Origin of the sequence: Klebsiella sp. 141198, assembly GCF_050600785.1 — a bacterium.
Classification (GTDB): Bacteria; Pseudomonadota; Gammaproteobacteria; order Enterobacterales; family Enterobacteriaceae; genus Klebsiella; species Klebsiella aerogenes.
Genome location: NZ_JAQIRM010000007.1, coordinates 1 through 56,948, shown reverse-complemented (window position 1 = coordinate 56,948; position 56,948 = coordinate 1). Strand labels below are relative to the sequence as shown.

At 55.3% G+C, this 56,948-nt stretch carries 51 protein-coding genes, 1 rRNA gene and 1 riboswitch (1 of these 53 running past the window's edge); of the genes, 20 read left to right on the top strand and 32 right to left on the bottom strand.

Annotation, left to right across the window (positions count from 1 at the left end; genetic code table 11):
- Positions 1-114: the beginning of an anti-adapter protein IraM gene (gene iraM, locus PGR10_RS21600; RefSeq protein ID WP_213317916.1), read on the bottom strand. It extends 246 nt beyond the left edge of the window; only the first 114 of its 360 coding nucleotides appear in the window; the start codon lies at positions 112-114; the stop codon falls past the left edge of the window.
- 451 nt (positions 115-565) lie between these two features.
- Between iraM and PGR10_RS21595 the strand changes: the two genes are divergently transcribed.
- On the top strand, positions 566-2,146 hold the full coding sequence (locus tag PGR10_RS21595; RefSeq protein ID WP_430924083.1) for a transglycosylase SLT domain-containing protein: 1,581 nt from the start codon (positions 566-568) through the stop codon (positions 2,144-2,146).
- Between the two features lie 80 nt (positions 2,147-2,226).
- Here PGR10_RS21595 and ssb1 read toward each other — a convergent pair whose 3' ends face one another.
- Positions 2,227-2,751: a single-stranded DNA-binding protein SSB1 gene (ssb1, locus tag PGR10_RS21590; protein ID WP_015368746.1), complete on the bottom strand. Its 525-nt coding sequence runs from the start codon at positions 2,749-2,751 to the stop codon at positions 2,227-2,229.
- A 254-nt stretch (positions 2,752-3,005) separates the two neighbouring features.
- On the opposite strand from ssb1, the gene uvrA reads away from it, so the two are divergent.
- The 3 genes from uvrA to PGR10_RS21575 all read left to right on the top strand — a co-directional run bounded on the left by uvrA (position 3,006) and on the right by PGR10_RS21575 (position 6,698).
- Positions 3,006-5,831 (top strand): excinuclease ABC subunit UvrA, encoded by a 2,826-nt coding sequence (gene uvrA, locus PGR10_RS21585; RefSeq protein ID WP_045396741.1) that lies wholly within the window; start codon positions 3,006-3,008, stop codon positions 5,829-5,831.
- A gap of 142 nt (positions 5,832-5,973) precedes the next feature.
- Positions 5,974-6,381 (top strand): hypothetical protein, encoded by a 408-nt coding sequence (locus PGR10_RS21580; RefSeq protein WP_271032792.1) that lies wholly within the window; start codon positions 5,974-5,976, stop codon positions 6,379-6,381.
- Positions 6,381-6,698 (top strand): hypothetical protein, encoded by a 318-nt coding sequence (locus PGR10_RS21575; RefSeq protein ID WP_213317913.1) that lies wholly within the window; start codon positions 6,381-6,383, stop codon positions 6,696-6,698. The genes PGR10_RS21580 and PGR10_RS21575 overlap by 1 nt, the downstream gene beginning before the upstream one ends.
- Before the next feature lies 1 nt (position 6,699).
- Here the strand turns inward: PGR10_RS21575 and PGR10_RS21570 are convergent, their stop codons facing one another.
- The 6 genes from PGR10_RS21570 to dnaB all read right to left on the bottom strand — a co-directional run bounded on the left by PGR10_RS21570 (position 6,700) and on the right by dnaB (position 12,474).
- Entirely contained in the window at positions 6,700-7,053 is a 354-nt protein-coding gene (locus PGR10_RS21570; protein ID WP_087858835.1) for an MmcQ/YjbR family DNA-binding protein, read from the bottom strand.
- 3 nt (positions 7,054-7,056) lie between these two features.
- Positions 7,057-7,473 carry a secondary thiamine-phosphate synthase enzyme YjbQ gene (locus tag PGR10_RS21565; RefSeq protein WP_271032794.1) on the bottom strand — a complete coding sequence of 139 codons (417 nt, stop codon included), beginning with the start codon at positions 7,471-7,473 and terminating at the stop codon, positions 7,057-7,059.
- 142 nt (positions 7,474-7,615) lie between these two features.
- Positions 7,616-8,329, bottom strand: coding sequence for an acid phosphatase AphA (gene aphA / locus PGR10_RS21560; RefSeq protein ID WP_015368752.1), 714 nt, complete (start codon positions 8,327-8,329; stop codon positions 7,616-7,618).
- Positions 8,330-8,569: 240 nt separating this feature from the next.
- Positions 8,570-9,763: an aromatic amino acid transaminase gene (gene tyrB, locus PGR10_RS21555; protein ID WP_087858836.1), complete on the bottom strand. Its 1,194-nt coding sequence runs from the start codon at positions 9,761-9,763 to the stop codon at positions 8,570-8,572.
- Positions 9,764-9,947: 184 nt separating this feature from the next.
- Entirely contained in the window at positions 9,948-11,027 is a 1,080-nt protein-coding gene (gene alr, locus PGR10_RS21550; RefSeq protein ID WP_271032795.1) for an alanine racemase, read from the bottom strand.
- A gap of 31 nt (positions 11,028-11,058) precedes the next feature.
- Positions 11,059-12,474 (bottom strand): replicative DNA helicase, encoded by a 1,416-nt coding sequence (gene dnaB / locus PGR10_RS21545; protein ID WP_015368755.1) that lies wholly within the window; start codon positions 12,472-12,474, stop codon positions 11,059-11,061.
- Positions 12,475-12,906: 432 nt separating this feature from the next.
- Between dnaB and PGR10_RS21540 the strand changes: the two genes are divergently transcribed.
- Positions 12,907-13,890: a quinone oxidoreductase gene (locus PGR10_RS21540; RefSeq protein ID WP_430924082.1), complete on the top strand. Its 984-nt coding sequence runs from the start codon at positions 12,907-12,909 to the stop codon at positions 13,888-13,890.
- 193 nt (positions 13,891-14,083) lie between these two features.
- Here the strand turns inward: PGR10_RS21540 and pspG are convergent, their stop codons facing one another.
- The 3 genes from pspG to PGR10_RS21525 form a co-directional block, all read right to left on the bottom strand.
- The gene (gene pspG / locus PGR10_RS21535; protein WP_045396775.1) at positions 14,084-14,326 is read right to left on the bottom strand and encodes an envelope stress response protein PspG; all 243 of its coding nucleotides are present in this window, start codon (positions 14,324-14,326) and stop codon (positions 14,084-14,086) included.
- Between the two features lie 141 nt (positions 14,327-14,467).
- A complete protein-coding gene (gene dusA / locus PGR10_RS21530) occupies positions 14,468-15,466 on the bottom strand; it encodes a tRNA dihydrouridine(20/20a) synthase DusA (RefSeq protein WP_087858839.1) in 999 nt (332 codons plus the stop codon).
- 102 nt (positions 15,467-15,568) lie between these two features.
- Entirely contained in the window at positions 15,569-16,057 is a 489-nt protein-coding gene (locus tag PGR10_RS21525) for a cupin domain-containing protein (RefSeq protein ID WP_015368759.1), read from the bottom strand.
- 114 nt (positions 16,058-16,171) lie between these two features.
- Here PGR10_RS21525 and zur point away from each other — a divergent pair, with 114 nt between their 5' ends.
- Entirely contained in the window at positions 16,172-16,687 is a 516-nt protein-coding gene (gene zur, locus PGR10_RS21520; protein WP_015368760.1) for a zinc uptake transcriptional repressor Zur, read from the top strand.
- An 80-nt stretch (positions 16,688-16,767) separates the two neighbouring features.
- Here zur and PGR10_RS21515 read toward each other — a convergent pair whose 3' ends face one another.
- The 4 genes from PGR10_RS21515 to PGR10_RS21500 all read right to left on the bottom strand — a co-directional run bounded on the left by PGR10_RS21515 (position 16,768) and on the right by PGR10_RS21500 (position 19,648).
- The gene (locus PGR10_RS21515; protein ID WP_015704042.1) at positions 16,768-16,977 is read right to left on the bottom strand and encodes a CsbD family protein; all 210 of its coding nucleotides are present in this window, start codon (positions 16,975-16,977) and stop codon (positions 16,768-16,770) included.
- A 184-nt stretch (positions 16,978-17,161) separates the two neighbouring features.
- Positions 17,162-18,478, bottom strand: coding sequence for an MATE family efflux transporter DinF (dinF, locus tag PGR10_RS21510; protein WP_430924081.1), 1,317 nt, complete (start codon positions 18,476-18,478; stop codon positions 17,162-17,164).
- 70 nt (positions 18,479-18,548) lie between these two features.
- Positions 18,549-19,157: a transcriptional repressor LexA gene (lexA, locus tag PGR10_RS21505; RefSeq protein WP_015704040.1), complete on the bottom strand. Its 609-nt coding sequence runs from the start codon at positions 19,155-19,157 to the stop codon at positions 18,549-18,551.
- Between the two features lie 122 nt (positions 19,158-19,279).
- Positions 19,280-19,648, bottom strand: a complete 369-nt coding sequence (locus PGR10_RS21500; protein WP_087858841.1) for a diacylglycerol kinase — start codon at positions 19,646-19,648, stop codon at positions 19,280-19,282.
- A 130-nt stretch (positions 19,649-19,778) separates the two neighbouring features.
- On the opposite strand from PGR10_RS21500, the gene plsB reads away from it, so the two are divergent.
- The gene (gene plsB, locus PGR10_RS21495) at positions 19,779-22,202 is read left to right on the top strand and encodes a glycerol-3-phosphate 1-O-acyltransferase PlsB (protein WP_087858842.1); all 2,424 of its coding nucleotides are present in this window, start codon (positions 19,779-19,781) and stop codon (positions 22,200-22,202) included.
- A gap of 51 nt (positions 22,203-22,253) precedes the next feature.
- Here plsB and ubiA read toward each other — a convergent pair whose 3' ends face one another.
- From ubiA to malK, 5 genes are all read right to left on the bottom strand, one after another.
- On the bottom strand, positions 22,254-23,123 hold the full coding sequence (gene ubiA, locus PGR10_RS21490; protein ID WP_045396790.1) for a 4-hydroxybenzoate octaprenyltransferase: 870 nt from the start codon (positions 23,121-23,123) through the stop codon (positions 22,254-22,256).
- Between the two features lie 12 nt (positions 23,124-23,135).
- Positions 23,136-23,633 (bottom strand): chorismate lyase, encoded by a 498-nt coding sequence (ubiC, locus tag PGR10_RS21485; protein WP_087858843.1) that lies wholly within the window; start codon positions 23,631-23,633, stop codon positions 23,136-23,138.
- A gap of 188 nt (positions 23,634-23,821) precedes the next feature.
- The gene (gene malM / locus PGR10_RS21480) at positions 23,822-24,769 is read right to left on the bottom strand and encodes a maltose operon protein MalM (RefSeq protein ID WP_087858844.1); all 948 of its coding nucleotides are present in this window, start codon (positions 24,767-24,769) and stop codon (positions 23,822-23,824) included.
- Between the two features lie 106 nt (positions 24,770-24,875).
- Positions 24,876-26,174, bottom strand: coding sequence for a maltoporin (locus PGR10_RS21475; protein WP_015368769.1), 1,299 nt, complete (start codon positions 26,172-26,174; stop codon positions 24,876-24,878).
- Between the two features lie 99 nt (positions 26,175-26,273).
- On the bottom strand, positions 26,274-27,383 hold the full coding sequence (gene malK / locus PGR10_RS21470) for a maltose/maltodextrin ABC transporter ATP-binding protein MalK (protein ID WP_015368770.1): 1,110 nt from the start codon (positions 27,381-27,383) through the stop codon (positions 26,274-26,276).
- 370 nt (positions 27,384-27,753) lie between these two features.
- On the opposite strand from malK, the gene malE reads away from it, so the two are divergent.
- From malE to malG, 3 genes are all read left to right on the top strand, one after another.
- Entirely contained in the window at positions 27,754-28,944 is a 1,191-nt protein-coding gene (gene malE / locus PGR10_RS21465) for a maltose/maltodextrin ABC transporter substrate-binding protein MalE (RefSeq protein WP_087858845.1), read from the top strand.
- A gap of 129 nt (positions 28,945-29,073) precedes the next feature.
- Positions 29,074-30,618 carry a maltose ABC transporter permease MalF gene (gene malF / locus PGR10_RS21460; RefSeq protein ID WP_015368773.1) on the top strand — a complete coding sequence of 515 codons (1,545 nt, stop codon included), beginning with the start codon at positions 29,074-29,076 and terminating at the stop codon, positions 30,616-30,618.
- Between the two features lie 14 nt (positions 30,619-30,632).
- Entirely contained in the window at positions 30,633-31,523 is an 891-nt protein-coding gene (malG, locus tag PGR10_RS21455; RefSeq protein WP_015368774.1) for a maltose ABC transporter permease MalG, read from the top strand.
- Between the two features lie 193 nt (positions 31,524-31,716).
- Here the strand turns inward: malG and psiE are convergent, their stop codons facing one another.
- Positions 31,717-32,127 carry a phosphate-starvation-inducible protein PsiE gene (gene psiE / locus PGR10_RS21450; RefSeq protein ID WP_015368775.1) on the bottom strand — a complete coding sequence of 137 codons (411 nt, stop codon included), beginning with the start codon at positions 32,125-32,127 and terminating at the stop codon, positions 31,717-31,719.
- 364 nt (positions 32,128-32,491) lie between these two features.
- Here psiE and PGR10_RS21445 point away from each other — a divergent pair, with 364 nt between their 5' ends.
- The 5 genes from PGR10_RS21445 (at position 32,492) to PGR10_RS21425 (ending at position 35,895) form a co-directional block, all read left to right on the top strand.
- Positions 32,492-33,769, top strand: coding sequence for a serine dehydratase subunit alpha family protein (locus PGR10_RS21445; protein ID WP_430924080.1), 1,278 nt, complete (start codon positions 32,492-32,494; stop codon positions 33,767-33,769).
- Positions 33,770-33,852: 83 nt separating this feature from the next.
- A complete protein-coding gene (locus tag PGR10_RS21440) occupies positions 33,853-34,593 on the top strand; it encodes an AzlC family ABC transporter permease (protein WP_015368777.1) in 741 nt (246 codons plus the stop codon).
- Complete coding sequence (locus PGR10_RS21435) at positions 34,586-34,906, top strand: AzlD domain-containing protein (protein WP_430924079.1); 321 nt, start codon at positions 34,586-34,588, stop codon at positions 34,904-34,906. Before PGR10_RS21440 ends, PGR10_RS21435 begins: the two co-directional genes overlap by 8 nt.
- 20 nt (positions 34,907-34,926) lie before the next feature.
- Positions 34,927-35,307: a RidA family protein gene (locus PGR10_RS21430; RefSeq protein ID WP_430924078.1), complete on the top strand. Its 381-nt coding sequence runs from the start codon at positions 34,927-34,929 to the stop codon at positions 35,305-35,307.
- Between the two features lie 108 nt (positions 35,308-35,415).
- Positions 35,416-35,895 carry an acyltransferase gene (locus tag PGR10_RS21425; protein ID WP_087858849.1) on the top strand — a complete coding sequence of 160 codons (480 nt, stop codon included), beginning with the start codon at positions 35,416-35,418 and terminating at the stop codon, positions 35,893-35,895.
- Between the two features lie 49 nt (positions 35,896-35,944).
- Here PGR10_RS21425 and pgi read toward each other — a convergent pair whose 3' ends face one another.
- A complete protein-coding gene (gene pgi / locus PGR10_RS21420; RefSeq protein ID WP_411326036.1) occupies positions 35,945-37,594 on the bottom strand; it encodes a glucose-6-phosphate isomerase in 1,650 nt (549 codons plus the stop codon).
- A 340-nt stretch (positions 37,595-37,934) separates the two neighbouring features.
- Positions 37,935-38,168: riboswitch (Lysine riboswitch) on the top strand.
- Positions 38,169-38,351: 183 nt separating this feature from the next.
- Here pgi and lysC point away from each other — a divergent pair.
- The 3 genes from lysC (at position 38,352) to PGR10_RS21405 (ending at position 41,127) form a co-directional block, all read left to right on the top strand.
- Entirely contained in the window at positions 38,352-39,701 is a 1,350-nt protein-coding gene (gene lysC / locus PGR10_RS21415; protein ID WP_087858850.1) for a lysine-sensitive aspartokinase 3, read from the top strand.
- A 97-nt stretch (positions 39,702-39,798) separates the two neighbouring features.
- Positions 39,799-40,728 (top strand): ketopantoate/pantoate/pantothenate transporter PanS, encoded by a 930-nt coding sequence (gene panS / locus PGR10_RS21410; protein ID WP_015368789.1) that lies wholly within the window; start codon positions 39,799-39,801, stop codon positions 40,726-40,728.
- Between the two features lie 126 nt (positions 40,729-40,854).
- Entirely contained in the window at positions 40,855-41,127 is a 273-nt protein-coding gene (locus PGR10_RS21405) for a DUF3811 domain-containing protein (protein WP_045379134.1), read from the top strand.
- Here the strand turns inward: PGR10_RS21405 and rluF are convergent.
- Both rluF and PGR10_RS21395 read right to left on the bottom strand, forming a co-directional pair.
- On the bottom strand, positions 41,124-41,999 hold the full coding sequence (rluF, locus tag PGR10_RS21400) for a 23S rRNA pseudouridine(2604) synthase RluF (protein ID WP_430924077.1): 876 nt from the start codon (positions 41,997-41,999) through the stop codon (positions 41,124-41,126). The two genes, PGR10_RS21405 and rluF, sit on opposite strands and share 4 nt — an antisense overlap.
- Positions 42,000-42,060: 61 nt before the next feature.
- Positions 42,061-42,306: a YmjA family protein gene (locus tag PGR10_RS21395; protein ID WP_020079884.1), complete on the bottom strand. Its 246-nt coding sequence runs from the start codon at positions 42,304-42,306 to the stop codon at positions 42,061-42,063.
- 145 nt (positions 42,307-42,451) lie between these two features.
- On the opposite strand from PGR10_RS21395, the gene pepE reads away from it, so the two are divergent.
- On the top strand, positions 42,452-43,141 hold the full coding sequence (gene pepE / locus PGR10_RS21390) for a dipeptidase PepE (RefSeq protein ID WP_308958242.1): 690 nt from the start codon (positions 42,452-42,454) through the stop codon (positions 43,139-43,141).
- Between the two features lie 69 nt (positions 43,142-43,210).
- Here the strand turns inward: pepE and PGR10_RS21385 are convergent, their stop codons facing one another.
- Positions 43,211-44,842, bottom strand: coding sequence for a Na/Pi cotransporter family protein (locus PGR10_RS21385; RefSeq protein WP_430924075.1), 1,632 nt, complete (start codon positions 44,840-44,842; stop codon positions 43,211-43,213).
- A 294-nt stretch (positions 44,843-45,136) separates the two neighbouring features.
- Positions 45,137-48,820, bottom strand: a complete 3,684-nt coding sequence (gene metH, locus PGR10_RS21380) for a methionine synthase (protein ID WP_411326038.1) — start codon at positions 48,818-48,820, stop codon at positions 45,137-45,139.
- 195 nt (positions 48,821-49,015) lie between these two features.
- Here metH and iclR point away from each other — a divergent pair, with 195 nt between their 5' ends.
- Positions 49,016-49,846 carry a glyoxylate bypass operon transcriptional repressor IclR gene (gene iclR, locus PGR10_RS21375; protein WP_020079887.1) on the top strand — a complete coding sequence of 277 codons (831 nt, stop codon included), beginning with the start codon at positions 49,016-49,018 and terminating at the stop codon, positions 49,844-49,846.
- Positions 49,847-49,920: 74 nt separating this feature from the next.
- On the opposite strand, the gene tnpA is transcribed toward iclR, so the two are convergent.
- The 6 genes from tnpA to rrf form a co-directional block, all read right to left on the bottom strand.
- Entirely contained in the window at positions 49,921-50,355 is a 435-nt protein-coding gene (gene tnpA / locus PGR10_RS21370) for an IS200/IS605 family transposase (RefSeq protein ID WP_430924170.1), read from the bottom strand.
- A gap of 172 nt (positions 50,356-50,527) precedes the next feature.
- Positions 50,528-52,312, bottom strand: coding sequence for a bifunctional isocitrate dehydrogenase kinase/phosphatase (gene aceK, locus PGR10_RS21365; protein WP_047064396.1), 1,785 nt, complete (start codon positions 52,310-52,312; stop codon positions 50,528-50,530).
- 100 nt (positions 52,313-52,412) lie between these two features.
- Positions 52,413-53,717 (bottom strand): isocitrate lyase, encoded by a 1,305-nt coding sequence (gene aceA, locus PGR10_RS21360; protein WP_015368800.1) that lies wholly within the window; start codon positions 53,715-53,717, stop codon positions 52,413-52,415.
- Between the two features lie 31 nt (positions 53,718-53,748).
- Complete coding sequence (gene aceB / locus PGR10_RS21355; RefSeq protein WP_430924074.1) at positions 53,749-55,350, bottom strand: malate synthase A; 1,602 nt, start codon at positions 55,348-55,350, stop codon at positions 53,749-53,751.
- A 260-nt stretch (positions 55,351-55,610) separates the two neighbouring features.
- Positions 55,611-56,540 carry a homoserine O-acetyltransferase MetA gene (gene metA, locus PGR10_RS21350; RefSeq protein WP_045396850.1) on the bottom strand — a complete coding sequence of 310 codons (930 nt, stop codon included), beginning with the start codon at positions 56,538-56,540 and terminating at the stop codon, positions 55,611-55,613.
- Positions 56,541-56,862: 322 nt separating this feature from the next.
- Positions 56,863-56,948: ribosomal RNA gene (rrf, locus tag PGR10_RS21345) — 5S ribosomal RNA — on the bottom strand; the annotation flags it as partial.

Genomic DNA, 56,948 nt, shown 5'->3' with positions numbered 1-56,948 from the left:
TAAAAGATCGGCCTCATACCAGATAATAAACTTCAGAAACCGCAGCCCCGATATTGACGAGAATGCAACGCCGGTATGCGGGCAGATAAGGGTGTTAAGAATCGTCCATTTCATCTTCCATCCTTGTAAGTAAAATCTGTTACGGGAAATTTAGTGATAGCACTCCAGGCCGTTATCTGCAAGGTGGCTGATTAATATTGTGATATAGACCAAGCCTGATACATCTCGGCTATACCTCTCTTGAAGTAAGCAAACCCGGGCATTCTACGAATTATGTATTAATACTAAAAAAACAAAACCATGCAAAGACTATAACTAACCTTACAATATATTTTAAATAGCAGACAAAAATATCATTTTGATATTCAAGTGGGCGGAATAATCAATTAGCAATCGCAAAATGAAAATATTTTCTAGTATGAGAAGTGCCTCTGTCCTTTGAATTCTCGCAAACAGGAAAATACCACCTACGCCGAGCAGCACACGAGGGAGGTAGATAGAAAAAGGCACAGGGGCGCGTTTGCATTGACTAAAATATAACCATCCCCCTGCAGAGTGCCGCATCATGAACATCTTCGGTTTTCAACGTCGCCTGGCGATGGTTTCCTGCTGCCTTCTCGCCATACTGTTTGCCTTCTCCGCTTCAGCGGCTTCGACGAGTAAAGCGTCGCCGGCGCATAAGGATAAAGCTGAGCTGACCATCGATATGGATCACATCATGCAGCCACAAAAAGGCGATCTTCCCGATATGATCAATCGGCGGGCGATCCGGGTGCTGACGACCTACAGCAAAACGTTCTTTTTTATCGACAAGGGTACCCAACGCGGCGCCACCCACGATCTTTTCATCGCTTTAGAAAAAGATCTCAATAGCAAGCTGGCAAAAGAGAAGAAGCTGAAGCAGAAACACCTCAAAGTGCGGATCGTTTTTATCCCGGTGACGCGGGATAACCTGTTCAAGGCACTGAATGAAGGCAAAGGGGATATCGCCGCCGCCAATCTCACAATTACTTCATCGCGTCAGGAAAAGGTCGCCTTCACCACCCCGCTCTATAGTGATGTCAAAGAGCTATTAGTTTCGGGGCCATCATCGCCCGAGGTAAAAAGCCTGGAGCAGCTTTCCGGTAAAACCGTGTTTGTTCGACGCTCATCCAGCTATTACGAAAGTTTGCAGGCGCTTAACGCCCGCTTTGCCAAAGCAGCGCTGCCGCCGGTCATTTTGCAGGAAGCACCAGAAGCGCTCGAGGATGAGGATCTTCTCGAAATGCTCAATGCCGATCTGATACCCCTGATCGTGGTGGATCGCCATAAAGCGATTTTCTGGAAACAGGTGTTTCCAAAAATTCAGGTGCATGAAGACATTGTATTACGGGAGGGAGGCGACATCGCCTGGGCGGTCCGCAAAGACAACCCGCAGCTTCTCGCGGTGCTGAATAATTTCGTGAAGAATAATCGTCAAGGCAGCACCCTGGGAAACACGATTCTGCTGCGCTACCTGAAAAGCGCGACCTACGTTAAAAACGCCGCAGCCAACAGAGAGCGCGCTAAGTTTTTGCAGATGGTGGAAATTTTTAGAAAATATGGCGAACGCTATGATGTCGACTGGCTGCTGATGGCCGCCCAGGGATATCAGGAATCGCGGCTCAATCAATCGGTACGCAGCCACGTTGGCGCAATCGGCGTGATGCAGGTCATGCCCGCGACCGGCAAGGAACTAAAAGTTGGCGATATTAAGAAAATCGATCCCAACATTCATGCCGGCGTGAAGTATATGCGCTGGATGATTGATCATTACTATGGCGATCAGCCAATGACGCCGCTTAATAAAGCGCTGTTTTCGTTCGCGTCCTACAATGCGGGCCCGGCGCGTATCGCGCGTCTACGTACGGAAACCCAAAAACGCGGTTTTGATCCGAATATCTGGTTTGGCAACGTTGAGAATCTCGCGGCGGAAAAAATCGGCGCTGAGACGGTGACCTATGTCAGTAATATCTATAAATACTACATTGCCTATCGACTGATAATGGATGATATCGCCCGTAAACAAAAAGCGACCGCCACCCCGCTACCCGAGCCAGGAACAGGTAAGCTTCAACCAGACGCGGCTCCGTCACCCGCTCCTGAAGCTTCGGCCCCGGCAGCCTGAGAGCCTGAAATGAAAAAAGCCCCGAACACTCGGGGCTTTTTGTTGGCTAACTGCATAGGCAGTAGGTAATAAGGAAAACCTTAGAACGGGATATCGTCGTCGAAGTCCATCGGCGGTTCGTTAGATGGCGCTGCCGGGGCCTGCTGCTGCGGACGAGACTGCGCGCCGCCGCTGAACTGGTTGCCGCCCTGCGGCTGCTGAGGCTGACCCCAACCGCCCTGCTGCTGGCCGCCGCCTGCCGGTGCGCCGCCGCCCTGACGGCCGCCCAGCATCTGCATGGTGCCGCCGACGTTTACCACGATTTCAGTGGTGTACTTGTCCTGGCCCGACTGATCGGTCCATTTACGGGTACGCAGCTGGCCTTCGATATAAACCTGAGAACCTTTACGCAGGTATTCGCCCGCGACTTCCGCCAGTTTGCCGAACAGCACAACGCGGTGCCATTCAGTCTGCTCTTTCATTTCGCCGGTTTGCTTATCGCGCCAGGATTCGGAAGTTGCCAGCGTGAAGTTGGCGACAGCGCCGCCACTTGGCATGTAGCGTACTTCCGGGTCCTGCCCCAGATTACCGACGAGAATCACCTTGTTTACGCCTCTGCTGGCCATGATCGAATCTCCTGAATAATACGTTTTGTATAAGTGTAAACCGGGAATTCTAACACCACAAAGGGGCAATTTGATAGCTGCGAAGCCAATTCCAGAAAACATGCCGCTGCTATGCAAATTTTCACCCTCTTACTGCAGCGCCATTCCAATACTGTATATCCAGACAGGTTAAATTGTGTCATAATTAGCCGTTTCTGCCGTTTGTCCTTTAAGCAAACCAGGCAATCCGTGTATCTACCTACCGGGAAAGGTGAATGGATAAGATCGAAGTTCGGGGCGCCCGCACCCATAATCTCAAAAACATCAACCTCGTCATTCCGCGCGACAAACTTATTGTCGTCACCGGGCTTTCTGGGTCTGGCAAATCCTCACTCGCTTTCGACACCCTGTACGCCGAAGGCCAGCGTCGCTACGTCGAATCGCTCTCCGCCTACGCGCGACAGTTCCTGTCGCTGATGGAGAAACCGGACGTCGATCATATCGAAGGGCTGTCGCCGGCGATTTCTATCGAACAGAAATCGACCTCCCACAACCCGCGTTCGACGGTAGGTACGATTACTGAAATCCACGACTATCTGCGCCTGCTGTACGCCCGCGTCGGCGAACCGCGCTGTCCGGACCACGACGTGCCCCTGGCCGCGCAGACCGTCAGCCAGATGGTCGATAACGTGCTCTCTCAGCCGGAAGGTCAGCGCCTGATGCTGCTGGCGCCCATCATTAAAGAACGTAAAGGCGAGCACACCAAAACGCTGGAGAACCTTGCCAGTCAGGGCTACATCCGCGCGCGGATCGATGGCGAAGTCTGCGATCTTTCGGATCCGCCGAAATTAGAGCTGCAAAAGAAACACACGATCGAAGTGGTTATCGACCGCTTTAAAGTGCGCGACGATCTGGCGCAGCGTCTGGCGGAATCTTTCGAAACCGCGCTGGAGCTCTCCGGCGGCACCGCCATTGTTTCCAACATGGATGACAGTAAAGCGGAAGAACTGCTGTTCTCGGCGAACTTCGCTTGCCCGATTTGCGGCTATAGCATGCGCGAGCTGGAGCCGCGTCTGTTCTCCTTCAACAACCCGGCAGGGGCCTGTCCAACCTGCGACGGCCTTGGCGTTCAACAGTATTTCGATCCCGATCGAGTGATTCAGAATCCAGAGCTCTCGCTGGCTGGCGGCGCCATCCGCGGCTGGGATCGCCGCAACTTCTACTACTTCCAGATGCTGAAGTCGCTGGCCGATCACTATAAGTTTGATGTTGAAGCGCCATGGGGCACCCTCAGCGCTAATGTGCATAAAGTCGTGTTGTACGGTTCTGGTAAAGAGAATATTGAATTCAAATACATGAACGACCGCGGCGACACGTCAGTACGCCGCCATCCGTTCGAAGGCGTGCTGCACAACATGGAGCGCCGGTACAAAGAGACGGAATCCAGCGCGGTGCGCGAAGAGCTGGCGAAATTCATCAGCAACCGTCCGTGCGCCAGCTGTGAAGGCACGCGTCTGCGTCGCGAAGCGCGCCATGTATTTGTGGAAAACACGCCGCTGCCAACCATTTCCGATATGAGCATCGGCCACGCGATGGACTTCTTCAATAACCTGAAGCTGTCCGGACAGCGGGCGCAAATCGCCGAGAAAGTGCTGAAAGAGATTGGCGATCGCCTGAAGTTCCTCGTCAACGTCGGTCTGAACTACCTGACGCTCTCTCGTTCGGCGGAGACGCTCTCCGGCGGTGAAGCGCAGCGTATTCGTCTGGCGAGCCAGATTGGCGCGGGGCTGGTTGGCGTGATGTACGTGCTGGATGAGCCCTCTATCGGCCTGCACCAGCGTGATAACGAACGCCTGCTCGGTACGCTTATCCACCTGCGTAATCTGGGCAACACGGTCATTGTCGTTGAACATGACGAAGACGCCATTCGCGCCGCCGACCATGTTATCGACATCGGCCCCGGCGCTGGCGTGCACGGCGGCCAGGTGGTGGCCGAAGGGCCGCTGGACGCCATTATGGCGGTACCAGAATCCCTCACCGGGCAGTACATGAGCGGTAAACGCAAAATCGAAGTGCCGAAACAGCGCGTCGCCGCCGATCCGGAAAAAGTGCTGAAGCTCACTGGCGCGCGCGGCAACAACCTCAAGGATGTGACGCTGACGCTGCCTGTCGGCCTGTTTACCTGCATTACCGGCGTTTCCGGTTCCGGTAAATCAACGCTGATTAACGATACCCTGTTCCCCATCGCCCAGCGCCAGTTGAACGGCGCGACGATTGCCGAACCGGCGCCATATCGCGATGTCCAGGGGCTGGAGCACTTCGATAAAGTCATCGATATCGACCAGAGCCCGATTGGCCGCACGCCGCGCTCAAACCCTGCAACCTATACCGGCGTGTTCACGCCGGTGCGCGAACTGTTCGCCGGAGTGCCGGAATCACGTTCACGCGGCTATACGCCGGGCCGCTTCAGTTTTAACGTCCGCGGCGGCCGCTGCGAAGCCTGTCAGGGCGACGGGGTGATCAAGGTTGAGATGCACTTCCTGCCGGATATCTACGTACCGTGCGACCAGTGCAAAGGCAAACGCTATAACCGCGAAACGCTGGAAATTAAGTACAAAGGCAAAACTATCCACGAAGTGCTGGATATGACCATCGAAGAAGCGCGCGAGTTCTTTGATGCCGTTCCGGCGCTGGCGCGTAAGTTGCAAACCCTGATGGATGTTGGCCTGACCTATATTCGTCTTGGCCAGTCGGCAACCACGCTCTCCGGCGGTGAAGCCCAGCGCGTGAAGCTGGCGCGCGAACTCTCCAAGCGCGGTACCGGCCAGACGCTGTATATCCTTGATGAACCGACTACCGGTCTGCATTTCGCCGATATCCAGCAGCTGCTGGACGTGCTGCATCAGCTGCGCGATCAGGGCAATACCATCGTGGTCATTGAGCACAACCTCGACGTAATTAAAACCGCCGACTGGATTGTCGACCTCGGCCCGGAAGGCGGTAGCGGCGGCGGAGAGATTCTCGTTTCCGGCACGCCGGAAACCGTTGCCGAATGTGAAGCCTCGCACACGGCGCGCTTCCTGAAGCCCTTGCTGAAGTAATCTCTCAGGCCTCTTCCCGCAGTGGAAGAGGCCTCATTTCATCTCATTTCATCTCATTTTTTTACGCTGAGACTTCGTGATTTGCCCGGCGCCTCACTCTGGCGTCTGATAGCCGCTATCGCCCACCGATACCGGGAAAACTATGCGAGTACCACGCCTCATTCCGTTATTTATCATCGCCGCCGCGCTATGTGCGTTAAGCGCCTGCTCGTGGGTTGGCCGCTACAGCGATACGGCCTATCAGCAGTTGCTCACACTCAAGCAGTTGCATTTGCAGTTCATCGCCACCGCAGCCACGGATGACGATCAACAATTGACTGATGAAGATGAACAGATTCGCCAGCAGTTTGCGCAGGCGATCGCCCAAAGCGACGCGCTGCGCCAGGAAAACTTCAGGCTACTTGAAGGTAACTATTTACGCGTTTACGCCCATCGCCAGATGCGGGGTGCGCCCTTTACCCCTGCCGAAGCGCAATATTTAACGCGGCAGACCCTTTATCTTTATCAACAGGCTATCGCTGGCGAATGTCAGCGAACAGGGAGGGAATAATGCCGACAACCATGGAAATTCGCGCGCTGTTGTCCGCTTGCGCGATTGATAGCGCCGAATGGATACCAATACTGAATAAAGTACTTGGCGATGAGCAGCGCGAAGTACGCGACAGCGCCATCTTTTTACTGCAGGCATTACAGCAAAAAGCTCAGGGCTGGCTGACCGAAGACGATCTACGGCTACTGCTGGAAGGTCAGCGCGATATTGCCCGCATTCGCGCCAACAACCAGAGCATCGCACGCCAGGCGCAGCTGCAGTCGACGTTATTAAGGCTGTTCGATATCGCGCTGCTGGCGCTGGCAGGCGGGCTATAAGCTACGCTAACTGCCGCCGCTTATCTTCCGGCAGCAGGTCGACCGCCTGCTGATAAGAGGCGTCCACCAGGTAGTAAATCTGCGAATCCGGCAGGGAGCCATCAAGGAAGACCGTGCTCCAGTGAGCTTTATTCAGATGCCTGCTGGGGCGAACATCGCGATGCTGTTCGCGCAGCAGTTCGGCAAGCTCGGGACTCGCTTTAAGCGCAACGGCCGGCCGCTTATCCTCCACTTCTTTCACCATGGCGAATAGCACGTCTGCGACCTTGATTTGCGTCGCTTTCCAGTCGCTATGAACGCTTTGTTCCGCGCCCGGCTTCGCCATGCAGTACTGTAGTAGATCCGATATGGTCATTTTTTATTCTCCCATAAGCGTTGCGACGATATGCCGCGAGCCGCCGTGAATACGATGCTCCCCCAGCCAGATCCCCTGCCAGGTCCCTAACATGACGTTGCCGTTTTGCACCGGCAACATCAGAGAAACGCCCAGCAGCGATGATTTAATGTGCGAGGGCATATCATCAGGACCTTCATAATCGTGTTCATACGGCGCGTTGTCTGGTACGGCGTTGAGAAAATGCTGTTCCATATCAAAACGGACCGTGGGATCGCAGTTCTCATTTAACGTCAGGGAAGCGGAAGTATGCTGGAGTAACAGATGCAGCAGGCCAACCTTGATATTCGAGAGTTCGCGAATTTGACCAATAATTTCATTGGTCACCAGATGGAAACCACGAGATTTCGGGCCTAATGTCAGGGTTTGCTGATGCCACATAAACGACTCCTGTAATGTGTGAATCCTTCTAAGTTTGCAGCAAGAAGCGAAAAGGTAAAACCTCAAACGCTGAAATTCGTACAAAAAAAAGACAGCCTGCGGCTGCCTTTTTCATGTTCAGAAGCGCCGTGTTCCGCACGACTTAATATTCTGAATTCACAATCACCTCTTCCCCTTGCGAGCCGGCCATCGGTAGCGGTTTGTAGGAGGAGTTTGCCGCGCGCAGCACGCGAATTCCGCGCGCATCGGCGTCGCGGGCCGCCGAGATGTCGTTGTCAGAGTCACCGTAGAAGACTTTGATATTCTTCTCCCGTAACCACTGGGTTTTGGTGTTCTGGCCTGGCTTATCGCCGGCAAAAATCACCGGGTTCATATTAGCGCCGGGGATGAGGAAATCATCCTGCAGGGTTTTGGAGACGGTCTCAGTTTTGGTCTGGCTGCGGCCGGTGACGAAGTAAATGCTGTCGCCGCGCTTAATATGCATCGCAATCAGCTGGCGGCCCACTTCTTTCGGCATACTGAACTCGTCCCAGCCGTTATTCATCTTTTCCCAGAACTCGGGGTTCTTCAGATAGGCTTCGCTGCCCGGAGAATAGGTTTTCTGCCCACGCCAGAAACCAGGGCTGGAGAACAGCACGGTATCATCGATATCGAACCCCACCGCCATCGGCGCGCGGCCAAGCAGACTATTTTCGATTTGCGCTACGGATACCCAATGTATCGGCGCCTGTTCGGCAAGTTTCGCGACATTCGTCCCTTCCCAAATGGGCTGCGGGGTGGAAGCGCGCGCGACAACGGAGCTATTAAGAGCAAACAACAGACAGGTGGCGCTAATGGCCAAAGTTAACTTACGCATATTTATCCCTTCACCCGTCGTACACAGGGCGGCTGAACCTGCGTTACTCAGGATTGCAAATTCAATTCGTTGTTATTTTTAATAATGAGTGAGCTTATAAATGCACCAAGACCTTAACGCCTGCCCACACAGATAGAAAGGATTTTCTGCTCGGATGTCATATAAAAAGAGCATGATCACACTTCGGGGTATATTCCCCCTCGCCTTAACGCTGGCGAGGGGGATTTAGTAAGTGAGCACTTACATTACAGCAGCAAACGCCTGAGCCACGCGCTGGACGTTACGCGAGTTAAGTCCTGCCACGCACATCCGGCCGCTGGCAATCAGGTAGACGCCAAACTCTTCGCGTAGACGATCCACCTGTGCCGCGCTTAAACCGGTATAACTAAACATACCGCGCTGCTTCAGCAGGTAGTCAAAGTTCTTGCCGGGAACGGCCTCTTTCAGCGCCTCTACCAGCGTCTGGCGCATCGCCAGGATGCGGGTACGCATCGCTTCCACTTCCGCCAGCCATGAGGCTTTCAGCGCCGCGTCGTTCAATACTGCCGCGACCACCTGCGCGCCAAAATTCGGCGGACTGGAGTAGTTACGACGCACCGTCGCTTTCAACTGGCCCAGCACGCGGCCTGCCGTTTCCGCATCATCGCAGACAATGGACAGACCGCCGACGCGTTCGCCATACAGGGAGAAGATTTTGGAAAACGAGTTGCTGACCAGCATCGGCAGGCCAGCGCTGGCAATCGCGCGGATAGCGTAGGCATCGTCTTCCATACCGGCGCCAAAGCCCTGATAGGCGATATCGAGGAAAGGAATTAAGTTACGTGCTTTCAAAACCTTAACGACTTCATCCCACTGCGCGTTGCTCAGATCGGCGCCCGTCGGGTTGTGGCAACATGGATGCAGCAGCACGATATCGCGCTCCGGCAGGGTCTGCAGCCTGGCGAGGAAGGCTTCAAAACGCACGCCGTTGCTCTCATCATCGAACCAGGGGTAAGTACTTACTTCGAACCCAGCCCCTTCAAATATGGCGATGTGGTTTTCCCAGGTCGGGTCGCTAACCCATACGCGAGACTGCGGGAAGTAGCGCTTGAGGAAGTCGGCGCCAACCTTCAGCGCGCCAGAGCCACCCAGAGTTTGAATTGACGCTACGCGATTTTGTTTCAGCACCGGATGGTCGGCGCCAAACAGCAGCGGCGCAATGGCGTGGCGGTAGCTATTGAGCCCTTCCATCGGCAGATACAGCGAGGCGCCGTGCGGCTGAGCATTGAGTTGTGCTTCGGCATCCGCCACGGCCTGTAGTTGCGGAATAATGCCGTCTTCGTTGTAGTACAAACCGATGCTGAGGTTCACTTTGTCACTACGCGGATCTTCTTTGAAACGCTCCATCAAGGAGAGAATGGGGTCGCCGGCGTAGGCGTCAACTTTTTGAAACACGAGATGTATCTCCAGGTTTACGAAAGCAGGTATTTACACAATAAACCGGAAGTTGGGGAAGGTCGAGGGGATGTTGGTAAGTTATCGACAAAGATCGCTGCAAACATGGGCGACGCCGCGCGCCGCCCCTGCTCATTACCCCGATAAGCGTAGCGTAATCGGGGAAATATGCCACTGACCGTAGTTAGTCGAGGTAACGAATTGCCAGCCTGGAGGTCAGTCGGGTGATAAGTTCGTAAGCACTCACTTTCGTTATTTCCGCGATGCGCTCAACGGGGAGCCCTTCTCCCCATAACACAACCGGATCGCCGGATTTATCCTGCGCCTGAGGACCGAGATCGACGCAAATCATATCCATCGCCACGCGACCGACAATCGGCACTTCGCGGCCGTTGACCAGCACCGGCGTGCCGGAGGGCGCGGCGCGCGGATAACCGTCGCCATAACCCATCGCCACTACCCCAAGGCGAGTATCGCGCTCGCTAATCCAGGTGCCGCCATAGCCCACCGGCTCCCCGGCTTTATGCTCGCGCACCGCAATCAGGCTGGAGGTCAGCGACATCACCGGCAGGCAGCCGAAATCCTCACCGGTAGAGTGGTTCTCCAGTGGAGAAACGCCGTAGAGAATGATGCCCGGCCGCGCCCAGTCGAAATGCGACTGCGGCCACAGCAGGATCCCGCCCGAGGCGGCAATAGAACGCAGCCCCGGTTTCCCTTCGGTAAAGGTGGTGAAAATATCCAGCTGACGCTCGGTCGCGCCGCATTCCGGCTCATCGGCACGGGCGAAATGGCTGACGATATTCACCGGCTGGCGAACATTTTTGCACCGGCTTAGCCGCTGATAGAACGCTTCTGCCTGTTCCGGCAGAACGCCAAGGCGATGCATACCGGTATCCAGCTTCATCCAGACGGTAACCGGTTCGGCCAGTTCCGCTTGTTCGAGCGCCGCCAGCTGTTCCGGGCTATGTACCACGGTATGCAGTTGCTGCGCGGAAATCAGCGCCAGATCCGCCGCTTCAAAGAAGCCTTCCAGCAGTAATATCGGTTGGGTAATGCCCCCTTCACGCAGGCGCAGCGCCTCTTCCAGGCGGGCGACGCCGAAGGCGTCGGCGTCGGTCAGCGTTCGCGCGGTCTCAAGGAGGCCGTGTCCGTAGGCGTTCGCTTTCACCACCGCAACCAGTTTGCTGGCAGGAGCCAGTTCACGCAGGCGTTGCAGGTTGTGTCGCAGAGCGCGGCGGTTGATAACTACAGTTGCCGCTTGCATTTGAATTCCTTAAAAAAAGACAGACGGAGGTTTACTCATCGTCATACTGAGGGCCGGCATAATTATCGAAACGCGACCACTGGCCGTTAAAGGTCAGTCGTACCGTACCGATCGGGCCGTTACGTTGTTTACCAATGATAATTTCAGCAATACCTTTTAAGTCGCTGTTCTCGTGATAAACCTCATCACGGTAGATGAACATGATTAAGTCGGCATCCTGTTCAATAGAGCCGGATTCACGCAGGTCGGAGTTGACCGGACGTTTATCGGCGCGCTGTTCCAGAGAGCGGTTCAACTGCGACAGCGCCACCACCGGCACCTGCAGCTCTTTTGCCAGCGCCTTCAGCGAGCGGGAGATTTCGGCGATCTCCAGAGTACGGTTGTCGGAGAGCGACGGTACGCGCATCAGCTGCAGGTAGTCGATCATGATAAGACCGATACCGCCGTGCTCACGGGCGATACGGCGGGCGCGCGAACGCACTTCGGTCGGCGTCAGGCCGGAGGAGTCATCGATATAGATATTACGTTTTTCCAGCAAGATACCCATCGTGCCGGAGATCCGCGCCCAGTCTTCATCGTCCAGTTGACCGGTACGGATACGGGTTTGATCGACGCGCGATAGCGAGGCCAGAGAACGCATCATGATCTGCTCGGAGGGCATCTCCAGACTGAAGATCAATACCGGCTTATCTTGCAGCATCGCTGCGTTTTCCACGAGGTTCATCGCAAATGTCGTCTTACCCATCGATGGACGCGCGGCGACGATAATCAGATCCGAAGGCTGTAACCCAGCGGTCTTTTTATTGAGGTCGTCATAGCCGGTATTCACCCCGGTGACGCCATCATGCGGCTGTTGGAACAGCTGTTCAATACGGGCGACGGTGGCATCGAGCACATCGGCGATGTTCTTCGGCCCTTCGTCTTTATTGGCCCGGCTTTCGGCAATTTTAAATACCCGGGATTCCGCCAGATCCAACAGGTCCTCGCTGGTGCGCCCCTGGGGGTCGAAACCGGCTTCGGCGATCTCGTTGGCCACCGAAATCATTTCACGCACCACCGCGCGTTCGCGCACGATGTCGGCATACGCGCTGATGTTCGCCGCGCTTGGCGTATTTTTAGAGAGCTCGGCCAGGTAGGCGAAGCCGCCGACGCTATCCAGTTGCCCCTGACGCTCCAGCGACTCCGCGAGAGTGATCAGGTCAATCGGGCTGCCTGACTCTTGCAGGCGCGCCATCTCGGTAAAGATATGACGATGCGGACGGGTATAGAAATCTTCCGACACCACCCTTTCGGCGACGTCGTCCCAGCGCTCGTTATCCAGCATTAAACCGCCCAACACCGACTGTTCCGCTTCAATCGAGTGCGGCGGGACTTTCAACCCGGCGAGCTGCGGATCGCGTTCGCGAGGTTCTGTCTGTGGTTTATTGAAGGGTTTATTTCCTGCCATAACTTAAGAATTCACCGATACGCAATTGAGCGTGACACTACAGCGGTAAACGTGTTGCCGCAATAGAACCGCTATTTTCTGAAAGAGGAATTGATGGATGAACGCTATCATCCATAATGGAAAGCCATCGTAACCAATAGCGCCATCGCCATACAGACAAAAATAAAAAATTTTCTGTGGTTATTGGACTTTAACGACAACAACATCAAACACACCATCGCTGCCGCTACCACTAACATCATAACCATCAAGGTAATAATGTAGTCAAAATTATAATTCAGCATAAACGCTCCATGTCCTTCACTCCTGCGCCCGTACAACAGCCGCAAGCTATCCTTGTACGCCTCATCAAATCCGCGGCAATAAAATCCCTCACCTGTGCAGCGGACTGTTAAGCTTATTCAATAACATCAGAACAGCACAGGAGCAAACATGGCAACACGAATTGAATTTCCCGCGCACGGAGGCCCCGAGGTTCTGCATGCGGTCGAGTTTACCCCTAACGATCCTGCCGAGCACGAAATCCAGGTAGAAAACAAAGCTATCGGTATCAACTATATCGACACCTACATCCGCAGCGGCTTGTATCCACCGCCCTCACTGCCGAGCGGTTTGGGCACTGAAGCCGCCGGTATCGTTACTAAAATCGGCAGCGGCGTTAAACATATCAACGTTGGCGATCGGGTGGTGTATGCCCAGTCCGCGCTTGGCGCTTATAGTTCGGTGCATAACGTACATGCCGATAAAGCGGCGATTTTGCCGAATGCGATTTCCTTTGAGCAGGCCGCCGCCTCGTTTCTTAAAGGGCTGACCGTCTGGTATCTGCTGCGCAAAACCTATGAAATAAAAGCCAATGAAACTTTCTTGTTCCACGCGGCGGCGGGCGGCGTGGGGCTGATTGCCTGCCAGTGGGCGAAAGCGCTTGGGACGAAACTTATCGGCACCGTCGGCAGCGAGCAAAAAGCGCAGCGCGCCCGGCAGGCCGGCGCCTGGGAAACCATTAACTATCGCGAAGAAAATATTGCCGAGCGCGTCAAAGCGCTAACCGGCGGTAAAAAAGTCGCCGTGGTTTACGATTCCGTGGGTAAAGATACCTGGGAAGCCTCGCTCGATTGTCTTCAGCGGCGTGGTCTGATGGTCAGCTTCGGCAATTCATCTGGCCCGGTAACCGGCGTGAATTTGGGTATCCTCAATCAGAAAGGCTCACTGTATGTGACCCGCCCTTCTCTGCAAGGCTACATCACCAACCGGGAAGAGCTGACGGAAGCCAGCAACGAGCTATTTTCGCTGATCGCCAGCGGCGTGATCAAAGTCGATGTGGCGGATAATCAGAAATACGCCCTGCGTGACGCCAGACGCGCGCATGAGATCCTGGAAAGCCGGGTGACCGAGGGATCGAGCCTGCTGCTACCGTAACGGGATGAGATCGCCGGAAAAGTTTAGGGCCTCCCGAAGGAGGCCCTGACTTTTTTTGTTCGGCTGTATGTAGGGTACAGCGCGATGAATTCGTTATCGCGCTAATAGTGACAGATTTAATACGCAATGCCTACGCTGTTTTATGCAAAATTACTCAGGTTGTGACACACCGCTCAATCCCCAAAATGATGGCTTAGTAGCGCCAGCGATCTTCGCGGCGATAGCGGGTTGTGGTCGGCGATTTTATCGCCCGAATGACCCATACGACGGCCACCGCCAGCAGCAACCAGGGTAGCAGCTTAAACATTAATGCGAACAGGCCGCCAAAGAACATCAGCGCGGTGGCGACGACCAACGCGGCAATAATGCCAAGCAGCGAGATGCCGGTGACCAGCAACATGACAAAAAAGCCAATAACAAATAAGAGTTCCAGCATGGTCTTCTCCCGAAATAAATAACCAGATAGCTGATTGGCTATTTCAAGAATCGTGCCAGATATAACTCATTGAATTAAAACAAAACGCCCCACAGCAGTGCTGTAGGGCGTGGCGAAATAGACCAGTTTTTAGCGAAAAGTTTAACGTTTATCGGCAACCAGCTTCAGCGCGTGCTCCAGCACGTTAATATCGGCGCCCGCTTTGTGGGCGTTTTCGCTGAGATAGCGGCGCCACTGACGCGCGCCGGGGATCCCCTGGAACAATCCCAACATATGGCGGGTGATATGGCCAAGATAGGTACCGCTACTGAGCTCTCGCTCGATATAGGGATACATTGCGCGCACCACCGCCACCGGATCGGCATCCGCGCCGTCGACGCCGAAAATCTCGCGATCCACAGAAGCCAGAATGCCCGGGTTTTGATAGGCTTCGCGCCCCACCATCACGCCGTCCATATGCTCAAGCTGCTGTTTAGCCTCTGCCAGAGATTTAATTCCGCCGTTAATCGCCATCGTCAGATGCGGAAAATCACGTTTCAGTTGCCAGACGCGCGGATAATCCAGCGGCGGGATTTCGCGGTTCTCTTTCGGACTCAGGCCGGAAAGCCAGGCTTTACGCGCGTGAATGATGAACATTTCACACTCGCCTTTGCCGGAAACGGTCTCTATGAAATCGCAGAGGAATTCATAGCTATCCCGATCGTCAATCCCGATACGGGTTTTTACCGTAACCGGAATCGACACCACGTCGCGCATCGCTTTGATGCAGTCCGCCACCAGCGCGGCATTGCCCATCAGACAGGCGCCAAACATCCCGTTTTGCACGCGGTCAGAGGGGCAACCTACATTGAGGTTAATCTCATCATAGCCGCGCGCCTCGGCGAGCTTCGCGCATTGCGCTAACGCCGCAGGATCGCTACCGCCCAACTGCAGCGCTACCGGATGTTCTTCTTCGCTATAGGCCAGGTAGTCGCCTTTACCGTGAATTATCGCGCCGGTGGTGACCATTTCGGTGTACAGCAGAGTATGGCGCGACAGCAGACGCAGGAAGTAGCGGCAATGTCTGTCGGTCCAATCGAGCATGGGCGCGATAGAAAAACGGTGGGCGGCAAAAGCGGTAGACGTGGATTCTGGCATCATGGCGAATAAATAAGCATCCGGGTAAAAAGGGGCGCTACTATAGCACAAACACAAACCACGGCGCATAGCGTCGAACGCCACGCACCATGGTGAAAATGTGGCCTATATTTTACGCGGTTTACCGTCGTGCGGGCCAAAGAACTGCGGAGGGTGATCTACCCAGCGGTCCTGGCGAGTCGCGGCATAACCCGGGTTCAACGGATAGTAAATACGGTTGTGCTTTTTATTCGCTTCGCCAACGACCAGCAGCCGCACCTCCTGCTCGGTATTATTCAGGAAGGTATGACATACGCCAGTTCCCGCCGGAAAACCAACGCTATCGCCCGGCTCCAGCTTCCATAGATAGCCATTGATCCAGACTTCCGGAAAACCTTCCAGCACATAGATAAACTCTTCTTCATCGCTTTCCGCATGCGGATAAGAGGTTCTTCGTCCCGGCGGTAAGCGTTCATGATGGATGCCCAGCCGATTTAGCCGTAGGCCGCGGGCAAGAGGCGCGCCAATAGAAAAAAGCTCGTGACTATCGGGGTAGGTGGAATCATCCGCACCTTCCAGTTCGCGCCAATGTCGAATGCAATCAGGTCGTTTCATCGTTTTCTCCCGAAAATGAGATACATCAGGTATAGCAAAGCTTGCAGGATCTCGGCGTTTTACCTGGTTCGTGATAAAGTAACAGTTTCAACATCACGCAACCAGAGGATGCTCATGGATAACACCACTTCGCAAGAAATGTTAGCGCAGGCTGAAAAGCTTTGCGTGCAACGTGGCGTACGCCTGACCCCGCAGCGTCTGGAAGTGTTGCGTCTGATGAGCCTGCAGCAAGGGGCGATTAGCGCCTACGATCTGCTGGATCTGCTGCGAGAAAAAGAGCCGCAGGCGAAGCCGCCGACGGTCTATCGCGCGCTGGAGTTTCTGCTGGAGCAAGGTTTTGTGCACAAAGTGGAATCGACCAACAGCTATGTGCTGTGCCACCTTTTCGATCAGCCCACCCACAGTTCGGCGATGTTTATCTGCGATCGCTGCGGCGTGGTCAAAGAAGAGTGTGCGGAAGGCGTAGAAGATATCATGCATACGCTGGCGGCCAGAATGGGCTTTGCTCTACGGCATAATGTGATTGAAGCACATGGGTTGTGCGCGGCCTGCGTGGAAGTCGAAGCCTGCAGTACTCGCGAACACTGCCATCACGATCATACTATCCAGATTAAAAAGAAAGCCCGCTGAGTCGGGCGACGTCAGCGGGAAGCTACGGCATATCGCTATGCCGTTAGACAGGCATAAACAGGGGGTCAAAACAGAATTCGCTACCAGCGCGTATCGTTCTTACGCTCCCAGTCAGACACCTCTTTTTCGGCCTGATCTTTCGCATAGCCGTAGCGTTCCTGAATTTTACCGACTAGCTGATCGCGCTTCCCTTCAATGACCGTCATATCGTCATCGGTCAGTTTACCCCACTGTTCCTTGGCTTTACCTTTCAACTGTTTCCAGTTACCGCTGATTTCGTCTTTATTCATCATTACGTCCTCATGATTCGGTGGGTTAACAGCCCGTTTTGTTCCGGACATGGTAATAACTATAGATGACAATGCTGACGCCGATTCGTTATTCGGAATTTTTAACCATCATGCCGATTAAAAACGCTGGGGGAATTTTCCCGGCTCGCGCTGCGCTCAGCCGGGATACTTACATTCAGGAGGGTTAATTAAACCAGGTGCCACGCTGCCAGTGGCGGCGCCAGATGAGCGCCAGCGAAATTCCACGCAGCGCGAGGAACACCGCCAGCGCCAGCCACAGGCCGTGATTGCCGAGCATGGGCACAGAGAGCAACGTCACCGCAAACCCCGCGGCGGCTACCGCCATGCTATTACGCATCTCCGCGCCGCGCGTCGCGCCAATAAACATGCCATCCAGCAGATAACACCAGACGCCAATCACCGGCAGGATCATCTGCCAGAACAGATAGCGGTCTGCCAGCTGCTGCAATGATGGGATAGAGGTCAATAGCGCGACGATATGCTCACCCGCCACGCTATAGATCAGCGCGAACGCCAGCGCGACCATTCCCGATTGCCGACAGGCCGCGCGCCAGACTTCCAGCAGTTGGCTACCGTCACGCGCGCCGTAGGCCTGCCCGGAATGGGCTTCGACGGCATAGGCAAAACCGTCCAGCGCGTAAGCGGTAAAGGTCAGCATGGTCATCAGTACCGCATTGACCGCCACCACGTCGCTGCCAAGACGGGCGCCGAAGACGGTGATGGCGCCAAAGCAGAGCTGCAGCAACAGCGAACGCAGCATGATGTCGCGGTTAAGCGCCAGCAGGCGCCGCATATTGCCGCGCCACGCCTCTTTCAACATGGCAAACGTCACGCCGCGTAGCGCCAGCACCCGTTTCGCCATTAGCAGGCCGATGATAAAGGTGGCGTATTCCGACAGCGCCGTCGCCAATGCCGCCCCCTGCACGTTCATATGCAGCCCCATCACCAGCCACAGATCGAGCACGATATTCAGCAAGTTGCCGACCACCAGCAGGATGACCGGGGCGCGAGCGTACTGGACGCCAAGCAACCACCCTAACAGCACCAGGTTGGCCAACGACGCCGGGGCGCTGAGCCAGCGGATTTCAAGGAACCGCCTGGCCTGTTCCAGTACCGCCTCGCTGCCGCCGACGATATGCAGCGCGAGGTCAATGAGCGGCATGCGGAACAGAACGATGAGCAGCCCGGCGGCCAGCGCCAGGATCAGCGGTTGTACCAGCACGCGTGCCAGCCGCTGCGGATCTTTGGCCCCATAGGCCTGAGCGGTAAGGCCAGTGGTGCTCATTCGCAGGAACAGCAGCAGCATAAAGAGGAAACTGGTGGCCGTCGCGCCGACGGCGACGCCGCCAAGATAGACGGGACTATCGAGATGGCCGACAACGGCAGTATCGACCAGCCCAAGCAGCGGAACGGTAATGTTAGAGAAAATCATCGGTAGCGCGAGGCGCCACAGTGCTTTATCGGCGGCGTTGAGCAGCATGAAGAGGGACCAGACAGAGGAGGAACATCGCAGCGTCATGCATCATGATGACGCTGCGTTAGGACGGGAGTTACAGCCACTCACCGTTACGGATCACGCCGACGGCCAGACCTTCAATGGTGAAGCTCTGCTGGCGCAGATCGACGACGATTGGGGAAAACTCGCTGTTTTCCGGCAGCAGTTCAACGACGTTGCCCTGCTTTTTCAGACGTTTTACGGTGACTTCTTCATCGATACGCGCGACGACGACCTGGCCGTTACGCACGTCCTGAGTTTTATGCACCGCCAGCAGATCGCCGTCGAGGATACCGATGTCTTTCATCGACATCCCGCTAACGCGCAGCAGGAAGTCGGCATTCGGTTTAAACATCGCTGGATCAACCTGGTAGTGACCTTCAATATGCTGCTGCGCCAACAGCGGCTCGCCCGCGGCGACGCGGCCAATCAGCGGCAGGCCATGTTCTTCTTCCGTCAGCAGACGAATGCCGCGTGAAGCGCCGGAGACGATTTCAATCGCGCCTTTACGCGCCAGCGCTTTGAGGTGTTCTTCCGCCGCGTTCGGGGAACGGAACCCCAAGCGCTGAGCAATTTCCGCACGCGTCGGCGGCATGCCCGTTTGGCTGATGTGATCCCGGATGAGATCAAACACCTCTTGCTGCCTGGTCGTTAACGCTTTCATTCCGCCCCCTGGGTGTATATACAGTTATGCTGTGAGTATATACAGCTAATGGTGATTTTGGAACCACATATCATATAAAAATCAGGAGATTCTTTGCGTTTTGCGAGCGTTGCCGACAAGACTTAGCGGTAATGCGACCACAAAAGCATGGTCCAGGTGATCAACGCGATGATTATCGCCAGCAGTACCGCCGCCGAACCCATATCCTTGGCGCGCCCGGAAAGCTCATGATGCTCAGGCCCGATTCGGTCAACCACCGCTTCAATCGCGCTGTTTAGAATTTCGACTATCATCACTAACAGGACCGAGCCAATGAGCAAGACTCGCGTAATGACATCGACATCCAGCCAGCAGGCTATCGCCACGGCCACAATAGCGGCGACGCCTTCCTGGCGGAAAGCGGCTTCGTTCACCCACGCCGCGCGGAAACCTTTCCAGGAATAACCTGCTGCTTTAATGATTCTGGTTAACCCAGTGGTATTATTGGCCATCAAAAAGAACCTTTTAATGTAAATGACGTCGCTGAGTGTACGTGTTTGCCGTGTGACAACGGAAATTTTGTACGCTTTCTGTTATTCTTGCCGCGCATTTGCATGATTAACCAGAGGCTTCACATCGTTTATGTCCGGCTGGCAACGAATTTACTATAAATTACTGAATTTACCATTACGGGTGCTGGTAAAAAGCAAGTCTATTCCGGCAGAACCTGCTCAGGAATTAGGGCTCGATACCTCGCGTCCGATAATGTACGTCTTGCCTTATAACTCCAAGGCGGACCTGCTGACCCTGCGCGCCCAGTGCCTGGCGCATGATTTACCCGACCCTTTTGAACCGCTGGAAATCGACGGCACACTGCTGCCGCGCTACGTTTTCATCCACGGCGGTCCGCGCGTGTTTACCTACTACACGCCGAAAGAAGAGTCCATCAAGCTGTTCCACGACTACCTGGATCTGCACCGTAATCATCCCGACCTCGACGTGCAAATGGTACCGGTGTCGGTCATGTTCGGCCGCGCGCCGGGTCGTGAAAAAGGCGAAGAGAATCCGCCGCTGCGGATGCTTAACGGTATTCAGAAATTCTTCGCCGTCTCCTGGCTTGGCCGCGATAGCTTCGTGCGTTTCTCGCCTTCTGTCTCTCTGCGCCGCATGGCGGATGAGCACGGGACCGATAAAATCATCGCCCAGAAGCTGGCCCGCGTGGCGCGTATGCACTTTGCCCGTCAACGTCTGGCCGCCGTCGGCCCGCGCCTCCCTGCCCGCCAGGATCTGTTCAACAAGCTGCTGGCATCGAAAGCTATCGCCCGCGCGGTAGAAGATGAAGCGCGCAGCAAGAAGATTTCTCACGAGAAGGCCCAGCAGAACGCCATCGCGCTGATGGAAGAGATTGCCGCTAACTTCTCTTATGAAATGATCCGCCTGACTGACCGTATTCTGGGCTTTACCTGGAACCGTCTGTATCAGGGGATTAACGTGCATAACGCCGAGCGCGTACGCCAGTTGGCGCATGATGGCCATGAGATTGTCTATGTGCCCTGTCACCGTAGCCACATGGACTACCTGCTGCTCTCCTATGTGCTCTATCATCAGGGTCTGGTGCCGCCGCATATCGCCGCCGGCATAAACCTCAACTTCTGGCCGGCCGGGCCGATTTTCCGCCGCCTGGGCGCTTTCTTTATTCGCCGTACCTTTAAGGGCAACAAGCTCTACTCCACGGTATTCCGCGAATATCTTGGCGAGCTGTTCAGCCGTGGTTATTCGGTGGAATACTTTGTCGAAGGCGGGCGTTCCCGTACCGGCCGCCTGCTGGATCCGAAAACCGGCACCCTGTCGATGACTATCCAGGCGATGCTGCGCGGCGGTAGCCGCCCCATCACCCTGGTACCGATTTATATCGGCTACGAGCACGTGATGGAAGTCGGTACCTACGCCAAAGAGCTGCGCGGCGCGACAAAAGAAAAAGAGAGCCTGCCGCAGATGGTGCGCGGCCTCAGCAAGCTGCGTAATCTCGGCCAGGGCTACGTTAACTTCGGCGAACCGCTGCCGCTGATGACCTACCTCAATCAGCACGTGCCGGAATGGCGCGAAGCCATCGATCCTATCGAAGCCGTCCGCCCTTCCTGGCTGACGCCGACGGTGAATAATATCGCCGCCGATCTGATGGTGCGCATCAATAATGCCGGGGCGGCCAACGCCATGAACCTGTGCTGTACGGCGCTTCTGGCGTCGCGTCAGCGTTCTTTGACCCGTGAGCAGCTGACCCAGCAGTTGGATTGCTACCTCGACCTGCTGCGTAACGTGCCGTACTCCACCGATTCGACCGCGCCGACGGCTTCCGCCAGCGAGCTTATCGACCACGCGCTGCAGATGAACAAGTTCGAAGTCGAGAAAGACACCATCGGCGATATCATCATCCTGCCGCGCGAGCAGGCGGTGCTGATGACCTACTATCGCAACAACATCGCCCATATGCTGGTGATGCCGTCGCTGCTGGCCGCTATCGTGACCCAGCATCGCCGCATCTCCCGTAGCGAAGTGCTGCGTCATGTCGAGATGTTCTATCCGTTCCTGAAAGCCGAGCTGTTCCTGCGCTGGGAAAAAGCAGAACTGGCGGGCGTTATCGATGCGCTGATGGCGGAAATGCAGCGTCAGGGCCTGGTGGTGCTGAATGGCGATGAGATGAGCGTCAACCCGGCGCACTCTCGTTCCCTGCAGCTATTGGCCGCCGGCGCGCGCGAGACGTTACAGCGCTACGCGATCACCTTCTGGCTGTTGAGCGCCAACCCGTCCATCAACCGCAGTACGCTGGAAAAAGAGAGCCGCACCATGGCGCAGCGTCTGTCGGTACTGCACGGTATCAACGCGCCGGAGTTCTTCGATAAGGCGGTGTTCAGTACCCTGGTGCTGACCCTGCGTGACGAAGGCTACATCAGCGATACCGGCGATGCCGAGCCGGCAGAGACCCTGAAGGTCTACCAGATGCTGGCGGATTTGATTACGTCAGATGTACGTTTGACGATTGAGAGCGCCGCTCAGGACGACGCATAATATTGCGGCTTCTGTTCCCCGGCTCGCGGCGCGAGTCGGGGAAAGAAGGATTTACTGCAGGTAACTCATCGCCAGACCGAGAAACAGCACCAGCCCAACGTAGTTATTATTCATAAACGCTTTGAAGCAGTTATCGCGTTCGCGCTTGAAGATAAGCTTCTGCTGCCAGACAAACAATCCTGCCGCAATAAACAGCGACCAGTAGAATTCCCAGTTCAGCCCATTCAGCCAGCCCACCGCGCCCATCAATACCAGCACGGCAACCTGCAGAATACCGATAATCAAACGATCGTTTTCACCGAACAGGATCGCCGTCGACTTAATGCCAATTTTGACATCATCGTCGCGATCGACCATCGCATACTGGGTATCGTAAGCGACCGCCCACAGAATATTAGCGAGGAACATCAGCCAGCAGCTGAGCGGCAGCGCTTCACTCACCGCCGAGAAAGCCATCGGGATCGACCAGCCAAAGGCCGCGCCCAGCACCACCTGCGGCAGATGGGTATAGCGCTTCATAAAGGGGTAGACCCAGGCTAGCGCCAGCGCCGCGACCGACAGCAGGATGGTCATGGTATTGAGCGTCAACACCAGCAAGAAGGAGAGCCCCACCAGTACCGCGAACAATATGCGCGCTTCTTTTTCGGTGACCTCGCCGCTTGGTAGCGGGCGACGAGCTGTACGCTTAACGTGACCATCAAATTTACGGTCGGCATAGTCATTCACCACGCAGCCGGCGGCGCGCATCAACCAGACGCCAGCGACAAACACCGCCAGTATCCACAACGGCGGCACCCCGGGTGAAGCCACCCATAACGCCCACAGCGTCGGCCACAGCAGCAATAGCGCGCCGATTGGTTTGTCAGTACGCATCAGGCGGTGAAACGCCAACAGCTTATTCTGCGTCAGACTCCACTCCATTTTCTCTTCCTCTTAATACAATGGCGATGCAGGCAGAAAAAGCTCTGTCAGCAGCAGCGGTTTGCCGCTCAGCCGGAGACGGGAACGTCGCCCCCACAGCTGTGCACTACGACCAATCTCAATAAAATCACGGGTTAACGTCGACGATGTAAACAGATACCGGCCCAGCGGCGTCTGCCCCAGCTGCTGCAGGGCTAATTCCGGGCCGCATAGCGTCGATTCCGGCACGAGGGTACGACCGGCAAGCCAGGGTTCGCCATCAGCGCAAAGAATGATCTCCCGGAGCCAATAACGCGCTTCTTCCGGCAGCAGGGATTCTTCGCCCGCCAGCGCGTCGCGCCCGACGAAACCTTCGTTAATCATGGTCACGGTGACCTTTTTCCCTTGTTGCTCAAAGCGTTTGGTCATTGAGTCTTCCAGCAACAGCCAGTCGCGCAGCGGCGCGTCCAGCTCGGGTATGGCGGCAAAATAGCGCAGCGCACGCAGTTGCGTAAGCGCAGGATGTGGCATGCCTGATTCTCCGGTACAAAACGTGCAGGCATTGTATCGCAGAATAGCGTTTTGAGGGCGGGCAAACGTCAATATACGATCATCCGCGCAACAGGCATGCAACAGTTGCCGCTGCGCGATAAAAAAAAGTGCGTCCAGGCGGACGCACCTAAAGGCTGTGCCTAAACATCAGCATTGTGGGGAGACGGTCACCCCTTGCCTTTTACACTGCTGATAAAGGTGGAACGAGCAGATTTCGAGCCGAGGCGCTCAGCTTCGTTCATCAATTTCAGGGCTTTGTCGATATCGCCTTGTTTCACCGCTTTCTTGATACCGTTGTTGAAGTAGGTTTCGGTATCGTCAAGCATCGGTTCGCTTTTCGCCGCTGGGGCGGCAGCAGCCGGCGCGACAACAGGCGCAGCGGACGGGGCGTTATAGACCGGCGCCGCGGTATTACCGACGGTCACCGGGCCAGGGCCGGAAGATCCAAACAGCGGGCCCACCAGCACGCTGGAACTCGAAGACGTTTTCACCTTCAGGCTCAAGGTGCCGTCAGTGGTATGTTTAGCGATCGGATCCGGAATGTCCGGCACCGCGTTACCGGTGCCTTTCGCGTAGGCTTTCGCCGGGTCGATTAATTTAGTGGTCTGCTGCAGATCCTGAGGAGTGGTAAACACCAGCACATAAATTTTCTGCTGTCCCAGCGCCGGCGTCAGGCGCATTACTCCTTCCAGGCGGTCGGCGCTCATTACGCCCGGCTCCAGATAGGTAAAATAGCTGCTCGGGAAGAAGGCGGACGGCGTCATGCTCTGATCGAGGATCAGCACGTTTGGCGCGTAGACGCTGGTCTGTTTGTCGACTTCGCTGGTCAGCGTCAGGGTTAACTCGCCGATATTGGCCGGTACGCTATAGGCCACCACCGGCCCGGCGATACCGGGGACATTCAACGTTTGTCCGGCGATCGCCACTTTGGAGGTTTGGGTTTTCGATTGATCGACCGGCGTCCAGGTCAACTGCTGCAGCGAGGAAGCCGGGATTGACGGCGCGGCAGAGGTATTCTGCGGCACGAAATTGACATCAGCAAAACTGACTGCGGGTACGCTGGCCAGCAGGCCGGCGGACAGGCAGAGGGCAACGAGACTTTTCTTCATATTCATTGTTATCACCTCAATTCCTATGGCCGAGCGTTAGCCAGGCAATAGCGCGCTGGGCCGAAAACAGAGGGGCTGCCGCCCCTCTTTACTCATCATGATGCGGATTGCATTACCACCAGATTTCCATCTGGGCGCCGAAGGTCCACTCATCGTTGTCGCCGCGGCTGGAAGTGTTGATGCCGGTACCAGAGGTATCGCGCATGGCAACACCGCTATCGGTGTAACCCCACTTCTCATCCCACTTCGCGTAGGTGGCGAACAGACGAATTGCCGGACGGGACCAGATGCTGTCGCCCGCCTGCCACTGTTGCGCCAGGGTGATTTTGTACTGGTTGTTGCTGTCGCCGGTTTTCTGCGATTTGACGTTGTCGTAGCCGACTTCCAACAGGGTGCTCATGATCGGCGTCCATTTGTACATAGGACGTACGCCGACGGTCCACCATTTGGTACCGTTGTTGTTGTCCAGGTTGACGTCCTGGTACATGGCGACGTACATCATGTCCCAATCGTCCGCCAGAGAGACCGCGCCGTGGTCAAGCACACGCCACATGGAACCATCGTTATTGATGCTGCCGCCTTGCGGTACGCCTTTACCGTTGGAGGTCATGGCGTCGGTCGCGTACTGCAGAACAAATTTGTTGTAGCCTTTCAGGATGCTCTGGGTATGTTCAGCGGTGAACATCCAGCCATCTTTCGATGCATCCGGCTGCAGGTAGTAGTCATCCGGCACGTTGGTGTGACCATAGTCCACGCCCAGCTCCAGCGTACCGCCTGGGTTGGTTTCCATCTGCGCTAAACGCACGTCGAAGACGTCGTTCGGTACCAGATGATCGTAAACGCGTTCGCCAGTCAGCGGATCGCGGTCAGCATAGGTTGCCGAGCCGCCGGATTCAGAAGAACGAGTGGCGGCCAGAGAGAGTTTACCGAAGCCCAGATCGATGTTTTCGATACCGGCGCCTGGACCGGAAATATCCCAGTAGTAGAAGTCGATCATGTGAACGTCATGACGCTGATAGAAGCGCTTACCGGCCCACAGGGTTGATCCCGGCAGCCAGTCGATCAGGTTTTTACCCTGCACGTTAACTTCACGGAAGGCCGGGCTGGTAGATTCCCAGTCGTTCTGCTGCGATACCGAGTAGGCAACGTTGGTATCGAAGTAGAAGCTCTTATCGCCCTCTTTCCACACTTCCTGGCCCAGTTTCAGTTCAGCGTAAGTTTCACATTCGTTACCGAGACGGTATTTACTTTGAGCGCCGGTGGCCTGGAAGCACTGCTGTTCGCCGCCGCTGCCGGTCCAGCCAATACCGGAACGGGCGTAACCGTGGAAATCGACAGCCAGCGCCTGGGCAGACATCACGCCCGCCGCAACGGCTACCGCCAGTGGAAGTTTGCGCAGAGTAATCATCATTCTATCTCCTGAGATCATTGCTTTTCTTTGAACACTTCCCCGTCGGCCGCCGCATCGTTGGCTGCGCGCTGGGTTCGCGTCTTCTTTTAATGGGGAACCTTATACGCCCGGCTCTTTATGCAACCGACGACAAGCGGTGCCATCCTCACGGAATAAATGGCAGCGCTCCGGCGGCAAACCGATGGCGAATGTGGCTCCCTCTTCTACCAACACCACGTCATTCTGGCGGTACACCAGGTTCTGACGGATGGCGGGGATCTGGATATGAATTTGCGTTTCGTGACCAAGCTGTTCGACCACCTGCACTTCGCCCTCGAGGGTGACATCGGCGATGTCGCTCGGCAGCAGGTGTTCAGGGCGGATACCCAAAGACATATTGGCGCCGACCTGAACGTGAGCGCTGTCTACCGGCAGCCAGACCTGCTGGCGGTTCGGTAGTTCGACCTGTACCTGTTCGATGGCGGTCGCGGTGACTTTGACCGGCAGGAAGTTCATCTTCGGCGAACCGATAAAGCCCGCGACAAAGCGGTCTGCCGGATAGTGATAGAGTTCCAGCGGTTTCCCGACCTGCGCGACGCGGCCGGCATCCAGCACCACGATTTTGTCGGCCAGGGTCATGGCTTCCACCTGATCGTGGGTGACGTAAATCATCGTGCGGCCAAGGCGCTTATGCAGACGGGAGATTTCGATACGCATCTGCACGCGCAGTGCGGCATCAAGGTTGGACAGGGGTTCATCAAGCAGGAAAACCCGCGGCTCGGCGACCAGGGTACGGCCAATGGCCACGCGCTGACGCTGGCCGCCGGAGAGCGCTTTCGGCTTACGCTCCAGCAGGTGCGCCAGCTGTAACACTTCGGCGACCTGAGTCACGCGCTGGTTAATCACCTCTTTTTTCGCCCCGGCCAGCTTCAGGCCAAAAGACATGTTTTCGGCAACGGAAAGGTGGGGATAGAGCGCATAAGACTGGAATACCATGCCGATACCGCGCTCGGCGGGCGGCACATCGTTCATTCGGGTATCGCCAATAAACAGATCGCCGCTGGTGACCGTTTCCAGTCCGGCAATCATACGCAGCAGGGTGGATTTGCCGCAGCCCGACGGTCCTACAAACACGACGAACTCCCCATCCTGGATCTCGAGATTGATATCTTTAGATACCACCACGTCGCCCCAGGCTTTCGTTACATTTCGTAGCTGTACGCTCGCCATGCCCTTCTCCCTTCGTTACAACCTGTCACTTAAAGACACATTCAAGATGGGCTGACTATGCGGCATTCATTACGTTGGCAAATCCTCCACCCCCCGGGTTTTTGATGGGGGAGGAGACGGGAGGATGAGAAATTGCCTCTCGCCGCCGGAAGTTCCCGGCAAAGGGTCATTTCGTGATCGAAGCGACAAAAACGGTGGCTTTTTTATGTGCTCCAGGGCCCATTACCGGCATTTCTGCAATGCGGATCACATAAACAGCGGGCGGGGCGTAGACATAGGGAGGATGGAAAGAGGTTGTTAAAAAAGGAAACTCATCAGCGTTAAACCACTCAAGTGTATCCACGAGCACATCACCAAATAGGACGGGTATATGAAAATCAAAACTGGCGCTCGCATCCTCGCGCTGTCTGCATTGACGACGATGATGTTTTCCGCCTCTGCCCTCGCAAAAATTGAAGAAGGTAAGCTGGTTATCTGGATTAACGGCGATAAAGGCTATAACGGCCTCGCTGAAGTGGGTAAAAAGTTCGAAAAAGATACCGGCATTAAAGTTTCCGTAGAACATCCGGATAAGCTGGAAGAGAAGTTTCCGCAGGTTGCGGCGACCGGCGACGGCCCGGATATCATCTTCTGGGCGCATGACCGTTTTGGCGGCTACGCGCAGTCCGGTCTGCTGGCGGAAATCACCCCGGATAAAGCGTTCCAGGACAAACTCTATCCGTTCACCTGGGATGCCGTACGCTACAACGGCAAACTGATCGCTTACCCGGTGGCAGTGGAAGCCCTGTCGCTGATTTATAACAAAGACCTGGTCCCGAACCCGCCGAAAACCTGGGAAGAGATCCCTGCGCTGGATAAAGAGCTGAAGGCGAAAGGTAAGAGCGCGCTGATGTTCAACCTGCAAGAACCGTACTTCACCTGGCCGCTGATTGCCGCCGATGGCGGATACGCGTTTAAGTTTGAAAACGGCAAATACGACGTGAAAAACGTCGGCGTCGATAGCGCCGGGGCAAAAGCCGGTCTGACCTTCCTGGTCGACCTCATCAAGAATAAACACATGAATGCCGACACCGACTACTCCATCGCGGAAGCGGCGTTCAACAAAGGCGAAACCGCGATGACCATCAACGGTCCGTGGGCGTGGTCGAACATAGACAAAGGTAAGGTTAACTACGGCGTTACTCTGCTGCCGACCTTCAAAGGCAAACCGTCTAAACCATTCGTTGGCGTACTGAGCGCCGGGATTAACGCCGCCAGCCCGAATAAAGAACTGGCGAAAGAGTTTCTTGAAAACTACCTGATGACCGATCAGGGCCTGGAATCGGTGAACAACGATAAACCGCTGGGCGCCGTGGCGCTGAAATCCTTCCAGGAGAAGCTGGAAAAAGACCCGCGTATCGCCGCCACCATGGCTAACGCGCAGAAAGGCGAAATCATGCCGAACATTCCGCAGATGTCTGCATTCTGGTATGCCGTCCGTACCGCGGTTATCAACGCCGCAAGCGGCCGTCAGACCGTCGATGCCGCACTGAAGGATGCACAGGGCCGTATCACCAAGTAATACCGTCGCACACGTGCCGGATGGCGGCATAAATGCCTTATCCGGCCTACGCACCCAGTAGGTCTGATAAGCGCAGCGCCATCAGGCACTTTTGTCGACAGATATTTAACGTTGTAGAGGATGATCCCCATGGATGCCGTTAAAAAGAAACACTGGTGGCAAAGCCCGCAACTCACATGGTCTGTGATTGGTTTGCTGTGCCTGCTGGTGGGTTACCTTGTTGTTTTAATGTACGCCCAGGGGGAGTACCTGTTCGCCATCATGACGCTGATTTTAAGCTCAGTTGGCCTGTATATCTTTTCCAATCGCAAGGCCTATGCCTGGCGTTACGTTTATCCGGGTCTCGCCGGGATGGGGCTGTTTGTTCTGTTCCCGCTGATCTGCACCATTGCCATCGCCTTCACCAACTACAGCAGCACCAACCAGCTCACCTTTGAACGCGCCCAACAGGTACTGATGGATCGTTCTTTCCAGGCCGGCAAAGCCTATAACTTCTCACTCTACCCGGCAGGCGATGAGTGGCAGCTGGCGCTGACGGACGGTGAAAGCGGTAAAAATTATCTCTCTGAGGCCTTTAAATTTGGCGGCGAGCAGAAGCTGGCGTTAAAAGAAGCCGATGCCCTGCCGCAAGGCGAACGCGCGAATTTACGCGTAATCACCCAGAACCGCGCCGCGCTGAACCAACTGACCGCCGTGCTGCCGGATGAAAGCAAAGTGATTATGAGTTCACTGCGCCAGTTCTCCGGTACCCAACCGCTGTACGCGCTGGCCAACGACGGCACGCTCACTAACAACCAAAGCGGCGTAAAATATCGCCCTAACGCCGACATCGGCTTTTATCAATCCATCAATGCCGATGGCAGCTGGGGCAATGAGAAGCTGAGCCCGGGTTATACCGTTACCATCGGCTGGGATAACTTCACCCGCGTTTTCCAGGATGAAGGGATCCAGAAACCGTTCTTCGCCATTTTCGTCTGGACCGTGGTGTTCTCGGTGCTGACGGTGATTTTGACCGTCGCCGTGGGAATGGTGCTGGCCTGCCTGGTGCAGTGGGAAGCGTTGAAGGGCAAAGCGATTTACCGCGTGTTGTTGATTCTGCCGTATGCAGTGCCGTCATTTATCTCAATACTGATTTTCAAAGGGCTGTTTAACCAGAGCTTTGGTGAAATCAACATGATGCTGAGCGCGCTGTTCGGCATTAAACCAGCCTGGTTTAGCGACCCAACCACCGCACGCACGATGATCATCATCGTCAACACCTGGCTGGGCTACCCGTACATGATGATTCTGTGCATGGGGCTGCTGAAGGCGATTCCGGACGATCTGTACGAGGCGTCGGCGATGGATGGCGCGGGCCCGTTCCAGAACTTCTTTAAAATTACGCTACCGCTGCTGATCAAACCGCTCACGCCGCTGATGATTGCCAGCTTCGCCTTTAACTTTAACAACTTCGTGCTGATTCAACTGTTAACCAACGGTGGCCCGGACCGTCTCGGCACCACCACGCCAGCCGGTTATACCGACCTGCTGGTGAGCTACACCTATCGTATCGCCTTTGAAGGCGGCGGCGGTCAGGACTTCGGCCTGGCGGCGGCTATCGCCACGCTTATCTTCCTGCTGGTTGGGGCGTTAGCGATTGTGAATCTGAAAGCCACGCGCATGAAGTTTGATTAAGGGAGATAACGACAATGGCTATGGTCCAACCCAAATCGCAGAAGCTACGTTTATTTACCACGCATCTCCTGCTACTGATTTTTATCGCCGCGATTATGTTTCCGCTGCTGATGGTTATCGCTATCTCGCTGCGCGAAGGCAACTTCGCGACCGGCAGTCTGATCCCGGATACCATCTCATGGGAGCACTGGCGTCTGGCATTAGGCTTCAGCGTCGAACACGCCGATGGCCGGGTAACGCCGCCGCCGTTCCCGGTCCTGCTGTGGCTGTGGAACTCAATTAAGGTGGCCGGGATTACTGCGATCGGCATCGTCGCCCTCTCCACCACCTGCGCTTACGCTTTCGCCCGTATGCGCTTCCCGGGTAAAGCGACGCTGCTCAAAGGGATGCTGATTTTCCAGATGTTCCCGGCGGTGCTGTCGCTGGTGGCGCTGTATGCGTTGTTCGACCGCCTCGGTCAATATCTGCCTTTCGTCGGCCTCAACACTCACGGCGGGGTGATCTTCGCCTATATGGGCGGTATCGCGCTGCACGTCTGGACAATTAAGGGCTACTTCGAAACTATCGATGGCTCACTGGAAGAAGCGGCCGCGTTGGATGGCGCCACTCCATGGCAGGCTTTCCGCCTGGTGCTGCTGCCGCTGTCGGTACCGATTCTGGCGGTCGTGTTTATTCTGTCGTTCATCGCCGCGATTACCGAAGTGCCGGTGGCCTCGTTGCTGCTACGCGATGTAAACAGCTATACCCTGGCTGTCGGGATGCAGCAGTATCTCAATCCGCAGAACTACCTGTGGGGTGACTTCGCCGCCGCGGCAGTACTGTCGGCGATTCCGATTACCGTCGTCTTCCTGCTGGCTCAGCGCTGGTTGGTTAACGGCCTGACGGCGGGCGGGGTGAAAGGTTAAGTTTCATCATGTTAGTCCCTTGTTTTATCGCCCCAAATTTCAGAGAGGGTGGGATGTGGTACGCGACCCCAACCGGGTACGGCAGCCCACCTCTCCCTGAAAAAGTAGGGCAAATGCCACTGCAATCCTCTACTGGACCCTACATAAATTTCATTTGTGATTGTCGGTCAAGCGGCCCTGGAGGCCGCTTTTTTTATTCCCGTTTCAGACGGTTGGAATTACACAACCACAGGGTAATCACCAGGATAAGGATCGCCGCAGAGTAAATCAGCACCGCCATCGGCGACTCATGGTCGACGATAATAAGCCGCACAATCGCGGTAATACCGATATAGACGAAATAACGCAGCGGGAAGTGAAAACCGGACTCAAAGTATTTCACAATCAGCGCGATAAACTCGAAGTAGAGAAAATAGACCACCAGCCCTTCAACCAGCTTGTACTTACTCACCGGCTCCGGCGTAAACAGCACGTGCGCCAGATGCAGGGTCTCCTTTCCCAGGAACACCACCAGAATGATTCCCAGACACAGCAGCGCCAGGTTCAGCACGGCCTGCATGGCCTTCGCAACAAAATTAACCAGCGGACGATATACCGACGGCATAGTGACACCTCAAATGCATGAACGTTGTTGATCTGTATAGCGCAAAAGTGTGATCCAGATCTACTTCGCTTTGCGAGCAGCATCGGTCCTTCAACGCGGTAAATGCAACTAAGAGAAAATTTTACTTCCCGCAACGCTGTGAGCAAGTTAACCAAATCATCCGTTACGCTTAGGACAAAACCAAATAACCAACTGAAATTTAAAATATTTACCATTTGAAACAGTTATATCTTAAAACCTGCCACAAGATAAAATTTTTCTCTAATCCGCATTATTTATATGGCTATTAGGGTAAGATTTTTCTCATCCTTTGTCTTAGCATTATCGCAGTTGAATAAAATTTAATTTTGGACATTAAATCATTATGGACTCCGATAACGCTTCCCTGTACGTAAAATGGCTCAAACAAGAAGTTGCCCCGGCTTTAGGTTGTACTGAACCTGTCGCTATTTCCTTCGCTGCCGCCTACGCCGCACAATATTTAGAAAACCCTTGTACTAACATTAGCGGTTTTATTTCCGCCAATCTCTATAAAAACGCGATGGGCGTCACTATTCCCGGCACCACCGTTTGCGGTGTAGCGCTGGCCGCCGCAATTGGCGCATTTGGCGGCAACCCGCAAAAGGGATTAAAAACGCTGGAAGATATCACCCCGCTACACGTCGAAATGGCGCAGAAACTGATCGCCAATCATGCCGTTGATATTGCCGTCGAAGAGACCCCGGACTTTATTCATCTGGATCTAACTCTCTCAGATCACGAGAATACCTGCCGCGTCGTGGTGAAAGGAACCCACACCAACGTGGTCGAGCTTTATATTAATGGCCAGCCGCAACCACTAAGCGAAAAACAGAATGCGCGCGCCCGGCACGAAACGCTGCCCAATTTTTCGCTACAGCAGGCTTACGAATTTATTAATAGCGCCGACTTTAATGATATTCGCTTTATTCTTGAAGCCGCGCGCTTAAACTCCGCGCTGGCGGCAGAAGGCAAAACCAAAAAATATGGCCTGAACATTAACGGTACCTTTTCTGACGCCGTGAAAAACGGCCTGATGAGCAACGATCTGTTAAGCAAGGTGATCATCAACACCGTCGCCGCTTCAGATGCCCGCATGGGCGGCGCGCCGGTGGTCGCAATGTCTAACTTCGGTTCGGGCAATCAGGGCATTACGGCAACCATGCCGGTAGTGGTGGTTGCAGAGCATCTCGGCGTCGATGAAGAGACCCTGGCGCGCGCTTTGTCTCTATCTCATCTCACCGCCATCTCAATTCATTCTCGTTATACGCGCTTATCTGCGCTATGCGCGGCCTCAACCGCCGCCATGGGCGCAGCTGCCGGGATGGCCTGGCTGTTTACCCGCGATATCAACACCATTAACACCGCGATTATTAATATGGTCAGTGATATTACCGGCATGATTTGTGATGGCGCCTCTAATAGCTGTGCGATGAAAGTCTCGTCCGTGGTATCCAGCGCGTTTAAGGCGGTACTGATGGCGATGCAAAATAGCTGCGCTGGCGCCAATGATGGTATTGTCTGCGCCGATGTCGAGCAGACTATTAATAACCTGTGCCGCCTGGTGATTAAACCAATGACCCTCACCGATAAAGAAATTATTAGCATTATGGTCGCTAAATAATAATATTTAACGGGCCTGAACATTCAGGCCCTGATTAACCTACCCTACCCACATTATTATTTATAAATTAGCAGGTATAGCAGATGAATAAAAAAGTCATCTTCCGTGGCGCCAGCGCCATTATGCCGCTGTGCATCGGCGACTTTCCATTTTCATTTATTGTCGGCGCATTAAGCGTCAGCGCCGGAATGAGCGTCTGGCAGAGTACGGCGTGGTCGGCGATTGTTATTGCCGGTTCGGCGCAAATGCTGGCATTAAATATGCTTAAAACCGGCGCTACGCTCGGGGTTATTATATTCACCACATTAATAATTAACCTACGTCATGTACTGTACAGTGCCTCTATTTCCGGTACCGTCCGTGAAGCATCCTTCTTTAAAAAATGCTTTATGTCCTACGCGCTGACCGACGAAGTGTACGCCACCACCGTCAAAGAGATGGAGGGCAATAAGCAGGATAAATATCTGTTTTATGGCTCGGCGATGATCACCTTCTGGGCGATTTGGGTACTGGCCGATTTCCTCGGCGCGCTGGTCGGCGCTTCCTTCCCGAATATTGAAAAGTATGGTCTGGATTTCGCCATGGTCGCCGCCTTTATCGCCATCGTGGTGCCGCAAATAAAAAGCCAGGCCTGTACCGTCGCCGCCGTGGTGGCCGCCGTCTCCGGCGTGCTGTTGGTCATCCTGCCCTACTCCCTGGGTATTGTCGTCGCCTCAGTACTTGGCGTGCTCGCCGGGCTGTGCGTCGACCTGGCTGAAGAACGTAAACAGGCAGCGATTGCCGAATCCGACATGCCGCTCGTGGAGGCGCTGGAACATGAATAATAGCTACTTTATCGCCCTGACTTTGGGTATGGCCGCCGTGACCTTCCTGATCCGATTTTCGTTTATCGGCCTGGCCGGAAAAATCCAGATGTCCGAACGGGTGACCAAAACGCTGCGCTTCGTCCCGGTCACCGTCCTGCCGGCCATTATCACCATTCAGATCCTGAGCGTGAATTTCAGCATGGAGTTTGACTTAAAGAATCCGAAGGTGATTGCCGCCATTATCTGCACGCTCGCCAGTTTCCGTTTAGGCCTGGTATGGGTGGTAGTAAGCGGCGTCGGCTCGCTGGTGCTGTTGAATTATTTTATGTAACCGTTTGAAGGATAAACCGTATGATTATTACCACCGCTGACGCGCCTGCCGCTATCGGCCCGTACGTGCAGGGCGTCAATCTCGGCTCGATGACCATCACCTCCGGTCAGCTACCGATTAATCCGCTGGACGGCACCATGCCCAGCGATATCGCCGAACAGGCGCGGCAATCGCTGGAAAATGTGAAAGCCATCGTTGAAGCTGCCGGACTCACGGTGGGGCAGATTGTTAAAACCACGGTGTTTGTCAAAGACCTGCAGGATTTTGCCGCCATCAACGCCGCTTATGAGGCCTTCTTTACCGAGCATCAGGCCGCCTTCCCGGCGCGTTCCTGCGTGGAGGTCGCAAGGCTGCCGAAAGACGCCGGCGTCGAAATCGAAGCCATCGCCTTCGCTCGTTAATCACCCGGCTGGGGGGAAACCTCCAGCCTCCTTCCCCACCGTTTTTCGCCGTTCCTCATTGCTCATTTTGCAGGCACTATACGATGAGATCCGAACGAGGAATGCAGCATGTCGAATGAGCCAAATATTCCCCCTTTTACGCTTCGCGATACCGGCGTTCGCAACGTCATCTGCGGCGAAAACGTGGTCATATACCAGCCCGCCAACCTCTATGATTGCCAGCTCGGCGATAACGTCTTCGTCGGGCCGTTCGTCGAGATTCAGGGGCATACGCGCATCGGCGCGGACAGCAAAATCCAGTCCCACAGTTTTATCTGCGAGTACGTCACCATCGGCCAACGTTGTTTTATCGGCCACGGCGTGATGTTCGCCAACGACATGTTCCGCGATGGCAAACCGAATGCCGACCGCGACAGTTGGGGGCGCATTGAAATCGGCAATGACGTGTCTATCGGCAGCGGCGCCACCATTCTGGCGGTGAGTATCTGCGATGGCGTGGTCATCGGCGCCGGTAGCGTGGTGACAAAATCCATCACTGAGAAAGGCGTTTGGGCGGGCAACCCGGCGAGGCTGCTGCGGCGGCTATAAATAAAAATGCCGACCCGAGGGTCGGCATTCAGGCTTAATTGCGCAGCGCTTATGCGCGCCAGGCTTTATAGCGGTTAATCAGACCGTTGGTAGAGCTGTCGTGGCTGCTAATGTCCGCGCCATCTTTCAGTTCCGGCAGGATGCGGTTAGCCAGCTGTTTACCCAGCTCAACGCCCCACTGATCGAAGGTGAAGATGTTGAGGATCGCGCCCTGGGTGAAGATTTTGTGCTCATACAGCGCAATCAATGCGCCCAGGCTGAACGGGGTGATCTCACGCAGCAGGATGGAGTTGGTCGGACGGTTGCCTTCGAACACTTTGAACGGCACCACGTGCTCAAGCTGAGCCGGGTCTTTACCCTGATCGCGATATTCCTGCTCAACCACTTCGCGGGATTTACCAAAGGCCAGCGCTTCGGTCTGGGCGAAGAAGTTAGACAGCAGTTTCTGATGGTGGTCAGACAGCGGGTTATGGGTGATAGCCGGGGCGATGAAATCGCACGGTACCATTTTGGTGCCCTGGTGGATCAGCTGATAGAACGCGTGCTGGCCGTTAGTCCCCGGCTCGCCCCAGATGATTGGGCCAGTCTGGTAATCCACAACGTTGCCGTTACGGTCAACGTACTTACCGTTGGATTCCATGTTGCCCTGCTGGAAGTAAGCGGCAAAGCGGTGCATGTACTGATCGTACGGCAGAATCGCTTCGGTTTCGGCGCCGAAGAAATTGTTGTACCAGATGCCAATCAGCGCCAGCAGTACCGGCAGGTTTTTCTCAGCCGGGGTGGTGGAGAAGTGTTTGTCCATGGCGTGGGCGCCGGACAGCAGCTGGACGAAGTTATCGAAGCCAACGGACAGAATGATAGACAGGCCGATGGCGGACCACAGGGAGTAACGACCGCCAACCCAGTCCCAGAATTCAAACATGTTAGCCGTATCGATGCCGAACTCGCCAACCGCTTTACCGTTGGTGGAGAGCGCCGCGAAGTGTTTCGCCACGTGTTTCTCGTCGCCCGCGGTCGCCAGGAACCAGTCACGCGCGCTGTGGGCGTTGGTCATGGTTTCTTGAGTGGTGAAGGTTTTAGAAGCCACCAGGAACAGCGTGGTTTCCGGATTCACCGCTTTCAGCACTTCGGCGATATGAGTGCCGTCAACGTTAGAAACGAAGTGCATGTTGAGATGGTTTTTATACGGGCGCAGCGCTTCGGTCACCATGAACGGGCCGAGGTCTGAACCGCCGATACCGATGTTCACCACGTCGGTGATCGGTTTACCGGTGTAGCCTTTCCAGCTACCGGAGATAATCGCTTCTGAGAAGGCTTTCATCTTCTCCAGCACCGCGTTGACTTCCGGCATGACATCTTTGCCATCAACCACAATCGGCGTATTGCTGCGGTTGCGCAGCGCGACGTGCAGTACCGCGCGGTCTTCGGTACGGTTAATTTTTTCGCCGGAGAACATCGACTTGATAGCGCCGGCCAGATCGGTCTCTTTCGCCAGATCCTGCAGCTTAGACAGCGTCTCTTCAGTGATGCGGTTCTTGGAGAAGTCCACCAGCATCAGATCGTCAAAAGTAGCGGAGAATTTAGAGAAACGATCGCTATCTTTGGCGAAAAGCTCGCTGATAGTGACGTCTTTCATTTCATCGAAGTGTTTCTGTAATGCCTGCCATGCAGCGGTCTGCGTTGGGTTGATATTTTTCATTAGCAATACTCTTCTGATTTGAAAAATGTGACTTCGGTCGATTGTAGCCTCAGCGGCGGAAAATTGTGATGATTTTTGTGTTATGCCGTTGACGGGGGTCAGAAATAGGGTAAAGAGCTCCCATATTATAGCGATCATTAGGCTTTTTTCTGTTATCCGCCGATGCATGAAAAATCCGCATAACCCTGTCGTTGACATACCCGTCCGGAAGCCTTTATATAGCTGAACTGCCTACGGAACCGTAGGTATGTATTGCTCGCGCATTTCACGCTACAGCGAAGAGTATCGTTGGGGGGTATAATGACCAGTCTCTCCCCAGGCATAGTGAAAGACGTCAGTAATTGCCAGAAGAGGTGCGTTGCCCAGGTAACCGTATTGGAGGAACCAGTCCGGGGAAAATACGTGAGGGGGAGCAACGCCGAGGCGCACAGGCATCTGGTTAAGTCTGTCGCCGGCCACAGGGGCTGAATCCCCTGGGTTGTCACCAGAAGCGTTCGCAGTCGGGCGTTTCATACTCGCGAACCGATGCGCGTCATCGGCGAACGGGTCTACAAGGTGGAGCACTTCTGGGTGACATCGTAGTTTGTTTATCGCTCTGCGCCCACCCTACTTTTCGCTCTTCCCTTGTGCCATGGCTGAGTTAATTTGGCCTGGCTTATTAAGACATTTTGTAGCGCTCCGGTTATTTCCAGCCCGAACCAGGAGCGGTTGTTCAGGAATCGTTTTAATAAGTCAGGCCCCCTGACACGAGGTTGTTATGACAGATTTAGTTGTTGCTAAGTTCGGCGGCACCAGCGTGGCCGATTTCGACGCGATGAATCGTAGCGTCGACGTCGCGCTGCTGGATGCGAATACCCGCGTAGTGGTGTTATCCGCATCGGCTGGCGTTACCAATATCTTAGTTGCTTTAGCGGCAGGGCTGGAACCCACCGAACGTTTCGCTAAGCTCGATGAAATGCGCCAAATCCAGTTCAATATTCTGGAGCGTTTACGTTATCCCAACGTTATTCGCGAAGAGATCGAGCGTCTGCTGGAAAACATTACTACCCTGGCGGAAGCCGCCTCGCTGGCCAGCTCGGAAGCCTTGACCGATGAACTGGTGAGCCACGGCGAACTGATGTCCACCTTACTGTTCGTTGAGATCCTACGCGAGCGTGGTATTGCGGCGCAGTGGTTCGACGTACGTAAAGTGATGCGCACCAACGATCGCTTCGGCCGCGCCGAACCAGATATCGCCGCGCTGGCGGAACTGACGCAGCAACAACTCACGCCACGGCTGGAAGAAGGCCTGGTGATTACCCAGGGCTTTATCGGCAGTGAAGCCAAAGGCCGCACCACCACCCTTGGCCGCGGCGGCAGCGACTACACCGCCGCGCTGCTCGGCGAAGCCTTAAACGCCAGCCGTGTCGATATCTGGACCGATGTCCCTGGGATCTACACAACCGATCCGCGCGTCGCGCCAGCGGCGAAACGCATCGATGTGATCGCTTTCGCTGAAGCCGCGGAGATGGCCACGTTCGGGGCCAAGGTATTGCATCCGGCCACCCTGCTGCCGGCCGTACGTAGCGATATCCCGGTATTCGTCGGCTCCAGCAAAGAACCTAAAGCCGGCGGCACGATGGTCTGTCATAAAACCGAAAATCCACCGCTGTTCCGCGCGCTGGCGCTGCGTCGTCGTCAAACGCTGCTGACCCTGCACAGCCTGCATATGCTGCACTCCCGCGGCTTCCTTGCAGAAGTGTTCGGTATTCTGGCGCGGCATAATATTTCCGTCGATCTGATCACCACCTCGGAAGTGAGTATTGCGCTGACCATGGACACCACCGGTTCAACCTCCGCTGGCGACACTCTGCTCACCCAGGCGCTGCTGACCGAGCTCTCTTCGCTGTGCCGCGTCGAAGTGGAAGAAAACCTGGCGCTGGTCGCCCTGATCGGCAATGAGCTATCGAAAGCCTGCGGCGTCGGTAAAGAGGTGTTTGGCGTACTGGAACCATTCAATATCCGCATGATCTGTTACGGCGCATCCAGCCACAACCTGTGCTTCCTGGTGCCTGGCGACGACGCGGAGAAAGTGGTGCAGAAGCTGCATCATAATTTGTTTGAATAATATTCTTTTGCGCGATAAAAAATACCTATAGCCGGGCTCGAACCCGGCTTTTTTATAACAACACCAACACAACAAACACTGTCGCAAGGAATACACTATGCTCGCCACGCTTACGCGGCTGTTCCCGTTATGGGCGCTGCTGCTCTCCGTATTGGCTTATTACACGCCAACCACTTTTACCCCTATCGGCCCGTGGGTCACCACGCTGCTGATGCTGATTATGTTCGGCATGGGCGTCCATTTGAAGCTGGACGATTTTAAGCGCGTGCTGTCACGACCGGCGCCGGTCGCAGCGGGAATTTTTCTGCATTACCTGGTGATGCCGCTCGCCGCCTGGGTACTGGCGCTGCTGTTCCACATGCCGCCAGAGCTCTCCGCCGGGATGGTGCTGGTCGGCAGCGTCGCCAGCGGAACCGCTTCCAACGTCATGATCTATCTGGCGAAAGGTGATGTCGCGCTGTCGGTAACTATCTCTTCCGTTTCTACGCTAGTTGGCGTGGTCGCCACGCCGCTTCTGACGCGCCTGTACGTTGATGCGCACATTCAGGTCGATGTGATGGGCATGTTGCTAAGCATCCTGCAAATCGTGGTGATCCCAATCGGCCTCGGTCTGATTGTCCATCACCTGTTGCCAAAAGTGGTAAAGGCGGTGGAACCCTTCCTTCCCGCCTTCTCCATGCTGTGCATCCTGGCGATTATCAGCGCCGTGGTCGCCGGTTCCGCATCGCATATCGCTTCGGTAGGCCTGGTGGTTATCGTGGCGGTGATCCTGCATAACGCTATTGGCCTGCTCGGCGGGTACTGGGGCGGGCGCCTGTTCGGTTTTGATGAATCCACCTGCCGCACCCTGGCGATCGAAGTGGGTATGCAAAACTCCGGCCTCGCCGCGGCCCTCGGGAAAATCTACTTCGGCCCGCTGGCCGCCCTGCCCGGCGCGCTGTTCTCGGTATGGCATAACCTTTCCGGCTCGCTGCTGGCGGGTTACTGGTCCGGTAAGCCGACAACCAAAAAAGGCAACCAGCGCTAATCGGTATACGTCCGGGCCATATGCCCGGACGTGTCTTCCCTCCCCTTGCATTCTCGCAAGGGTAAGCTATCGGTAATTCACCGATTGCCGTACACTGGGTTCTCTGGTCTGATTGAGGGCACCACCATGGCACTCCCCCGCATTACACAAAAAGAGATGACCGAGCGCGAACAGCGCGAATTGAAAACGCTGCTGGACCGCGCGCGTATCGCGCACGGCCGCCCGCTGAGCAATGCGGAAACGAACAGCGTAAAAAAGGAATATATCGATAAGCTGATGGCGCAGCGCGAAGCGGAAGCGAAGAAAGCCCGCCAGGCGAAAAAACAGCAGGCTTACAAAGTAGACAAAGAAGCGACATTTTCGTGGTCGGCGAATACGCCGACCCGCGGCAGGCGTTAGCGGCCTTTCTTTTTACGTCCCGGCTGAGCGAAACGTTTACCGTTCGAAGCCGGGCGGCCTTTCTCGTTGGTTTTTTCCATCTTCACCACCGGGCGCTTGATGCCGGAGGTCGCCGCTTTGGCCTTCGGTTTAGCTTTTGGCTTCGCTTCGGAAGAGGAGTTTTCAATCAGCTTGAAAAGATCGATCAGCTCATCATCGGTTAAATCGCGCCACTCACCCAGCGGAATGCCCGTCAGGCTAACGTTCATAATGCGCGTCCGCTCCAGCTTCATGACTTCATAGCCGAAATGCTCGCACATACGACGGATCTGGCGGTTTAACCCCTGAACCAGCGTGATGCGGAAAACGAACGGCGCTTCTTTCTTGACCTTACATTTCTTGGTCACGGTACCGAGAATCGGTACGCCCGCTCCCATGCCCCGAATGAACTCATCGGTAACCGGCTTATCAACGGTAACCAGATACTCTTTTTCGTGGTCGTTGCCAGCGCGCAGGATTTTGTTCACCAGATCGCCGTGGTTGGTCAGGAAAATTAACCCCTGGGAGTCTTTATCGAGACGGCCAATCGGGAACACGCGTTTACTGTGGTTCACGAAGTCGACGATATTATCGCGCTCGCCATCTTCGGTGGTGCTGACAATACCTACCGGCTTATTCAGCGCAATCAACACCAAATCATCGGCTTCTCGCGGCTCAATCAGCTGACCGTTCACTTTCACCACATCGCCAGGCTTCACCTGATCGCCAATGGCGGCGCGCTTGCCGTTGATAAAGACGTTGCCTTGTTCAATAAAGCGGTCCGCTTCGCGGCGTGAGCAAATCCCGCTTTCGCTGATGTATTTGTTTAATCGAGTAGATGAGTCGGTCAGCATAGTTTCTCCTTTGACAGCGAAATATACCTCACCTTACTGGCGATAAAAAACAGGGATGGCGTTATTCATTACCCCATTGATTGAGGAAATTGGCGATATCGTCGATACGCTGTTCGGCAATGCCTGCTTCACGGGCCATCTCCTGCTGCGCTTCCTCGCTGATCTCCTCGTTATTCATTAAGCGCGTAATCAGCAGTTGAAAGTAATGCGCCAGACAATCGCGCTCGGACTCTTTTACCGCTTCCGCGCACTCCGTCGAGTACTCATCCACGATGTCATAATATTTCAGCGGTATTTCATTGTTCATAGGTCGTCTCCGGGGTGGTTAGCATCTGCGCTTTCGGCCCCGATAATAACATTCAGCTTGCCTGCACCGTGAGCCATATCAGCGCCTCAAGGCCGGGCCAATGATAGAATCTGCGTCAAATGACATGCTTACACAGGATGAAAAGATGGAACTGCTGTTACTGAGTAACTCAACGCTACCGGGCAAAGCCTGGATGGAACATGCGCTGCCGCTGATTGCCGGCCAGGTCAAAGGCCGCCGCTCGGCGGTATTTATTCCCTTCGCCGGGGTGACGCAAAGCTGGGATGATTACACCGCCAAAGCCGCCGCAGTCATGGCGCCGATGGGCGTCAGCGTGACCGGTATCCACAGCGTCGCCGACCCTATCGCCGCCATTGAAAGTACCGAGATGGTCATCGTCGGCGGCGGAAACACCTTCCAGCTTCTGAAAGAGTGTCGCAGCCGCGGGCTGCTGGCGCCGATTGTCGATGTCGTCAAACGCGGGGCGTTGTATATCGGCTGGAGCGCGGGTTCTAACCTCGCCTGCCCGACCATTCGCACCACCAACGATATGCCAATTGTCGATCCTCAGGGGTTTGACGCGTTAGGGCTGTTCCCGCTGCAGATTAATCCACACTTCACCAACGCGCTGCCGACCGGGCATCAGGGTGAGACCCGTGAGCAACGTATTCGCGAATTGCTGGTCGTGGCGCCGGAATTAACGGTGATTGGCCTGCCGGAGGGGAACTGGATTCAGGTCAGCGACGGACACGCCACGCTCGGCGGCCCGAACCCGACGCTGTTGTTCAAAGCGGGAGAAGAAGCGGTAACCCTGGCTACGGGCCACCGTTTCTAGGCTGGTTGGCGAACATTACCCGGATAGCGGCGCGTTGCGCCTTATCCGGGTTACCCAGCGTACATTCAGCTAATAATCATCCCGCTCGTCGTCTTCATCCGGCTGCTCCATCACGCTATAAGCAACAGCGCAGAACAGCGAGTTCAGACGCTTCATATCGCCCAACAGCGCCAGATGCAACGTACTGGTTTCGATACTCTGCACGTTTTGCTGATGCAGGCGGTCAACGTGCGCGTGCGAGTAACGGCGGTTAAGAATACGAAAACGGTGCTTACTGCGGCGCAACCGACGGGCGCTCGGCACGTCGCCGGAAAAGAAGACCGACATTGCCAGCTGCAGGTTACTGCGCAGTAGCTCGTATAACGCATCCAACTCTTTTAGCCCCTCGACGGAAAATGCGCGCCGCGCCGCCAGAGATTTATCGGCGATTTCGCTGCCCATTCGCTCGACGATGTCAGACGCCTGCTCCAGGTTGAGCGACATCTCGATAATTTCCGCCCAGCGGCGAGACTCCTCTTCCGCCAGCTCGTCCTTCGGCATCCGCGCCAGATAAAGCTTAATCGCCGTATACAGAACGTTGATATCGTCCGCCATCCGTCGCAGCTCTTTCTCTTCGCGCGGCTCGCCGTGCATCACCTTGCGCAGGCTTTCCAGCATCTGCTCCATGGCGTCGCCGATACGCAGGGTCTCACGGGCGGCATTGGCCAACGCCAGCGCCGGCGTATCCAGCGCCGAGGGATCCAGATGCTTCGGCTTGAGATGGTTATCCAGCTCCGGCTCATCGCGGATCAGGCGTTTACACAGGTTCGCCATCGGCCCGGCGAATGGCACCATCGCCACGCAGCGAATCAGGTTGTAGAAGACGTGGAAGTAGATGACCAGCTCCGACTCTTCCAGCGGCAATTTGTGCATGACATCCGCCAGTACGTGCACAAATGGCAAAATTATCAAGCTCCCCACCAGCTTGAACAGCAGGCTGCCGAGCGCCACCCGCCGCGCCGCCGCATTGGCGCCGCTGTTGTTGAGCATCGCCAGCAGGCCTGAGCCGAGGTTAGCGCCGATGACCAGGCATAGCGCCACCGGGAAAGAGATCACCCCGGTGCCGGTTAACGTTGCGGTCAGCAGCACGGCCGCCAGGCTGGAGTAACTGATAATGGCGAACACGGCGCCAATCAGCGCATCCAGCATGATATCGCCGGTCAGCGAGGCGAAAATCACCTGAACGCCGTTGGCCTGGGTAATCGGATGCACCGCCTGGACGATGAGCTCCAGCGCCAGCAGAATAAGCCCGAGGCCGATACCCACCCGCCCAAGCTGACCCGCGCGCGTCTGTTTACGCCCGAGGAAGAAAATAACGCCGATAAATATCAGCAGCGGCGATAGCCAGGAGAGGTCGAAGGTCAGTACCCTCGCCATCAGCGCCGTCCCCACATCCGCACCCAGCACCATGACCAGCGCTGGCGCCAGCGCGACCAGATCCTGGGCCACAAACGACGTCACCAGCATGGTGGTGGCGTTACTGCTCTGCACCAGCGCGGTGACGCCAATCCCCGCACAAAAGGCGAGCGGTTTTTTCTCCACGCTACTGCTGAGCACGGTACGCAGGCGTGCGCCAAAGACGCGCATCACGCCAGTACGCACAATATGGGTCCCCCACACCAGTAGGGCTACGGCGGAAAGTAGGTGTAGCAGCGTTAACACAGAATCAGCTTCTCCTTATCGTTATAAGTGTTCCTGAGGTTTAAACCTCCCTTCAGTATAAGGGGTTAACTTCAATAAAGAGACAAGGCGCTCAAAGAGCGCCCTGTCTGACTGCTGGCAAAGAAGGAAAAAGCGTGGTTTTTCCTTCTTTGTGGTTATCAGCCGAAAATCAATAAATTGATTTTCCATGTTTTTTATCTGGCGCAATCGGTAAGTCCAACGGTTGCATGAGGATTGTCATCAACCTCAAGGCGCTCAAAGAGCGCCCTGTTTGTTGTAACGAAACATATTTCGTTAGTCAGCATCATAGCCGAGGTTAGGTGCAAGCCAACGCTCAACTTCCGCCGCCGTCATCCCTTTACGCAGGGCGTAATCTTCCACCTGGTCGCGCTGGATCTGCGCTACGGCGAAGTACTTACTATCAGGATGGCTGAAGTACCAGCCGGAAACCGATGCGCCAGGCCACATGGCGAAGGACTCGGTGAGCTTCATGCCGGTATGCGCTTCCACATCCAACAGTTCCCAGATGGTCGCTTTCTCGGTGTGTTCCGGGCAGGCCGGATAACCGGGCGCCGGGCGGATCCCCTGGTAATTTTCGCGGATCAGCTCTTCATTGCTGAGGTTCTCATTGGCCGCATAGCCCCAGTAAACCTTACGCACTTTCTCATGCAGATACTCGGCGAAGGCTTCCGCCAGACGGTCGGCGATGGCCTTAACCATGATCTTGTTATAGTCGTCGTGCTGCGCTTCATAGGCTTCCGCCAGCGCGTCTTCTTCCAACCCGCCGGTCACCGCGAAAGCCCCGATATAGTCCGCTTTACCGCTCAGCTTCGGTGCGACAAAATCGGCGAGGCAGTAGTTCGCGAAGCCGACTTTTTCGGTTTGCTGGCGCAGGTGATGGCTGACCGTCAGCACGTGGGTGCGGGTTTCATCACGATAGATTTCCACGTCGTCGCCAACGCGGTTGGCCGGGAACAGCCCGACCACGCCGCGCGGGTTGAGCGTTTTTTCGGCGCTGAGTTTATCCAGCAAATCGTTGGCGTCTTTAAACAGGCGTTGCGCCTCTTCACCCACCACTTCATCTTCCAGGATACGCGGATATTTACCCGCCAGCGACCAGGTCATAAAGAACGGCGTCCAGTCGATGTAGTTACGCAGCGTTTCGATGCTGGCTTCCACCTCCTGCACGCCCAGACGATGGGCTACCGGCGGAGTGTAGCTCTCCCAATCAAACGCCAGATCGTTTTCCCGCGCCGCCTGCAGAGTCACAGGCGGCGTGCGCGGCTTTTTGCGCCCGTGCTGAATACGCACCGTTTCATACTCTTTACGCGTACGGGCGACAAAATCATCGCGCTGGGTTGCCGACAGCAGGGCTGAGACCACCCCTACGGTACGCGAGGCGTTCTGCACGTAGACCGTCGGGCCACTGTAGTTCTGTTCGATTTTCACCGCGGTATGGGCTTTCGAGGTCGTCGCCCCGCCAATCAGCAGCGGGATGGTGAAGCCCTGACGCTCCATCTCTTTCGCCACGTTGACCATTTCGTCCAGCGACGGCGTGATAAGCCCGGAGAGGCCAATCAGATCGGCGTTTTCTTCGCGCGCGGTACGCAGGATTTTCTCTGCCGGCACCATCACGCCGAGATCGATAATTTCGTAGTTGTTGCACTGCAGCACTACACCGACGATGTTTTTACCAATATCGTGCACATCGCCTTTCACGGTGGCGATCACCATCTTACCGTTGCTGGAGCCCTGTTCTTTGCTGGCTTCGATGTAAGGTTCGAGGTAGGCCACCGCCTGTTTCATCACCCGCGCGGATTTTACCACCTGCGGCAGGAACATTTTGCCTTCGCCGAACAGGTCGCCGACCACGTTCATGCCGTCCATCAGCGGCCCTTCAATCACCTCAATCGGCCGTTCGGCCTGCTGGCGCGCCTCTTCCGTATCCTGCTCGATAAATTCGGTAATCCCTTTGACCAGCGAGTATTCAAGACGTTTTTTCACGTCCCAGCTGCGCCATTCCGCCTGCTGAGCGTTAGCGCCGTCGTCCACTTTGCTGCCGCGATATTTTTCCGCCAGCTCAAGCAATCTTTCGGTGCTGTCATCGCGGCGGTTAAGAATCACATCTTCAACCGCGTCGCGCAGCTCGCCCGGCAGATCGTCGTATATCGCCAGTTGGCCGGCATTGACGATGCCCATGTCCATACCGTTGCGGATAGCGTAGTAGAGGAAGACGGCGTGGATCGCTTCACGTACCGGATCGTTACCGCGGAACGAGAACGACACGTTGGAGACGCCGCCGGAAATCAGCGCATGCGGCAGCTCGCGTTTAATGTCTTCGCAGGCGCCGATAAAGTCCTGAGCGTAGTTATTGTGCTCTTCAATACCGGTGGCGACGGCAAAAATGTTGGGGTCGAAGATAATATCTTCCGGCGGGAAGCCGACCTCTTCGGTGAGGATTTTGTAGGCGCGACGGCAAATTTCGATTTTGCGCTCGCGGGTATCGGCCTGGCCCACTTCATCAAAGGCCATGACCACCATTGCCGCGCCGTAGCGGCGAACCAGCTTAGCGTGATGAATAAAGAGTTCGACGCCCTCTTTCATCGAGATCGAGTTAACGATGCCCTTGCCCTGAATACACTTGAGCCCTTTTTCGATGACTTCCCACTTGGAGGAGTCGATCATAATCGGCACGCGGGCAATATCCGGTTCACCCGCTATCAGGTTGAGGAAACGCACCATCGCCGCTTCGGCATCGAGCATCCCCTCATCCATGTTGATATCGATAATCTGCGCGCCGCTTTCCACCTGCTGACGCGCCACGTCCAGCGCTTCGCTGTATTTCTCTTCTTTGATTAAGCGCTTAAATTTAGCGGAGCCGGTAACGTTGGTCCGCTCGCCCACGTTGACGAACAAACTATCGTCGCCGATGTTCAGCGGCTCCAGGCCCGACAGACGGCAGGCAACCGGGAGTTCAGGCAGCTGGCGCGGCGGCAAGCCCTCTACCGCCCGGCTCATGGCGGCGATATGTTCCGGGGTGGTGCCGCAACAGCCGCCGACAATATTAAGGAAACCTGCCTGCGCCCATTCGCGAATTTGCGCCGCCATGGTGTCGGCATCCAAATCATATTCGCCGAAGGCGTTCGGCAGGCCGGCGTTCGGGTGCGCGGTAACGTAGCATTCGGCGATCCGCGAAAGCTCCTGCACGTACTGGCGCAGCTCATCTGGCCCCAGCGCGCAGTTCAGGCCGAAGGTCAGGGCATCGGCGTGGCGCAGCGAATTATAGAACGCTTCGGTCGTCTGCCCGGACAGTGTACGTCCGGAGGCATCGGTGATAGTGCCAGAAATCATAATCGGCAGCTCGACGCCAAGCGCCTCAAATTCTTCTTTGACCGCGAAAATCGCCGCTTTGGCGTTCAGGGTGTCAAAGACCGTTTCAATCAGAATGAGATCCGAGCCGCCTTCCACCAGCGCTTTGGTGGATTCACGATAGGCGGCCACCAGCTGATCGAACGTAATATTCCGAAATGCCGGATCGTTGACGTCCGGAGAAATAGAAGCGGTGCGGTTGGTCGGCCCGAGCACCCCCGCCACATAGCGCGGTTTTTCCGGCGTACGCGCGGTCCATGCATCGGCGCTGGCACGAGCCAACTTCGCGGCGGCAAAGTTGATTTCTGCCGACAGGGATTCCATCTGGTAATCCGCCATCGCGATGGTTGTCGAGTTGAAGGTGTTGGTCTCGATAATGTCCGCGCCGGCGGCGAAATAGGCGTCGTGGATCTCGCGGATGACCTCAGGCTTGCTGAGCACCAGCAGGTCGTTATTGCCTTTCAGGTCGCACGGCCAATCGGCAAAGCGTTCGCCGCGGAAATCCTGCTCACTCAGACGATAGCCCTGGATCATGGTGCCCATGCCCCCGTCCAGAACCAGAATGCGTTCTCTTAACTGCTGATGTAATTGTTCTACTTTGTTACTCACACAGACTCCCGACAGCGCTCAACTCAGACCAAAAAGCCAACAAACCATACTGGCATAAACCAACCTGCCGGAAAAGGAAACCTGCAGCAACATGAGACAAGTTCAACTTCACTCCTCCGATCAGTCTGGTTGTGATTGCATTATCGCCAAATAAAACGAAAATCATTTCCACGATACAGAAAAAAGGAGTTCATCATGGCTACCCCGGTTCCCGCCAAACGCGGCAGAAAACCCGCCGCTGCCGCCCCTGCCGCTCAGGCTGGCGGGCAAGTGCAGTCGCTTACCCGCGGTCTGAAACTGCTTGAATGGATTTCTGAATCGCATAGCAGCGTCGCGCTCACCGAACTGGCGCAGCAGGCGGGGCTACCTAACTCCACCACCCATCGTCTGCTTACCACCATGCAGCAGCTCGGTTTTGTGCGCCAGGTCGGCGAGCTGGGGCACTGGGCGATTGGCGCGCATGCGTTTGTCGTCGGCAGCAGCTTCCTGCAAAGCCGCAATCTGCTGGCCATCGTCCATCCTATTCTGCGCCAGCTGATGGAAGATTCCGGCGAAACGGTCAACCTGGCGGTACTGGATAAAAGCGATCATCAGGCGATTATCATCGACCAGGTGCAATGTACGCAGCTGATGCGCATGTCGGCGCCGATTGGCGGCAAATTGCCGATGCACGCGTCAGGCGCCGGAAAAGCGTTTCTGTCGCAGTTGAGCGAAGAAGAGGTTACCACGCTGCTACATCGGAAAGGGCTGCATGCTTACACCCACGCCACCCTGGTTTCTCCGGTACATTTGAAAGAGGATTTGGCCCAGACGCGTAAACGCGGCTATTCATTTGATGATGAAGAACATGCGCTGGGGCTGCGCTGTATCGCTTCCTGCATTTACGACGAACACCGCGAGCCGTTCGCCGCAATCTCCATCTCCGGGCCGATTTCACGCATGACCGATGATCGGGTGACCGAGCTTGGCGCGCTGGTCATTAAGGCCGCCAAGGAAGTCACGTTGGCATACGGCGGGGTTAAATAGTAAAAGACCACCTTCTTAGAAGGTGGCTTGTGAGAATGCCCCCTGTAAGGGGGGCTATTGTTACTTCTCGCTTACTACTCTAACAATTCCATCTGCTGTTCATGCGTTTGTTCCGTTTTCTCCTGATGCCGCACATATCGTCTGATAATTTCCTCGTTCACACCGACTGTATCTACAAAGTATCCACGTGACCAAAAGTGGTTACCCCATAGCTTTTTTCGTATATGTGGAAAACGATTGTAGAGCCTGATAGCACTGCGGCCTTTCAGATGCCCCATTAGAGTTGATATCGAGATTTTAGGTGGGACGATTACTACAAAATGTACATGATCTGGCTGAATATTTAGCTCCAGAACCTCACAATCTTTTATTCCACAGAGAATGTAGATTGTCCTGTAAAGTTCCTTACCCAACTTATCTTTCAGGATCCTGAAGCGGTACTTTGGCGTCCAGACTATGTGGTATTTGCAACGCCAATATACATGTGATGAACTCCTGTAAAGCCCCATGTCGGTTTGTCTCCTTTTACTTGTGGTGAGTAAGCAGAGATATTCCGGCATGGGCATTCTTCAGGCTATAGCCTTACAGGATCAATCACCACCTCCCTAGGAGGTGGTTTAGGGATGACAATAAAAATGCCCCAGAGGGGCATTTTAAGTAGGCCTGATAAGCGTAGCGCCATCAGGCAGATCGGCGCACCTTGCCGGATGGCGGCGTAAACGCCTTATCCGGCCTACTGTCGGCGCCATAGCGCACGCTAAAACGCTGCTTACGCCGATAAGCGTAAACATCTTCCACGTGCCCGTTTTTAATTCGCGTCTGTAATTCGCGCCAGTAATCGGCACGCAGCAAATCCGCGTGCATCTCCTCCAGTAGCGGCCCGATCCGCGGATCGGCGCACAGCCAGTGGCGAAACTCTTCCGGGAAGACATCGCCTGGGGACACGCTATACCAGGGTTCACTGGCCAGCTCATCTTCCGGATAGCGCGGCGGCGGAATGTCGCGGAAATTCACCTCGGTCATATAGCAAATTTCATCGTAATCGTAGAATACCACCCGCCCGTGGCGCGTGACGCCGAAGTTTTTGAACAGCATGTCGCCGGGGAAGATATTGGCGGCCGCCAGTTGGCGAATGGCATTACCGTACTCTTCTACCGCGTCGCGCAGCGCCTGGCCTTCCACCTGCTCCAGCCAGATATTGAGCGGCACCATCCGTCGTTCAATATAAAGATGACTGATGGCAATGCGATCGCCGAGGTCGGTCAACTTATTCCCCGCTTCCGCCTGCAACAGCGCCATCAGCTCGGGCGCAATTTGTCGCTTATCGAGCACAAAGTTTTCAAATTCCTGAGTATCCGCCATTCGCCCGACGCGGTCGTGTTCTTTGACCAGCTGATAGCAGGCACGAACGTGGGCGGCGGTCATCTCTTTTTGCGGCGCAAAGCGGTCTTTAATCACCTTAAATACCCGGTCGAATCCCGGCAGGGTAAAGACCAACATCACCATCCCACGGATGCCTGGCGCTTCAATAAACTGCTCATCGCTGCGGGTAACATAGTGCAGGTACTCGCGATAACTTTCCGTTTTAGCATGCTTCTGACAGCCTATCGCCATATACAGCTCGGCGGTAGTTTTTCCCGGCAGAATCTCGCGCAGCCATTCAACCAGCGCCGCGGGCAGCGGCGCGTAGACCATGAAATAGGAGCGGGCGAAACCAAAGACGATACTCGCCTCGGCGTGGGTCGTCAGGCAGGTATCCACAAACAGCTGACCGTCATCGCTACGATGTATCGGCAGCAGGAACGGCAGCGTCGCCATCGGCGTGATCAATTTACCCACCAGCCAGGCGGCTTTATTACGATAAAAAAGCTCATTCGCCACCTGCAGATGCGACTGCGACAGCAACTCGCCACCGAGAGCTTCGCGTAAATGACTGACGATATAACCGATATCACGCCCTTTGTTTTGCCACGGCAGGCGCAGCGGCAAATCGGCAAGCAGGTTATGCATCAGGTATTCCCAGCCGCGTTCGGGATAAAAGTCCTTCGCCAGCGGTCGCGAAATCGTGCGAAAACGACGTTCCGGCTGGGAGCTAAAAATAAAGAGCCGCTCGGGGGTCAGCGAGCGGTGGTCAAACAGTCGGCAGTAGACCGAGTTGAAAAAACTCTCCGCAATTTCAAAGCGAGGGTAATCCGGCAACAGTTGGGTGTACTGCTGTTTCACCCGCAGAAGAAAATCGACGTCGGTACTTTTCCCTTCGGTAATACAGCGCAGCTGTTCTACCACCAGACCCACGTGGTGATCGTAGAGGTGGATACGCTGCTTCATCGCCTGCTGCACGGCGTGCCAGTCAGCCTGTTCAAAGCGCTGCTGCGCGCCGGAAGTGACTTCCAGAAAACGCCCGTACTGGGCGTCGAATCCCTGTAAAATGGTTTGGGCAATCAGTAGTTCCAGGCCACGCGTCATCGCTTTCCCCCATCCGGCACAACATCATGCCGGATGGCGCGTTAGCTTATCCGGCCTACACCTTTGTAGGCCCGGTAAGCGCAGCGCCACCGGGCATTGCTTAAAACTGTGATTCTTCGGTCGAGCCGGTCAGCGCCGTTACCGACGAGGTCCCCCCCTGGATAATGGTGGTCACTTTGTCGAAGTACCCGGTGCCCACTTCCTGCTGATGCGAGACGAAGGTGTAGCCTTCCGGCCCGGCGGCAAACTCCGGCTGCTGAACCTTTTCGACATAGTGACGCATGCCTTCGCCCTGCGCGTAGGCGTGAGCCAGGTCGAACATGTTGAACCACATGCTGTGGATACCCGCCAGGGTAATGAACTGGAATTTATAGCCCATATCGGATAGCTGCTGCTGGAAGCTGGCGATGGTTTTATCGTCGAGATTTTTCTTCCAGTTAAAGGATGGCGAGCAGTTATAGGCCAGCAGCTTGCCCGGGAAGCGGGCGTGAATCGCCTCGGCGAAACGGCGTGCCTGTTCAATGTCCGGTTTGGAGGTTTCACACCATACCAGGTCAGCGTAAGGGGCGTAGGCCAGGCCGCGGCTGATTGCCTGTTCGATTCCGGCATGGGTGCGATAAAAACCTTCGCTGGTGCGATCGCCGGAGATAAACTCGCGATCGTAAGGATCGCAATCCGAGGTAATCAGGTCAGCGGCATCGGCGTCGGTACGGGCAATAAGCAGCGTCGGCACGCCCATCACATCCGCCGCCAGGCGCGCAGCGACCAGCTTCTGAATCGCTTCTTGCGTCGGCACCAGCACCTTGCCGCCCATATGTCCGCACTTCTTCACCGACGCCAGCTGATCTTCGAAATGCACGGCCGCTGCACCGGCCGCAATCATCGATTTCATCAGCTCAAAGGCGTTCAGTACGCCGCCAAAACCGGCTTCCGCGTCGGCGACGATCGGCAGGAAATAGTCGATAAAACGCGGATCGTTCGGCTCAATCCCCGCCGCCCACTGGATCTGATCGGCGCGACGGAAGGTGTTATTGATCCGATCAACCACCGACGGCACCGAGTTAGCCGGGTACAACGATTGATCCGGGTACATACTGGAGGCCAGGTTGGCGTCGGCGGCGACCTGCCAGCCAGACAAGTAGATGGCTTCAATGCCCGCCTTCGCCTGCTGCAGCGCCTGGCCGCCGGTTAACGCGCCAAGGCTGTTGATATAACCCTTTTTCGCTTCACCATGCAGCAGACGCCACATTTTCGCCGCGCCAAGCTGCGCCAGCGTGCATTCTGGGTTCACCGAGCCGCGTAACTTCACCACCTCTTCCGCGCTATATGGGCGGGTAATGCCTTCCCAGCGCGGGTTCGTCCACTCTTTGTTTAATTCTTCGATTTGTTGGGTACGGGTTTTCATGTGCAGATGCTCCATATTGTGATGGGGTGAATTACGCCAACAGGCGGTAACCTGGCAGAGTCAGGAAGTTGATCAGTTCGTCGGAAGTGGTGATTTGCTCCATCAGCCGCGCCGCATCGTCAAAGCGACCGTGGCTGAAGCGGTGTTCCCCCAACTCTTCCTGAATCACCATCAGCTCTTCAGCCAGCCACTGGCGGAACAGCGCCTTGGTAACCGGTGTGCCGTCATTCAGGGTTTTCTGGTGATGGATCCACTGCCAGATAGAGGTACGCGAAATCTCAGCCGTCGCCGCATCTTCCATCAGGCCGTAAATCGGTACGCAACCGTTGCCGGAGATCCAGGCCTCAATGTACTGCACCGCTACGCGGATATTGGCGCGCATGCCGGCTTCAGTACGCTCACCCTCGCAGGGAGCCAGCAGCTGCTCGGCGGTAATCGGCGCGTCGTCATTGCGGGTAACAAACAGCTGGTTAGGATGTTCACCCAGTACGCGGTTAAAGACGTTCATCGCCGTATCCGCAAGGCCCGGATGCGCAATCCAGGTGCCATCGTGGCCATTGTTGGCCTCCAGCTCTTTATCGGCGGTGACTTTATTTAGCACCTGACGATTGCGTTCGGCATCTTTGCTCGGGATAAACGCCGCCATACCGCCCATCGCGAAGGCGCCGCGCTTATGGCAAGTCTTAATCAGCAGGCGTGAATAGGCGCTCAGGAAAGGTTTATCCATCGTCACCACCTGGCGATCCGGCAGGACACGGTCGGGGTGATTTTTCAGCGTCTTGATATAACTGAAGATATAGTCCCAGCGCCCGCAGTTCAGGCCAACAATATGGTCGCGCAGCGCATGCAGGATTTCATCCATCTGGAATACTGCCGGCAGCGTCTCAATCAGCAACGTGGCCTTAATGGTGCCCCGCGGCAGCTCAAAACGATCCTCGGTGAAACTGAAGACTTTGCTCCACCATGCCGCCTCTTGCCAGGACTGGGTTTTCGGCAGATAGAAATAGGGGCCGCTCCCTTTCGCCAGCAGCGCCTGGTAGTTGTGGAAGAAATAGAGCGCAAAATCGAACAAACTGCCGGGAATCGCCTCACCACGCCAGGTAACGTGCTTCTCCGGCAGATGCAGGCCGCGAACGCGGCAGACCAGTACCGCGGGATCGGGCTGCAACTGATAAATTTTCCCCGCTTCGTTGGTGTAGCTGATGGTGCCATTGACCGCATCGCGCAGATTGATTTGGCCATCAATCACTTTGTGCCAATCCGGCGCCAGCGAGTCTTCGAAATCAGCCATAAAGACTTTAACGTTAGCATTCAGGGCGTTAATTACCATCTTGCGTTCAACCGGACCGGTGATTTCTACGCGGCGGTCCTGCAAATCGGCCGGAATACCGCGTATCTTCCAGTCACCATTACGAATGGAATCCGTTTCCGAAATAAAATCAGGAAGATTACCACCATCAATGGCCTGCTGTTGCAGGACGCGTGCCGCCAACAGCTGATTACGCTCAGGCATAAAACGGCTCACCAGTTCCGTCAGGAACTCCACCGCTTCCGCAGTCAGAATTTGCTTCTCCTGCTCGCCATAAGGCTGGCTGAAGGCCAGTTCATCGGTCATTGTCGCCTGGTGCGTCATTGTGCAGCTCCTCTTGGTTGATCCTGGTAGCGCGAGCGAAAGATCGTTGTCTGCTTTTCGCTCAGCACAATTAAGACTACTCAAGAATTTTTCAAAATCAAAAACAATTTCCATTTTTAATTTAAAATCAATTCAACACTTTGATAACAAAGAAATTAAAGTTTAAACAGAAGGGGAAGTGATTTTCGGAAATAAAAAAGGCACCCTAAGGTGCCTGAGGCGAGATGCTGAAACGCTTTAGGATCGTACGCGCTGGTAGATTAATCCAGCGTTGGATTCATATGACGCAGATCGTATGGTGTGATTTGGTAGACGTAATAGTTAAGCCAGTTAGCAAACAGGAGATTGCCATGGCTGCGCCAGGTCGCCCGCGGTTTATTGTTTGGATCGTTATTCGGGAAGTAGTTGTCCGGAAGCTGTGGCGCTAAACCAGCCTCCAGATCGCGGAAGTATTCACTTGCCAGGGTATGCGGATCGTATTCAGGGTGACCGGTAACAAAAGCGATACGTTTATCTTTGCTGGCGAAAAGATAGGCATCGCCATCTTCGGTTTCAGCAAGAATGTCGAGGTCGGTGTAATCACGAATCAGCCCGGCCGGGAAGTCGGCATAGCGCGAATGAGGCGCAAGGAAGGTGTCATCAAACCCGCGAGTCAGCAGCGCATGCGGGTGCAAAATATGGTGTTCATAAACGCCAGAGATCTTTTCGGTACGAGTTTGCTTGGGGATACCATAAAGAATATTCAGCGCCGCCTGTACCGCCCAACAGACAAATAGTGTTGACGTGACGTGATCCTTAGCCCACTCCAGTACCTGTTTGATCTGTGGCCAGTAGGCGACATCGTTAAATTCAACCAGCCCCAACGGCGCGCCGGTAACAATAAGACCATCGAAGTTCTGCTCGCGAATGTCGTCAAAGTTGCAGTAAAAGTTATTCAGATGCTCCGTCGGCGTATTACGCGACTCACGCGCATCGATGCGTAGCAGTTGGATATCGACCTGCAGCGGCGAGTTCGACAGCAGCCGCAGGAACTGATTCTCCGTCTCGATCTTCTTTGGCATTAGATTGAGAATTAACACCTTCAGCGGGCGGATTTCCTGAGTGGTGGCACGCGATGTCGTCATCACGAAGACGTTTTCATCGCGCAAGAAATTGACGGCCGGTAGCTCGTCCTGCACCCGAATTGGCATAGCTGTATCACCCCATTACATACGTATAAACGTTTAGACATCCAGATAGCTGACAATAACCAGGAATAAGCAAAATGTCGAGTCTGCAAGTGGAAGGTGAGAAAGTTTCAAGGAGGATTTAAAAGGTTGGATCTCACGCAGGCAGTGCAGGCCGGGGAAGTATTGATATGGTCGCTTTCCCCGGGGGCGGCGCGAGGCGCCTTTCCCGGGCTACGGGTTGCTACGCGGTCTGTAGCCCCGGTAAGCGCAGCGCTACCGGGGAGATATACCCCGCACAGCAAAAAACCCCGCACCTTTCGGTACGGGGTTCTTCTTATTTGATGCCTGGCAGTTCCCTACTCTCACATGGGGAGACCCCACACTACCATCGGCGCTACGGCGTTTCACTTCTGAGTTCGGCATGGGGTC

Excerpts from the sequence above, each read along its gene's own strand:
- metA (WP_045396850.1), bottom strand. The coding sequence starts at position 56,540 with ATGCCAATTCGGGTGCAGGACGAGCTACCGGCCGTCAATTTCTTGCGC.
- plsB (WP_087858842.1), top strand. The coding sequence starts at position 19,779 with ATGTCCGGCTGGCAACGAATTTACTATAAATTACTGAATTTACCATTA.
- dinF (WP_430924081.1), bottom strand. The coding sequence starts at position 18,478 with ATGCTGCTCAACGCCGCCGATAAAGCACTGTGGCGCCTCGCGCTACCG.
- psiE (WP_015368775.1), bottom strand. The coding sequence starts at position 32,127 with ATGCCGTCGGTATATCGTCCGCTGGTTAATTTTGTTGCGAAGGCCATG.
- rluF (WP_430924077.1), bottom strand. The coding sequence starts at position 41,999 with ATGCTGACCGACTCATCTACTCGATTAAACAAATACATCAGCGAAAGC.
- zur (WP_015368760.1), top strand. The coding sequence starts at position 16,172 with ATGGATAACACCACTTCGCAAGAAATGTTAGCGCAGGCTGAAAAGCTT.
- aceK (WP_047064396.1), bottom strand. The coding sequence starts at position 52,312 with ATGACGCGTGGCCTGGAACTACTGATTGCCCAAACCATTTTACAGGGA.
- uvrA (WP_045396741.1), top strand. The coding sequence starts at position 3,006 with ATGGATAAGATCGAAGTTCGGGGCGCCCGCACCCATAATCTCAAAAAC.
- PGR10_RS21475 (WP_015368769.1), bottom strand. The coding sequence starts at position 26,174 with ATGATGATTACTCTGCGCAAACTTCCACTGGCGGTAGCCGTTGCGGCG.
- PGR10_RS21575 (WP_213317913.1), top strand. The coding sequence starts at position 6,381 with ATGCCGACAACCATGGAAATTCGCGCGCTGTTGTCCGCTTGCGCGATT.
- PGR10_RS21425 (WP_087858849.1), top strand. The coding sequence starts at position 35,416 with ATGTCGAATGAGCCAAATATTCCCCCTTTTACGCTTCGCGATACCGGC.
- PGR10_RS21405 (WP_045379134.1), top strand. The coding sequence starts at position 40,855 with ATGGCACTCCCCCGCATTACACAAAAAGAGATGACCGAGCGCGAACAG.
- aceA (WP_015368800.1), bottom strand. The coding sequence starts at position 53,717 with ATGAAAACCCGTACCCAACAAATCGAAGAATTAAACAAAGAGTGGACG.
- ssb1 (WP_015368746.1), bottom strand. The coding sequence starts at position 2,751 with ATGGCCAGCAGAGGCGTAAACAAGGTGATTCTCGTCGGTAATCTGGGG.
- malG (WP_015368774.1), top strand. The coding sequence starts at position 30,633 with ATGGCTATGGTCCAACCCAAATCGCAGAAGCTACGTTTATTTACCACG.
- lexA (WP_015704040.1), bottom strand. The coding sequence starts at position 19,157 with ATGAAAGCGTTAACGACCAGGCAGCAAGAGGTGTTTGATCTCATCCGG.
- dusA (WP_087858839.1), bottom strand. The coding sequence starts at position 15,466 with ATGATGCCAGAATCCACGTCTACCGCTTTTGCCGCCCACCGTTTTTCT.
- PGR10_RS21580 (WP_271032792.1), top strand. The coding sequence starts at position 5,974 with ATGCGAGTACCACGCCTCATTCCGTTATTTATCATCGCCGCCGCGCTA.
- PGR10_RS21500 (WP_087858841.1), bottom strand. The coding sequence starts at position 19,648 with ATGGCCAATAATACCACTGGGTTAACCAGAATCATTAAAGCAGCAGGT.
- PGR10_RS21570 (WP_087858835.1), bottom strand. The coding sequence starts at position 7,053 with ATGACCATATCGGATCTACTACAGTACTGCATGGCGAAGCCGGGCGCG.
- malF (WP_015368773.1), top strand. The coding sequence starts at position 29,074 with ATGGATGCCGTTAAAAAGAAACACTGGTGGCAAAGCCCGCAACTCACA.
- aceB (WP_430924074.1), bottom strand. The coding sequence starts at position 55,350 with ATGACGCACCAGGCGACAATGACCGATGAACTGGCCTTCAGCCAGCCT.
- pspG (WP_045396775.1), bottom strand. The coding sequence starts at position 14,326 with ATGCTGGAACTCTTATTTGTTATTGGCTTTTTTGTCATGTTGCTGGTC.
- lysC (WP_087858850.1), top strand. The coding sequence starts at position 38,352 with ATGACAGATTTAGTTGTTGCTAAGTTCGGCGGCACCAGCGTGGCCGAT.
- PGR10_RS21440 (WP_015368777.1), top strand. The coding sequence starts at position 33,853 with ATGAATAAAAAAGTCATCTTCCGTGGCGCCAGCGCCATTATGCCGCTG.
- tnpA (WP_430924170.1), bottom strand. The coding sequence starts at position 50,355 with ATGGGGCTTTACAGGAGTTCATCACATGTATATTGGCGTTGCAAATAC.
- pgi (WP_411326036.1), bottom strand. The coding sequence starts at position 37,594 with ATGAAAAATATCAACCCAACGCAGACCGCTGCATGGCAGGCATTACAG.
- PGR10_RS21435 (WP_430924079.1), top strand. The coding sequence starts at position 34,586 with ATGAATAATAGCTACTTTATCGCCCTGACTTTGGGTATGGCCGCCGTG.
- panS (WP_015368789.1), top strand. The coding sequence starts at position 39,799 with ATGCTCGCCACGCTTACGCGGCTGTTCCCGTTATGGGCGCTGCTGCTC.
- PGR10_RS21565 (WP_271032794.1), bottom strand. The coding sequence starts at position 7,473 with ATGTGGCATCAGCAAACCCTGACATTAGGCCCGAAATCTCGTGGTTTC.
- alr (WP_271032795.1), bottom strand. The coding sequence starts at position 11,027 with ATGCAAGCGGCAACTGTAGTTATCAACCGCCGCGCTCTGCGACACAAC.
- dnaB (WP_015368755.1), bottom strand. The coding sequence starts at position 12,474 with ATGGCAGGAAATAAACCCTTCAATAAACCACAGACAGAACCTCGCGAA.
- pepE (WP_308958242.1), top strand. The coding sequence starts at position 42,452 with ATGGAACTGCTGTTACTGAGTAACTCAACGCTACCGGGCAAAGCCTGG.
- ubiC (WP_087858843.1), bottom strand. The coding sequence starts at position 23,633 with ATGCCACATCCTGCGCTTACGCAACTGCGTGCGCTGCGCTATTTTGCC.
- PGR10_RS21595 (WP_430924083.1), top strand. The coding sequence starts at position 566 with ATGAACATCTTCGGTTTTCAACGTCGCCTGGCGATGGTTTCCTGCTGC.
- PGR10_RS21525 (WP_015368759.1), bottom strand. The coding sequence starts at position 16,057 with ATGAAACGACCTGATTGCATTCGACATTGGCGCGAACTGGAAGGTGCG.
- malK (WP_015368770.1), bottom strand. The coding sequence starts at position 27,383 with ATGGCGAGCGTACAGCTACGAAATGTAACGAAAGCCTGGGGCGACGTG.
- PGR10_RS21540 (WP_430924082.1), top strand. The coding sequence starts at position 12,907 with ATGGCAACACGAATTGAATTTCCCGCGCACGGAGGCCCCGAGGTTCTG.
- PGR10_RS21430 (WP_430924078.1), top strand. The coding sequence starts at position 34,927 with ATGATTATTACCACCGCTGACGCGCCTGCCGCTATCGGCCCGTACGTG.
- PGR10_RS21395 (WP_020079884.1), bottom strand. The coding sequence starts at position 42,306 with ATGAACAATGAAATACCGCTGAAATATTATGACATCGTGGATGAGTAC.
- ubiA (WP_045396790.1), bottom strand. The coding sequence starts at position 23,123 with ATGGAGTGGAGTCTGACGCAGAATAAGCTGTTGGCGTTTCACCGCCTG.
- aphA (WP_015368752.1), bottom strand. The coding sequence starts at position 8,329 with ATGCGTAAGTTAACTTTGGCCATTAGCGCCACCTGTCTGTTGTTTGCT.
- malM (WP_087858844.1), bottom strand. The coding sequence starts at position 24,769 with ATGAATATGAAGAAAAGTCTCGTTGCCCTCTGCCTGTCCGCCGGCCTG.
- malE (WP_087858845.1), top strand. The coding sequence starts at position 27,754 with ATGAAAATCAAAACTGGCGCTCGCATCCTCGCGCTGTCTGCATTGACG.
- PGR10_RS21515 (WP_015704042.1), bottom strand. The coding sequence starts at position 16,977 with ATGAATAAAGACGAAATCAGCGGTAACTGGAAACAGTTGAAAGGTAAA.
- iclR (WP_020079887.1), top strand. The coding sequence starts at position 49,016 with ATGGCTACCCCGGTTCCCGCCAAACGCGGCAGAAAACCCGCCGCTGCC.
- PGR10_RS21445 (WP_430924080.1), top strand. The coding sequence starts at position 32,492 with ATGGACTCCGATAACGCTTCCCTGTACGTAAAATGGCTCAAACAAGAA.